This is a genomic window from Blautia sp. MCC269 (assembly GCF_018785655.1).
GTDB lineage: Bacteria > Bacillota > Clostridia > Lachnospirales > Lachnospiraceae > Blautia_A.
In genome coordinates this window covers 1-57,671 of sequence record NZ_WQQE01000050.1, presented here as the reverse complement: position 1 = coordinate 57,671, position 57,671 = coordinate 1, and the positions used below count along the sequence as shown (strand labels likewise).

The following is a 57,671-nucleotide window of genomic DNA, read 5'->3' as shown; positions in this document are numbered from 1 at the left end:
AGAGACATACCTGATGCTGCGTTGTGAATCGCATCATTGGCATCTTCTTTTCCAAGAGTGGTAATACTCTGGAGCAGCTGAAACTCCGGGTTCTTGCCGCTTCCGTCATAGCTGTATACCTTAACCTCATTGCTGAGCTCAAAAAGAAGATATGCAAATCTTCCGTCATCACTGAAACGGATAATACGAGGGCCGCTCTCTCTCGGGCAGCGAAGAATATCCACAAGTTCCAGCTTATCTTTCTTCTTGTTGATCCTGTAAATTTTCACCTGATCAATGCCATTATCTACCGCACAGAGATATTTGTTATCCGGTGTAGGGCGGACACAGTTTACATGTGGACGGAAGTTACGTTCTGCCACACTTCCAAGTCCTTTATGGAAAACACCGTCCATAACGCTTCCCAGACGTCCGTCTTTATGGGTATGTACAACCGTTACCTTGCCATCATGGTAACCTGCTACATAAAGATATCTTCCGTCTACATCTGTTGCAAGATAACAGCCTCGCATTCCGTTAATATCTACGCTGTTAATACGGGAAAGATCTCCATTTTCATCTCTCTCGAATACAGCCACACCTTCATCCTCGATGGAGTACAGATATTTACCGTTTTTGGAAACTGCCAGATGAGATGCATTGCTGACCTCTACCTCACTGCGCTCTGTCAGTGTTCCGTTCTCTACATCTACATCGTATACCTGAATTCCCTTACTGGTTCCATGGGTATATGTTCCCACGTAAGCCACGTACTTCTTTTTTCCCATAAGCTCTGGCCTCCTGCTTTCACATTCATTACGTATTTTTGTGTTTATTTTATCACAAAGTTTTTTGAAGAACAAGTTACCATCCTACTATCTTTGTGTAAATTCCTGTGCAAAATCATTTTTTTGCGGAAATTACAGATCTCCCAGGGCGCCTCTCATTGCTTCCAGAGTTTCATCAATCACTTCATCTGTGTGTGCTGTGGAAAGGAACATTGCCTCAAACTGGGACGGCGCAAGATGGATGCCACGTTTCAGCATTCCCTTGAAATATTTTGCAAAAAGATCCAGGTTGGAGGTTTTTGCGGAAACATAATCTTTTACTTCCTGATCTGTGAAGAAGATACTTGCCAGGGAAGAATCATAATTTACCTGATATGGAAGACCTTTTTCCTCCACGATTGTCTTCAGTCCGCCGTAAAGTTTCTCGCCTTTTACTGCCAGCTCTTTATAGATCTCCTGATGCTCATAGAGATATTTCAGCTGTGTGAATCCTGCTGCCATGGCAACCGGATTTCCACTTAAGGTACCTGCCTGGTATACAGGACCACACGGTGAGATCAGATCCATGATCTCTTTGCGGCCGCCATATGCACCTACCGGCATTCCTGCGCCGATGATTTTTCCATAGGTGACAAGATCCGGGCGAATGCCAAAATACTCTGCGGCTCCGCCAAAGGCAAGACGGAATCCTGTGATTACCTCATCAAAGATCAGCAGACAATTGTGCTCATCGCAAAGCTCACGAAGCCGCTTTAAGAAGCCTGGCTTCGGAGGGACCACACCCATGTTTGCTCCTACTGCTTCCACGATCACTGCTGCCACATTTCCCTCTTCCTGTTTGAGAAGCGCTTCCACGCTGGCCGCATCATTGTAGGTTGCAGTCATGGTATCCTGTGTGCAGCCCTTGGGAACACCGGCGCTGTCCGGAATACCGCTTGCCATGACACCGGAACCGGCACTTACCAGAAGGCAGTCACTGTGTCCGTGGTAGCAGCCTGCAAATTTGATGATCTTGTCTTTTCCGGTGAAACCTCTTGCCGCACGGATGGCACTCATAACAGCCTCTGTTCCGGAGTTTACCATACGAATCATATCTACATGCGGAATATGCTCACAGATAAATTCTGCAATCTCCACTTCAATTTCCGTAGCGCATCCAAAGCTCAGGCCATTTTCACAGGCTTTGATCACGCTTTCACGGATCTCCGGGAAATTATGTCCCAGGATCATCGGGCCCCAGGAATCAATATAATCCACATAGCGGTTTCCATCCACATCATAGATGTAACATTTATCTGCTTTTTCAATAAAACGAGGTGCCTCACCGATAGCTCCATAAGATCTTACCGGGCTGTTTACGCCTCCCGGTATTCTTTTTACCGCACGCTCAAATAACTGTTCTGATTTTGTCATCAGCCGATTCTCCCTTCATCCATAAGTCTTGCCAGAAGTTCTGCATAGTAGGTAAGATAGATCTGTGCGCCGGAACGGAATGCTCCGGTAGCCATCTCGCCTACGATTCTTTCCTCATCAATCCAGCCATTTGCGGCTGCAGCTTTTACCATGGCATATTCACCACTGACACTGTATGCTGCAACTGGTACATTGGTGGCTTCCTTTACCTGCCAGATCATATCCTGATATGCAAGAGCCGGTTTTACCATGATGATGTCTGCGCCTTCCTCAACATCTGTAAGGGCTTCTTTCAGGCCTTCTCTGCTGTTGTGCGGGTCCATCTGGTAACTCTTTCTGTCACCAAAAGACGGAGCAGAATCAGCCGCTTCACGGAACGGGCCATAAAATGCGGAAGCATATTTTACCGCATAGGACATAATCGGAGTTGTATAATGTCCGGCTTTATCCAGGCACTCCCTGATTGCTGCAACACGGCCATCCATCATATCGGAAGGTGCTACCATATCCGCTCCTGCCTCTACGTGGGAAAGTGCTGTTTTTGCAAGAAGATCCAGTGTTTTGTCATTGTCCACATCATGGCCGCAGAGAACGCCACAGTGTCCATGGGAAGTGTACTCACACATGCATACATCTGTTACATAATAAAGTTCCGGGAATTTCTCTTTTGCAATGCGAAGAGCTCTCTGAACAATTCCCTCCGAATCATAGGCACCGCTGCCCACTTCATCCTTATGGTCAGGAATACCAAAAAACATTACACTGCCAACACCGGCTTTGGAAAGCTGCTCCAGTTTATAGGGAAGACGGTCCAGGCTGTAACGGTACTGCCCGGTCATGGACGGAATTTCTTCCTCCTTATTCTCTCCTTCCATTACAAACATAGGATACATAAGAGAAGATTTATCCATTCTTGTCTCTCGTACCATCTTACGAAGGTTTTCGCTGCCTCTTAATCTTCTTGGTCTTTTTGTCAGTTCCATGATCATTCGCTCCTTTTCATATCCTCCACCAGCTTGACAAGACTGTCAATGGTGGCTTTTTCTGACATATATGCTTTCATTCCAAAGCTCTCAGCTGCCGCCTTCGTCTGTCTGCCGATGCAGGCCGCCTTAACCTTTGAATAATCCAGTCCTTTTGTTCCCTCCACAAAACCTTTCACAGTGGAGGCACTTGTAAATACTGCACAGCTGATCTGTCCTGTCTCAAATTCCTTTTTCTCATCAATGAGCTGGCTCTTTTCGTAAAGAGTCTGATAAGTTGGAATATCCTCAACCTCAGCCCCTGCCTGTGCAAGAAATTCCGTAAGCTTTTCGTTACCTTTTTCCGCCCGCGGGATGAGAATTTTTTCTCCGCCGGAAAGGATCTCTGAAAGTTCCTTTCCAAGGGTATCCCCGTCATATACAGACGGCACAAAATCTGCCAGAAGGCCTCTTTCTTTCAGAGCCTTTTTTGTTCCCTCACCGATCACTGCCAGACGGATGCTTCCCATAGCACGGATATCTTTTCCATGACGGACAAGTTCCTCAAAGAATACTCTTACTCCTGTAGGGCTGGTAAATACAAGCCACTGATAGGTTTCAAGCTGATCCATTGCCTGATAAAGGCGGCTCTGGTCTTCCATAGGAACCGTACGGATCGCTGGAAGTTCCAGAACCTCCGCTCCTTTTTCACGAAGCTTGTCCGCAGTTCTGGAAACCAGTTCTTTTGGCCTCGTGACAAGAACTTTCCAGCCTGCAAGAGGCAGTTCTTCATACCAGCCAAATTTTTCTGCCAGTGTACATACCTTACCTACTACTATGATCGCCGGTGTCTCAATTCCCTGGCGCTTTACCTCTTCTTCCAGGGTGGAAACTGTAGCCACGATCCGCTTCTGGCCAGCTGTCGTTCCTTTCTGCAGGATTGCCGCAGGCATATCTTTTTCCATACCTGCATTTATAAGACCGGCACAGATATCCGGAAGTGCGGAAACGCCCATCAGAAATACCAGCGTTCCCTTTGTATCAACAAGTGCACGGAAATCAATGTCATATTCTTCTCCGGCTCTCTTATGTCCTGTGATGATGTGGACTGAGGAACAGAAATCCCTGTGTGTTACCGGAACCCCGTTATATGCCGGTACTGCAATGGAAGAAGTAACTCCCGGAACCACCTCATAAGGGATCCCATTCTCCCGAAGAAGCTCCAGCTCCTCTCCTCCTCTTCCAAAGAGGAATGGATCTCCGCCTTTCAGGCGTACCACACGAAGCCCCTTCTGTGCCTCCTCAAGAAGTATCTGATTGATATTTTCCTGACGCATGATATGGTGACTGGCACGTTTGCCTACATTGATCAGCCTGGCATTTTCCGGGATTCTTGACAGAACTCCCTGACCTACCAGACTGTCATAAACGACCACATCTGCCTGTTCCAGCACTTTGAGGCCTTTTAATGTAAAAAGGCCGATATCGCCAGGACCCGCTCCTACCAGCCATACTTTTCCTGTTTTCATCTGTTTTCTCCTTTTTTTCGAAGAGTTTCTGCCAGTTCCCTGCCTAAGCTTTCCGCATCTGCCTTATTACCACGCAGTGTTCCGGTTACATAGGAACCGTCTTTTTCATTATAATAAAGTCCTCTGAGATAAAGTTCATCCCCGGAAATTTCCCCGTGGGCAGCTACCGGAGAAGAACAGCCTCCATCCAGAAGCTTTACAAAGGCACGCTCCGCACTTCCCACGGCCCAGGCTTCTTCATCACAGTAACCGTTCAGGAAACTGTAGTCCTCGCCTTTTCGTCCCTGTACCGCAAGGATTCCCTGACCTGCTGCCGGAATGATCTCATCTGCTGTAAAATACCGGTTGATCCTGGATTCCAGTCCAAGTCTCTTAAGCCCGGCCGCTGCCAGGATCAGAGCACTGTACTGACCCTCATCCAGTTTCCGGAGTCTTGTCTGAAGATTTCCACGGATACTTTTGACCTCCATATCCGGATACAGTTTCTTAAGCTGAAGTGTACGTCTCAGACTGGAACATCCAAGAGGTTTGCTTTTATCCAGTTTGGAAACTCCCTCCGGAAGTACCAGAACATCTCTTGGATCTTCTCTTCTGGAAAAAGCCAGAAGGGGAAGTTCTTCCGGAACTTCCATAGGCATATCTTTGAGGCTGTGTACGGAAAGAATACTCCTTCCGTCCATCAGTGCTTTATCCAGTTCCTTCACAAAAAGGCCCTTTCCACCAACCTTATCCAGGGTGCGGTCCAGAATGATATCCCCGGTAGTTTTCATGGTAAGAATCTCCACTTCCATTTCCGGATTTTTTTCTTTTATATAATCACGAACCATTTCACTCTGGAGTACCGCAAGTTTACTCTCCCTGCTGCCAATTATAATCTTACTTTTCTTCGTCTTCATCATCCTGCTCCTTCAGTACCTTTTCCAGCGTTTTCTGAATTTCTTCCCTGACACGCTTTGCCTTTTTGTGGTCAAGACCGCTGGCTGTAACTCCTACTACCATTTCATCTCTCATATAGATACCCGGAAAATAAAAATCACAGGATTCACGGTCGGAGGCTACATTTACATAAATGCCCTCCTCCCTACAGACACGGTGGATCTCATCATTTAATTTCCAGTCATTGGTGGCCGCAATCACCATGTAGGCACAGGCAAAATCAGAACGCTTTACAGGGCGGATATGTAAATTTACGGTCCCGGCTTTTCCAAGATCCATAAGTTCCTGTGTAACTTTTGTTGCCACGACTGTGATATTCCTTGTAAATTTCAGAAGTGTTTTTACCCGTCTGGTGGCGATATTACCGCCGCCTGCCACAACAATATTCTTGTCTGACAGATCAATAAACATGGGGAAATACGGTTTATTCTTCATAAAGTTTCTCCAGTCCTTCCACACATTCCAGAAAAACATCCTGGTTCAGGCTGTCACGAAGTCCGAAGATCAGCTTGTTCACAACCTTTCCGGCTGCCGTATCCACTGCTTTTTTCAGATTCTCCCTGTCTGAATCTTCCATGGGAGTTTTCCGGAATATTTTTTCAATTCTTAAGTTCAGATCTTCCACTGCATCGGCTTTGATTTCCTGAATACGTGGAATAATATCACGGCCATCCAGCCACTGGGAAAATTCTTCCATCTGCTCTTTTACAATTTTTCCTGCTGCTTCCAGATTATCAGCAAGTTCCTTCGGCGTTTCACTGGTACGGAAGCTGTCCATATCATAAAGTGTGATATTTTCTTTCTTTCGGATCTCCGGATCAATATCTCTCGGGACTGCCAGATCAATAAGAATCATTGGCCGTTCCACCCGTACATCCTCAAACAGCTCTTCCGTCAGTGTATAGTTGGGACTTGCCGTCGCACTGACAACCAGATCACATTCCGGCAGATAGTCCATTCTTTCCCCATAGTTGATTCTGCTGCATCCAACCGGAATGTTTACCACTCCGCTTCTGTACTGACGGATTGTAACCGTCACATCCGCACCGGCCTCCCTGAGTGTCTGTGCTGCCATTTTTCCCATTTCACCGTTTCCGATTACCATACAGACTTTATTTCTTACATGGTATCCGCCCTCCTCAAGAAAGCGGATTGCCTGATGGATCACAGAAGGATTTCCGTGGGAAAAAGGAACCTCTGTCTTGATCTTCTTTCCTGCAGTTACAGCCATCCGGAACAGCACCTCCAGAACGCTGTCTGTAGTAAACTCTTCCCTTGCAAAACTCAACGCGTCTTTTACCTGGGTAAGGATCTGGTCCTCTCCCAGAATCTGAGATTTCAGTCCGCTTGTGAGATAAAAAAGATGCTCTACAGCCTCCTCATTTTCTCGGCTGATAAAGTATTTTCGGTATTCTTCCCCTTCAATTCCTTTCAGCCTGCAAAGCCACTGATAGAGTTCCGGTTTTTCATCTTCTTCCGTGCTTACCCAGAGTTCCAGCCGGTTGCAGGTTGACAGAATAATACACCCACAGATCCCCGGCTCTTTTTTCAGCTTAAGCAGTGCCTCACCGGTATTCTTCCTGGTGAAGGCAAAAAGAGCTCTGATATCCACAGGTGCCATATTATGGTCAATTCCAAGCATGAATATACTCATGTCTTTCGTTCTCCTTTGTTTCCAGGTGGTTTCATCCACCAACGATATGTCAAGCGAATATTCGCAATTATATAACTGTATTCCCGTACATTTCTCATATGTCCGCAGTCTTCTATAATGATAAACATTTCCGCCCGGAAAGTCAACTACGATTGACAATCCTGTACCCTCCTTTTATAATAACTTCAGGTAGAAAATGCGGAAAATATATTTCAGGATGGAGGAAATCCCTGTATGAATGCAGCTTCAAAAAAAGCAATCCTCATAGTCAGTTTTGGTACAAGCTATGAGAACACCCGTAAACGGACCATCGACGCCATCGAACGTGATATCGCCGATGCGTTTCCTGTCTGTCCGGCCTATCGTGCCTGGACAAGCAAGATGATCATTGCCAAATTAAAAAAACGTGACGGAATCATTATACACACAGTAAAAGAAGCTATGGAACAAATGCTTCTCGATGGAATTACTGATGTGATCGTACAGCCTACTCATGTAATCAACGGAATTGAAAACGACCAGATGAAAGCAGACGCCCTTTCTTTCCGTGACCGTTTTTCAAGTATTGTTTTCGGAAATCCCCTTCTTACCACAGAAGAAGATAACCAGGCCGTTGTCCAGGCTGTTGCCGGTGAGTTTCAGGATATGGACCAGGAAACAGCCCTTGTTCTCATGGGACACGGAACCGAGCATTACGCAAATTCTGTTTATGCTGCCCTGGATTACCGTTTTAAAGATATGGGCCATAAAAATATCTTTCTCGGGACCGTTGAGGCTTATCCTGCCCTGGATTCTCTTCTCCGGGCTGCGGACAGCTTTCAGCCAAAAAAGATTGTTCTTGCTCCTTTTATGATCGTGGCAGGCGATCATGCACAGAACGATCTGGCCGGTGAAGGTTCGGATTCCTGGATGAACCGCCTCTCCTCGGAAGGGTATGAGGTAACTCCCGTACTGAAAGGTCTTGGCGAATATCCGAAAATCCGCCAGATTCTCGTAGATCATGTACAGCAGGCCATGGACGCTTCGATCTGATTCGAACAGAATATCTTTTTCATATCCATCATAAAAAAACTGCACCGGGATCCATCTCAGGATCTTCCGGTGCAGCTTTTTTATTTTTATGAAATTACTGGAAATTTTGAAAATTTCTGTTATTTATGCCATCAGCTCATCCAGTCTTGCTTTGACAGCAAGGATAAATTCTTTACTGTTCAGTACCTGTACATCTTTCAGGGAAGTGATCAGTGCAAGGTCTTTTGTCATCTTTCCATTCTCGATAGTATCCAGTGTTGCTTTTTCCAGTTTTCCCGCAAAGTCAGCAAGTGCTTCATTTCCGTCCAGCTCGCCTCTCTTGCGGAGTGCTCCTGTCCATGCGAAGATTGTTGCCACAGAGTTTGTGGAGGTTTCTTTTCCCTCAAGATGACGGTAATAATGTCTCTGAACCGTTCCGTGAGCAGCCTCATACTCGAAATATCCTTTCGGAGATACCAGTACGGAAGTCATCATTGCAAGAGAACCAAATGCAGAAGAAACCATATCACTCATAACATCTCCATCGTAATTTTTGCATGCCCAGATAAATCCGCCATCTGCTTTCATAACACGGGCTACGATATCATCGATCAGGCTGTAGAAGTAAGTCAGGCCGGCTTCTTCGAATTTATCTTTAAACTCTGCCTCAAAGATCTGCTGGAAAATCTCTTTAAATCTTCCATCATATGTCTTGGAAATCGTATCCTTGCTTCCGAACCATACATCCTGCTTGGTATCCAGTGCATAATTAAAGCAGCTTCTTGCAAAACTCTTTACGGAATCGTCCAAGTTGTGCATGCCACGGAGAACACCTGCTCCGTCAAAATGCTGAATCAGTTCCTTACGTTCTTCTCCGTCCTCGCTCTTAAATACAAGATATGCATCTCCTGGTTTATCAATATAAAATTCTGTATTTTTATAGATGTCACCATATGCGTGACGTGCAAGTGTGATCGGTTTTACCCAGTTCTTTACACATGGCTCAATTCCTTTTACCACAATCGGAGCACGGAATACGGTTCCGTCCAGGATGGCACGGATCGTTCCATTCGGACTCTTGTACATTTTTTTCAGATCATACTCTTCCATTCTGGCTGCATTGGGTGTGATGGTGGCACATTTTACTGCAACTCCGTATTTCTTGGTTGCTTCTGCCGCATCAATTGTCACCTGATCGTCTGTCTCGTTTCTGTGTTCAAGGCCAAGATCATAATACTCTGTATTCAGTTCCAGATATGGTGTGAGAAGTTCGTCTTTGATGATCTGCCACAGGATACGTGTCATCTCGTCTCCATCCATCTCAACTAAAGGTGTCTGCATTTTGATTTTTTCCATATTATTTTCTCCTTTTGAGGTTTATTCTCCTGTCCGGATTCCAGGTGCTCTTTCCTTTAGAATCTTTCTTTGGCACTTTTACTGTACATTGTACTCATATTTTTCATTTCCGTCAACGCTTTTATGCTTTACCACACTATGTTTATAAGAATTGTATAATAATTTAGTTTTTTATTAATTTTTCACAGTTAAATTTACCCCATCCCTGCTGATTTCTGGGAAGTCCCATATCATCCGTGCTTTCTCTTAACAACATCTTCACTTCCACGTTGGAAAGCTGCGGCTCTTTTTCCAGAAGACAGGCAATTCCTCCAGATACCAGCGGAGTTGACATGGAAGTTCCGCTCTTTATCCGGTACGTATAGGGAAGCCCCGGTGCACAGGAAGTCACACGATTTCCCGGAGCTACCAGATCCGGCTTGCATACACACTCAAAGGTAGGTCCTCTTCCGGAAACTGCCTTGTTTCCCTGCAGCATATCACTGGAACCTACGGTAATAATCTTCCGGCTGCTTCCCGGTGCTGTTACTGTGCCGTCCCCAGGCCCCTGGTTTCCGGCGGCTGCCACTACTATGAAACCTTTATCCCACAGTTGTTCCACACCTGCAAGAAGATCCGTCTGTTCATTTGCGCTGCGCGAAGTTGTTCCTACCGAAATATTGACAATGCGGATATTATAAATTTTCCCAAAATCTTCAATCCACTGAAAAGCCCGAAGTACATCTTCCCGGCTGCCATTTCCGAAACGGTCTAGAACTTTAAGCGCAACAATGCCACATCCTGGAGCTGCCCCTTTATATCTGCCCTGGGATGCCGTGCCGTCCCCGCCCAAAATCCCGCTGACATGGGTTCCATGTCCGTTATCATCATAGGGGCCTGATTTTCCTTCTGTAAAATCACAGAATGCCAAAATACGCCTGCCAAAATCTATATGTGGAAAAATCCCGGTATCCAGCACTGCCACACCGATGCCTTTTCCGGTATATTTTCTTCTATACATAAACAAAAATCTCCTGCCGGACAGATGATTTCTCTTTAGTTTATTCCGGTTACAGTCCAATGGCAACTGAAAACCGTTAAAATATCTTTGTGCTTTTTTTCATAGAATGTATAAAATCCAGTATTTTCTCCAATGCTTAACATATCTGAAAAATAAAGGAGGTTTTTCTATGCTTCTCTTTTTTCTTGTATTCTTTGGAATTCAGATATTTATTCTTTTCTGCTGTGCTGCGGCAGGTAACGATGCTGCTTCCCAGGAACTTTCCGACCAGGAACAGCTTCAGTTTATTGCGGAATGGAAAAAACAGCATCAGAAAAAGGACGTCTGCTGAAGAACGTCCTTTTTCACTGCAAAGAGGATATTCGCATTCCGCCTCGCTACATGCTCATGAACAAAATTGCTTCGTAATTTTGTTCATATGATAATACAAACCAGGCCGCCTTTGCTGTCGTTTACGATCTTCTGCATGGTATCCTGGAGTTTTACCTGGCTTTCTTCGCTGATCATGGCCAGTTTGTTCTTGATCCCATCCTCTACCAGCTGCTGGATGGATTTTCCGAAAATATTGGTCTCCCAGATGCTTTCTCCCCGGTCCGGGCTTTCCTTGATATACTTTATCAGATCTTCTGCCTGCTGCTCTGTGCCGACAATGGGGGCGATCTCCGTTTCGATCCCTGCCCGTATCATATGGATGGAAGGGCTTTTTGACCGGATCTTTACTCCGAATTTATTTCCCTGACGGATCACCTCAGGTTCCTCAATAGTGATCTCGGAAAGCTCAGGTACCACAACACCATACCCTGTTCCTTTTACCGCTTCCAGAGCAGCCTGGACTTTTACAAATTGTTCCTTCATTCCGGCCAGTTCTTTCATAGTCTGGATCAGCTCATATTCACTTTCCATGGAGATTCCGCTCATTTCACTGAGCATCTGATAATAATAAATATCTTTTACTGCGATCCGGATACGGACCGTTCCGTCGGAAAGGCTGACCTGCTCAAGAAGTGTGTCTTCCACGTACGGACTTTCCAGATGTACCGATTCTCTGGTTACATCCCGCACATGGGTAAGTCCGGTCATCTTTTCCCGGATCTCCTTTAACAGTGCTGCTTTGACTTCATGTTCCGGAGAAAGCATTTCCACCCACTTCGGAACAAACAGTTCAATCTCACTGACTGGAAACTCATAGAGGATTTTTTCCAGGATTCTGGTCACATCTTCTTTACGGAGCTGTTCACAGTTTACTGCCAGAACGGATACTCCATATTTCTCTTCCAAATTTTTTACGGTTTTTCCGGTTTCCTCGCTGTATGGAGTCTGGGAATTTACCAGAATCAGAAATGGTTTTCCCTGGGCTTTCAGTTCTTTTATGGTCTGTTCCTCTGCCGGGATAAAATTTTCTCTGGGGATCTCCCCGAAGCTTCCGTCTGTTGTGACTACAATTCCGATGGTGGAATGCTGGCTGATCACTTTTTCCGTCCCGATGCGGGCTGCATCATGAAACGGGATCGCTTTTTCCTGCCAGGGAGTTTTAACCATCCGCTCCCTGCCCTCTTCCACATTTCCGGATGCATCTTTTACCAGAAAACCTACACAGTCAATAAGTTTTACCCGGATTTTCTGGTTTTCCCCTATGGATACTTCCACTGCTTCTTTTGGAATAAATTTGGGTTCTACGGTGGTAATCATTTTGCCGGCACCGCTAAGTGGCAGTTCATCCTGAAGCTCCGCTCTTTTTCCCTCGCTGATCGATGGCAGCGCCACCAGCTCCATAAATCTCCGGATAAATGTGGATTTTCCTGTACGGACCGGGCCCACAACCCCTATGTAGATATCTCCGCCCGTCCGCGCCTGGATATCACGGTAAACCTGAAAGTTTTCCATATAAAAAAGCCTCCCTGCATATACTGGCCTGTAAGTTCCGGGAACCGTCTTAAAAAAGACAGTTCCCGCATACCACAGTATATGCCCGGAAGGCTTCTTATATGCTGCTGTTCACCGGGAACAGCAGCTCTTTGTATTCCTCATATCAGTCTTTGATATAGAACTCATTGTGAAGCAGATGATGCTCTTTGCCTTTGAGGAGTCCCTCATAAAGCTCCAGAACCAGTGGGTTCTCATCGGATTTCTTGATGATCATGGTGTTATCTGCATTGTACAGACCTCTTGCTCTGGCAGCCTTGGTTCTGTCACCGGATCTGGTCGGCTGACCTCCACCCATGATACATCCACGGCGGCATGCCATAACCTCGATCAGGTGATAGTTTGCTTCGCCGTTCTTTACACGTTCCATAACGGTTCTTGCATTTGCAAGGCCGCTGGCTACGCATACATTGATATCCATTCCCTTATACGGAACGGTAAATTCCTTGATTCCCTCTTCACCACGGACACCGCACTCTGCGATCTCATGCATGGCTTCCTTGCTGTGATCCGGACTCAGTCTTCGAAGAACTGCCTCGGTAACACCACCGGTAACACCAAAGATAACACCACCGCCGGAACCAAATCCAAATGGCATATCACATGCTTCCGGATCCAGTGTTGCAAAATCAAGACCAAAGTTGTCGATCATGCGGAGAAGCTCTGTGGTTGTGATAACGATATCGGTATCCTGCTCGCCTTCTGTAAAGCTATTTGGCCGGATCGCCTCTGCCTTCTTGGCTGTACATGGCATAATGGAAACCATAACTGTTTTCTTGCCTGCTGCATGCTCCGGATCACGGAAGTATTCCTTGATAACTGCAGACATCATTCCCTGTGGGGAACGGCAGGTGGAGATATTTGGAACGTATTCCTTATACTGATCGGTGATAAATTTCACCCATGCCGGACAGCAGGAAGTCAGGAGTGGAAGGTTCTCGCCTTTTTCCACTCTGTTTAAGAACTCCTTGGTCTCTTCCATAATGGTAAGGTCAGCACTGAAGGTTGTATCATAGACTTCATCAAAGCCCATCTTATGAAGAGCATTTACGATCTTGCCCATTACACTTCTGCCTTTGGCAAGGCCATAATGATCACCAACTGCAACACGGACTGCCGGCGCAATCTGTGCAACCACACGGGTATCCTTATCAGCCAGAGCATCCCATACCTCGTCCATATGTGTACGGATGGAAATAGCTCCTGTCGGGCAGTAAACACGACACTGTCCACAGTTTACACACTGTGTTTCTGTGATCTTCTTGTTAAATGCAGGCATGACCATAGCCTCAGTTCCACGGAACGCAAAACCAAGAGCTCCGATTCCCTGAAGTTCCTCACAGGCACGTACACAGTTACCGCAGAGGATACATTTATTCGGATCACGGATAATGGACGGTGAGCTTTCATCGATCTCATGCTGCTCTCTCGTATTTTCAAAACGGATGTTACGTACACCAAGGCGGTGTGCCAGCTCCTGAAGAATACATTCACCGCTCTTTACACAGGTTGTACAGTCACGGCAATGTGCTGCAAGCAGAAGCTCTACGATCAGTTTACGATATTTCTTGATACGGCCGGAGTTGGTATAGATCACCATTCCATCTCTCGGCTGCTCGGAACAGGATGCAAAAGTCCTGCCTCTGTCATCCTCAACTGTGCAGAGACGACAGGCTCCAAATGTGGAAAGCTCTGAATGGTAGCACAGTGTGGGGATATTGATACCGGCATTCCTGATGACTGTCAGGACATTTTTTTCGTCGGTAAATTCTACTTTTCTTCCGTCAATTGTCATTGTACCCATAAGATATCCTCCCTTCTATGCTTCCACATAAACCGCATCAAAGTTACAGTTATCCTTACAGGAACCGCATTTGATACATACGTCGTTGTTGATTACATGTGGATGCTTGATCTTTCCTGAAATCGCACCTGCCGGACAGTTCTTCGCACACTTGCCACAGCCGATACAGAACTCAGGATTGATATGGAATTGACGGAGCGCCGTGCAGACCTTCGCGCGGCATTTCTTATCTACGATATGCTCTACATATTCGTCACGGAAACGCTTCAGAGTACTGATGACCGGAAGCGGCGCACTCTTACCAAGACCGCACAGAGCCATACTCTGAACCATGTTTGCAAGTTCTTCCAGCTCATCCAGATCGGAAAGCTCACCTTTACCTGCAACGATCTTCTCCAGGATCTCAAGCATACGTTTGGTACCCTCACGGCAAGGAACACATTTACCGCAGCTCTCACGCTGTGTAAAGCTCATGAAGAAACGTGCAACCTCTACCATACAGGTATTCTCATCCATAACAACAAGTCCGCCGGAGCCCATGATGGCATCCAGTTTTTTAACAGAATCAAAATCAAGAGGATGATCGATCTGATCATCGATCAGACATCCGCCGGAAGGACCGCCGATCTGTACACCCTTAAATGCAGCACCACTCTTAAGGCCACCACCGATATCATAAATGATATGACGGAGGCTTGTTCCCATTGGAACCTCGATAAGACCGGTGTTCTCAATGGAACCGGTAAGTGAGAAGGTCTTGGTTCCAGGGCTTCCCTCTGTACCGATGGTGTGGAACCAGTCAGCACCCTGAAGGATGATCTTCGGTACGTTGGCATAAGTCTCTACGTTATTAAGAACCGTAGGTTTGCCCCACAGACCCTGCTCAACAGTTCTCGGAGGTTTTACTCGAGGCATACCTCTGTTACCCTCGATGGATGCAGTCAGGGCAGAACCTTCACCACATACGAACGCTCCGGCACCACGGTTGATATGTAAGTGGAAATTAATACCGGAACCAAGGATATTATCACCAAGAAGGCCATAAGACTCTGCCTGCTCAATGGCCATTCGAAGTCTCTGTACAGAAAGAGGATACTCGGCACGTACATAAATGTAACCGTCTTCTGCGCCTACTGCATAAGCGGCGATCACCATACCCTCGATCATCTTGTAAGGATCACCTTCCATTACGGAACCATCCATGAAAGCTCCCGGGTCACCCTCATCACCATTACATACTACATAGCGTACTTTCTCCGGCTGGCGTGCTACCTGTGACCATTTCTTGCCAGCAGGGAAACCTGCACCACCACGGCCACGGAGACCGGATTTTGTGATCTCATCAATAACGCCCTGCGGGGTCATCTCAAAGAAAGCCTTCGCCATAGCGGAAAATCCACCTACGGAAATATATTCATCAATAGACTCTGCATCGATCTTACCACAGTTCTCAAGAACGATCCTTGTCTGCTGGTTCAGGAACGGAATATCGCTTGGATGTGGACAGGCCTCATCATTATGACGATAGAACAGACGGTCAACCGGCAGTCCGCAGATCACGGTTTTCTCTACGATCTCGCGGCAGTCATCTACCTGAACATGAACATACTGATAATCATATGGCTCAATTCTCATAAGAGGTCCAAGTTCACATAATCCCTGGCATCCGGTCTTAACGATACCTACATGAGGAACATCCTTCTGCATCTCAACCGCAACACCCTCGATACCTTCACAGAGTCTTGACATTTCTTCGTAAATCTTCTGAGCACCGGAAGCGATACATCCGGTACCGGAACAGACGAGAACACGGCAGGTATAGCCATCAAGATTCTTCTTAATCTCAGCCTGTTTGTTTTTCAGATCTTCCATACTGGTTATACTCATACGCTCTCACCTCTCAATTCATTTAAAAGCTCAACAGCCTTCTCAGGAGTCATTTTCGGGTGAACTTCATCATTTACAGTCAGTGTCGGTGCCAGTCCACATGCACCCAGACAGGAAACAGTCTCAACTGTAAAAAGCATATCATCCGTTGTATGTTTCTTATGGGTCAGTCCAAGCTCTTTCAGCATGGCTTCCTTAACAGGCATGGACTTACGTACATGACAGGCAGTACCATCACATACCTTAATAATGTACTTGCCTTTCGGTTCAAAGGAAAAGTTCTCATAGAAAGTGGCTACGCTATACGCCTTCGCTTCTTTTACACCAATCTGTTCCGCAACATAAGTAAGAAGCTCTCCCGGGAGATAACGATACTCAGCCTGGATATCCTGCATGATCGGAATCAGTGATGCAGCTTTCCGACCGTAGTGCTCGATGATCTCATCCGTTTTCTTGTAATACGTCTGGTCTAACATTCGGTTCCCTCCTTGTTTCTCATAGATTTTCCACTTGATCAGCCTGCTCCCATTACAGGTTGATACTCTAACACTTTGTCAGTGCCGCGCGTTTATGCAAACCATTATTTTGCACTATTTTTGTGCTTTTAATTATAACTTATATCGTCATTTTCCACAAGTGCTTTTTTCGGTTTTTTCAGAATATATTGAAAAGTTTACAATGGCTTACTGGTTTTGTGTCTATTTTCTCCAAAAAATGTTCAATTTTTAACAGTTATGATAATAAAGGAACAAATTTACTTTATGTTCCCGGTAAAAAACATTTCCTGTTATTGATTTTATTTCTCATTTACTTTAATATGAAAGAAAAGTGCGTGGAAAACATTTTATTAATCTTATTTTGAAAAGGAGAAACTCTATGCGAAATCTCGACACACCAGTTAAACAGATCCGAAGAAAGATTTTTACAGAAATTGCGAAGATCGGATTTGAATCCACGGACGAATCCCTGATCCACGATATTGAATCCATTCCCTACAACATCGTAGAAGAACGTGCGAAATACCGTGAAAGTATCTACCGCGAAAGAGCTGTTGCAAGCGAACGTGTCCGCCTGGCCATGGGCCTTTCTCTCCGTCCGGAGAACCGCTCTGTCCATCTGACTGACGGCGTAAAAGCCAGCAACATTGATGAGAAATATTACGAGCCACCTCTTATGCAGGTGATCCCATCCGCATGTTCCGCATGCGAATCCAACAAATATGAAGTCAGCAACATGTGCCGTGGCTGTGTTGCCCATCCCTGCATGCTCACCTGCCCCAAAGGAGCCATCTCCATGGTAGACGGCAGATCATTTATCGATCAGGACAAATGCATCCACTGCGGAAGATGCAAAGCAGTCTGTCCTTACGATGCCATCGCCCATAAAGAACGTCCATGTGAACGCGCCTGCGGTGTAAAAGCCATCGAAAGTGATGAACAGGGAAGAGCTTCCATCAACCAGGACAAATGCGTATCCTGTGGTATGTGTATGGTCAGCTGCCCATTCGGAGCCATCTCCGATAAATCCCAGATCTTCCAGCTCTCCCACGCCCTCCGTGAAGGAACTGAGATCATTGCAGAAGTTGCACCTGCTTATATCAATCAGTTCGGCGAAGACGTCACCCCAGGCAAATTCCGCTCCGCCCTTAAACAGCTGGGCTTCTCAAACATTTATGAGGTAGCACTGGGCGCAGACATCGGCTGCATCTCTGAAGCACACCACTACGCAAAAGAAGTAGCCACCGGCAACCTCCCGTTCCTCCTCACCTCCTGCTGTCCATCATGGTCCGTCATGGCAAAGAAATACTTCCCAGCTATGATCGACAACATCTCCCAGGAGCTGACCCCAATGGTAGCAACCGCCCGCATTGTAAAAAAAGAACACCCTAACGCCAAAGTAGTCTTCATCGGACCATGCGCCTCCAAAAAACTGGAAGCTATGCGCCATTCCGTGAGAAGTGACGTAGACTTCGTAATCACCTTCGAAGAACTCTGGGGTCTCTTTGATGCCAAAAACATCACCCCATCCACCTGCGAAGAACTCCCGGAAGAAACCCAGGCCGCAACCGCAGCAGGAAGAGGATACGCCATCGCAGGCGGCGTAGCCGGAGCCATCGAAAACTGCCTGAAAGAATACTACCCCGATGTACCCGTACACATCGAACACGCAGAAAGCCTTGCCGAATGCAAAAAAGTCCTCACACTCGCCAAAGCCGGCAAAATCAAAAACTGCATGATCGAAGGCATGGCCTGCCCAGGAGGCTGCATCGGCGGCGCCGGAACCAACGCCGGCTTCGCCAAAACCTCCAAAGCCCTCAAAAAATACGTAGACACCTCAGAACCCAAGCTTCCCTCACAGGAACTTGAAAACCTGGAACTGAACTAATATATCGAAATATTTTTCCAGATAATTCCCAGAAATATTTTATACGAAACCAAAAACGGAGATGCAACCTTAATTAAACCTCAAGGTTACATCTCCATTTTTATCAACCAGGACAGGGCAAAGCCCGCCTCCGTCCCTCATCCACATCCTACCGTATAGCCAGACAGCCTACCACGGCCAACACACAGGCCCGGAAGGGAGTGAGGTTCTGTCTGCGGACGACTCTGCAGGAGGTGTGCTGGATCTTAGGCGGCGGGACTTCTGCGTTATTTTTCAAAAGTCAGCTGTCTGAGCGGCAAAAGCCGCGAGTTCTGGCTTTTGGAAAATGGTTTTAGCAGAATCCCGGCGCCTTAGAACCAGCCACCGACGAAGCCCGGCCGCGGACAGAACCTCACTCCCTTCCGGGCCGTCCCCTCCGCCACTACTGTCCGCCACTACCTCTCCACCGTCTCCGTACTCTCCGGCCAGACATACTCCTCACCTTTCAGATCCGCCAGAAGGCTTCTCAATTTATACCCATAACTCCTCCCAGCAGCCCATCCACCCCCATAAGGATTCTCCTGAATCCCAAGCCACTCCACATAAGGAGCACTCTCCCGGGCAACATACTGAAAACGATTATCCACACAAGCCTGCACCAATTCCTCCGAAGACGCATAAGCCTTCAAATGCTGCACCTGCGCCCGGATCCCGGTCCTCACATCCGGAAACGAATTCCCGGCAACACCACCCCCGGTAGTCCCAAGCCCGGAAAAATTAAACTGCCCCGCACTGGCATCCCCGCCAAACTGCAGCCATCCAGTCTCAAGCATCGCCTGCTCATAAACAACTTCCCCACGGACACCCTCCGCATCCGCTTCCTCTATCACAATCGTGCAAAACGAATCAATATCCGGTGCACCACCCTCTGTCAGGACATCCGAAGGATATTCCACATTCTGCGCCTCATACTGCGCCACCATATCCTCCACATCCACTGTGGTACACCCCATGATCGTATAATATCCATAAGTATTATCTGTGGAATCATCCACAAAACTATCTACATCACTCTCTCCGGATGACTGCGGCTTCGAGATCTGGCCCTCCATGGAATGATCCACATCCTCTGCCAAAACACCTGCAGGCGTTCCGAACACCAGAACGCCTGCAAGCACCATCATCCGTAAACAAAAACAATTTCGGAATCTGTACATATATAAATAATCAATCCTTTATTACTGCTATTACTGCGCTTTTCTCATTGCAGCTTCAACTACATGACCTACAAGAACAGAAGTTGTAACACTTCCAACTCCGCCAGGAACCGGTGTAATCGCATCAACGATCGGCTCAACTGCCGCATAATCAACATCCCCGCAAAGTTTACCCTCAGCGTTTACATTGATACCAACATCGATGATTGTCTGTCCCTCTCTGACATAGTCAGCCCCAACAACACCAGCACGGCCAGCTGCAACGATAACAATATCAGCCTCTTTTGCAACGGATGGCATATCAACGGTTCTTGTGTGGCAGATGGTAACTGTCGCATTTTTCTTAACAAGCATCATTGCAGCTGGTTTACCAACTACAAGGCTTCTTCCGATCACAACAGCTTTTTTACCTGTGCAGTCGATTCCGTAATGATCCAGGATCTCCATGCATGCCTGTGGTGTACATGGTGGGAATCCGATCTTTTTGCCTGTGAATACACCGGACATGGAAAGATCTGTCATACAGTCAACGTCTTTTTCTGCTGCAAGAGCATTCTCGATCACTGCCTGATCCAGATGTTTCGGAAGCGGACGGAACAGAAGAACGCCGTGGATCTTGTCATCTTTGTTTACTTTATCGATAGTTGCAAGAAGCTCATCCTGGGAAACATCCTCCGGAAGAAGAATCTTCTCACATGCAACCCCAAGAGTCTCGCAACGTTTGGTTGCTCCTCTCTCATAGGAAATATCGCTTGGATTCTCACCAACACGGATAATGCAAAGTGTAGGATTTACACCTTTTGCCTGAAGCTCTGCAACGTTAGCTTTGATCTTCTCGTTAAGAGCTGCTGTTACTTCTTTACCTAATAACTGCTTTGCCATTTGTCTGGTTCCTCCTATTTCAGTCTTCCGAGAACACTGTCAAATGTCTCGTCTGCGATCTTTGTATATTTCTCAAGCATAGCGTCTGCTTTTTTGTTTAATTCCTCTGCATACGCACGATCTGCCATAGACTTTGTATTGATGTATACATTCAGGCTTGCTCCCTTAAGAGCAGCTTTGCAGAATGCAGCACCTACGCCAGCATCACTGATCGCAAGCTTGGAACCTTTTGCGCCGAACTCAACGATAAGTTCAATTGCCTCACAGCATTTCTCCATGATCTCCATCGGAACAGAGCAGGCTTCTTTCAGAGCAGCCTCCATAACGCGGGCTTTCTCTGCTTTTTCTTCCTCTGTCTCTCTTGGCATTCCATAAGCTTTGGAAAGAGGCTCAAATACTTCTGCGTCTCTCTCGATCAGGTGAAGGAAATCTTTCTGAAGCTGATCACATTTCTTTTTCAGCTCCCACATCTCATCCTCAACATCTGCATATTTTTTCTTGCCAACAGTAAGGCTTCCAACCATGTTTCCAAGAGCTGTACCAACCGCACCTACAAGAGCAGAAGCGCCGCCGCCGCCAGGAACCGGTGCCTTGGAGCTTAATACCTCAACAAATTCAGTACATGTACTGGTAGAAAATCCCATAGGACTCTCCTCCTTATATTCTTATTTTAGCACTCTTTAGAGCCCATTGGGGGCTTTATAAAAAGCCCCCTCCGGTTGTTTTTGATCTTATGTTCCGATTAGAAAAGGCCTGTGATCTTACCTGTCTCATCTACATCGATCTTGGTTGCTGCCGGAACTTTCGGGAGACCTGGCATAGTCATGATCTCACCTGTCAGGGCAACGATGAATCCTGCACCTGCAGAAATCTTAAGATTTCTTACAGTGATCTCGAAGTCTTTCGGTGCACCAAGTTTTGTCTGGTCATCTGTTAAACTGTACTGTGTCTTAGCTACACAGATCGGGCAGTTGCCAAATCCAAGAGCTTCCAGCTGTTTTGCCTGTTTCTGGGCATTTGCTGTAAGAACAACTCTCTTACCACCGTAAACTTTCTGTACGATATTATTCAGTTTATCCTCGATGGATCCCTCAAGCTCATAAGCATATGTGAAGTCATTCGGCTCCTCAACAAGACGGATTACTTCCTCAGCAAGTTTCATACCGCCTTCGCCGCCTTTTGCCCATACTTCGGAAAGTGCAACGTTAACGCCAAGCTCTTTACATTTTGCCTCAACCAGGTCAAGCTCTGCCTTGGTATCGGTCGGGAATGCGTTGATGGCAACTACACATGGAAGTTTGTAAACATTCTTGATGTTATCCACATGTTTCAGAAGGTTCGGGATACCTTTCTCAAGAGCCTCAAGGTTCTCGTTGTTAAGATCAGCCTTTGCAACACCACCGTTGTATTTCAGTGCACGAACAGTAGCTACGATAACAACTGCGCTTGGATGCAGGCCTGCCATACGGCACTTGATGTCAAGGAATTTCTCAGCACCAAGGTCAGCACCGAATCCAGCCTCTGTGATGGCATAATCAGCAAGTTTCATAGCCATCTTTGTAGCTGTTACGGAGTTACATCCGTGAGCGATGTTTGCGAATGGTCCGCCGTGAACGATTGCCGGAACATGCTCCAGAGTCTGAACAAGGTTTGGTTTCAGGGCATCTTTCAGAAGTGCTGTCATAGCGCCCTCTGCATGAAGATCACCAGCTGTTACCGGTTTCTGCTCGGAAACTTTACCATAGGTGTATCCGATGATAATTCTGGAAAGTCTTTCCTTCAGATCTTTGATATCACTTGCAAGACAAAGAACTGCCATGATCTCAGATGCAACTGTGATGTCGTATCCATCTTCACGAGGCATACCGTTTGTTCTTCCGCCAAGACCATCTACTACATTACGAAGCTGACGGTCGTTCATGTCCACGCAACGTCTCCATGTGATCTTTCTCGGGTCAATGTTCAGGTCATTACCCTGGAAGATATGGTTGTCGATCATTGCTGCAAGAAGGTTGTTTGCCGCACCGATCGCATGGAAGTCACCGGTAAAGTGAAGGTTGATATCCTCCATCGGAACTACCTGTGCGTAACCGCCGCCTGCTGCACCACCTTTTACACCGAATACCGGTCCAAGGGATGGCTCACGAAGAGCTACCATTACTTTTTTGCCCATTTTCTGCATTGCATCTGCAAGACCAACAGTTGTTGTTGTTTTTCCCTCACCAGCCGGTGTCGGGTTGATCGCTGTTACAAGGATCAGCTTACCATCTTTCTTGTCGCTCTCTTTCAGAAGATTGTAATCGATCTTTGCTTTGTACTTTCCGTACTGCTCCAGATACTTGTCCTCAATACCTGCACTCTCTGCAATCTGGGTAATTGGAAGCATTTCGCACTCCTGTGCAATTTCGATGTCACTTTTAAATCCCATAATGTTACCTCCCTTTAGGTATTTTTACAGTTTTTAATCCCTTAAAACTGCGCTTCTATAAAAACAGGTCCCATCCTGTTCTTAACTAGAGAATGTAAATCTGTAGCAACTGTTCGTTCTGTCAAACAGTTCCATTATCTATGAAAGACATTTCAGAAATGTCTTCAGAGATCCAATAATCACGTCTCCCATAACAGCCATATCCTCGGCCGCAAAGGAAACCGGAAAATTATCGGAAAACAAGATCTGTGAGGATGGCGGAAATTCATCATCACCCTCCCACAGAATCATCTGAATCTGATATCCCGGGAAAATCTCCACCTGATAGGCGATATCGCCATGATCCACCGGAACCGCATGGATATGCTCCATGATCCCTTTAAAATCCTTTAATCTGTTTCCGTACGTAAAAGCCAGACGCTTGATACACCGTCCGTCGAACTGACGGAGATATACCTCGCCCCAGGGCATTTCCCTGTAAGTCTTGTACTTCCCGCTTCCCTGGACAATTGCACCGTTCAGCAGAAAACGGATGGTAAGGATCTTTGCATAGTGCATCTCTTCAAGAGGATAAAATCCCATATCATCTTCTTCGTGAGTTACCTGAAAATCCGGCCAGGAAATATGATAAACCGTTCCCAGAAACTTCAAAGTCAGTTCTTTTTTTTCCTCATCATAAGGAATGGAGAGGCGTCCGGCAATTTCTGCCGGATCCGCCTTCCCAAACTCCTCTGTATAATGTTCCCAGGGCATCCTTTCCTTGCTGTCTTTTTCATAATTCAAGTCATTTATACTAAAAGCCATGTTTTACCTCTGCCATTTTAGTCTGCATTATCTCTTCTGCATTTCTTCCAGAACAGACGGGAACAGAGATGTTTCCGTATGTGGAATAAAGCAGGCACCTACAAACTCATCCATATAAGTCGGAACTGTGGAAAGCTCCAGATATGTCATATTGGACGCCAGCTCGTAAGTCTTTTTCTCTGCCGGCGTGGAATGAAGCATCAGATAAGCACCTGTCAGAGAAGAGTTACCAATGTAATGGAACTTCTCAAGAGGGATATCCGGGAACATTCCGATATGCACTGCATTTGCCATATTGATTCCACTTCCGATTCCACCTGCAACGTATACATCGTCGATCATGGAAACATCGAAATCAAGGGAATTCAACATGGTACGGATTGCTGAGAAAATAGCACCTTTGGCACGGATAAAGTTATCAATATCTACTTCTGTGATCTCTACGTCTTTAACAGAACCTGCTTCATCCTCAAACGCGATCACATAGCTTCCCATACCATAGTGATCGTGACGGACTCTCTTGCCCTCGCGGACAAATTTACCCTTCGGATTGATGATTCCGGTCATAAAGAGTTCACTGATCACATCAATGATACCGGAACCGCAAAGTCCCACCGGTTTGGTTCCAGGGTCACCTACAACCTTGTAAGTCGGCTCCATAGTCTCTTTATCAATGGTACATGCCTCAATGGCACCGTCTGTGGCACGCATACCGCAACTGATGTCTCCACCCTCAAAGGCAGGACCTGCGGAACATGCACAGCTCATCATAAAATCGGAATTACCGAACACCAGCTCTCCGTTTGTACCAAGATCAATAAACAGAGAAAATTCCGGTCTGTTCCAGATCATACTTACCAGTGTACCGGCAGTGATATCTCCACCTACATAGCTTCCGATATTCGGAGCCATGATAATGTGTGCATCCGGGTTGATCTCAATTCCCACATCCGATGCAAACAGAGAATTTGTTTTGAAAAATGCCGGAATATACGGTTCCATACGAAGCGGATCCGCATTAATTCCTGCAAACAGATGATTCATGGTCGTGTTGGAAGCAACACACATCCGGTAGATCTGCTGCTCCGGGAAGTGAATGCTCCTGCACATCTCATGGATCATCGGATTGATAGTCTCTTTGATCACAGCATCCTGCAGTTTTTTCTTTCCACCCGGCTTCTCAGCCTCAATGATACGGTTAATAACATCCGCACCAAAACGGATCTGTCCGTTTCCGGAAGAACTCTTGGCCAGGATCTCTCCTGTTTCCATATTGATCAGAACCGCAGAAACTGTTGTGGTACCAATATCAACAGCAAGTCCGCCGATGATAACATCTTCTTTACCATCAAAAATATCATATACAAACATATCATCCGGTGTTGTGCGGATCACACATTTCACTGAAAACTTGCTGCTTCGAAGTACATCCGGAAGTTTTCTCAGCACTGAATATGGAATTCTGATTCGTTTCAGATTCATATATTTACGCAGTGCACGGGTCAGTCTCTCATTGTCCGGCATGGTATCATCCAGAGATGGTTCCTCCATGTGTACTTCCACAACATCAAGACTGTTTGTAAGTTCTATGCCAGCCGCTTCTACTTCATGCTTGGCATTTTCAAAAATAGCAATTTCTTCTTTTGAGCTTAAGTCAGCCACTTTCATTCGGCTCTTATATGCGGATGCAATATCCGGAACAAGAACCTCCACATCTGCACTGATCTTGCTCATGCAGGCCAGACGCCAGCCGGCACTGTATTCTTCATCTGAAATATGAAGAGTTTTCTTTGAGTCCAGTTCTCCGCCTTTTAACTGTACCCGACATTTTCCACAGGCTCCGTTTCCGGAACATGGTGCATCGATAGCCACATTGGCACCACGAGCAACCTCCAGTAAATTATCCCCCGCATTGGCAAATGCTTCTACCGTACTGCCATTTTCAAAAGCAAACGTTACTTTAAACATTCAGTAACCACCTTTCTCGCCTCGTGAATGTTTTGTCTTCCACCTGTGGCGCTGGGAGTTAGACTAAACTATATCTGTTGAAAAAAGGCCGGAGGCCGAAGCCCCCAGCCTCTTTGGAAAAATCTTCAGTATCCGCTTACGCCGGATTAGATCTCAAGGTAAGAATCTGCGTAAAGTGTGTTACCCTTGAATACGTCACAGGATTTGATTGTCTCCATAAGACGAAGGTCGTTAGGGTTAACGATAGCAGATGTAAGACCATTCATCATAGCCATAGCTACAAGAGCGGAGTCCATGATCGGACGGATATGTTTTGGCATACCATTGCTGTTGTTGGAAAGACCACCTGTGGAGTTCAGGCCCATCTCGGAGAACATCTTGATTGCCTCAAGAACTTCCATCTGTTTGTCCTGCATTCCTTTAACAACCAAGAACAGCGGGTCGAACCAGAGATCCTCTGTATCCATACCAAGGCCAAGACCTCTCTCAAGCATGTTCTGGCAGTGCATCATACGCTCGTCATTGTCTGCTGCAACCATTCCGGAAGAGCAAAGTGCGATACAGATTGCATCATTAGCTGCTGCAAGGTCGATATTGGAAATTCTGTCACCAGCATCTGCAGAGTTTACGATCGGTTTTCCTTTGCTTCTGTTGTATACAGAAATACCAGCCTCGATTGCTTTCTGGTTTGTTGTATCCAGAGCAAGCGGAACGTTGTCAAACTCGGACTGAAGGAGCTGTACTGCCCATTTCATAAGGTCCTCACCATCATTCTCAGCTGGTCCGATGTTTACATCAAGATATGTAGCGCCTGCATCAAGCTGCTGTTTTGCTCTTTTGATGATCGGCTCAGGATCTCTCTCTGTAAACGCTTTGTTTACTGCCGGTGCTGTTGTTGAAAGTCTCTCCCCAATTGTTACAAATTTTGCCATACTCGTGTTCTCCTTTACATGTTTGTAGGATTTGGCTGTGCAGTCGCCGCTGCACAGCCACTTATAACTATCGGCTTTTTCCGCCGTTTAGCTTCTCGTATGCTTATGCATCAAGATCTTTTAAGAATTTCACAAGCTGTACTGCTTCTCTTGGTCCTACGATGATCTCCCATCCAGGAAGCTTAGCCTCAAGGTCTCCCTTAAGAACTGCTACTTTACCAGGAATAACCAGTCTTCTGCATTTAACCTTCGGCTCAACATTCTCTTTGATGTACTCGGAGATGCTGTTTCCGGAGAATTTACCTGCTGCCCAGGATGTCAGAACGGAAAGTCCGCCGGCATCATTGATTACCAGGTTAAGCGGAACACCGGAACGCTCCAGCTCACCAGATACAACGAAATATGTAAGAGCAAAGTCTACTGTTGTTACAACGAGAGAATTCTCGTCTGCTCCGTTCAGAGGATAGATACCCGGCTCTACCTTCATTGGCTTCTGCGGGTCTGTAAATACGTTCTGACGAAGTCCGAACAGCGGAAGTGCCTCAGCATATGTCAGCTGCTCCATAACAACGATGGAACCATATTTCATAGTGAACATGGAAGCAAGTGCTGCCTGTAAATGTTTGTCACCCTTTGCAATCTTAACAAGGTTAACGATGGAAGGATAACCAAATGTTCTGTCCTGATTCTTAAGAGCTGCACGACGAACCTGTACAGTGTTTGCAAAGGTCTCTTTGATGTCAGCTCCTGTTGTATCAAGTACGAGATTCTTGTTACCAAGTTTCTCAAGTGCTGCTGTAGTATCATATAATTCATCAAGATCCTTACCGGATACTCCAAGAACAACGCCTGCGTCAGTAGCAACCTGGCTCATAGCCTCATAGTTGGAAGCATTGGCTCCGTTAAGAACCGGTTTGCCGTCCTTACATACTTCAAGGGCAGCTTTTGCGATTTCAGGATCTGTACAGCCAAGGATCAGAGTTCTTCCAAGGCCTTTTGCCTTCTCTACAAGTGCTGTGAATTTTGCAGCATCTGCATTCTCACCGCAATTTACATATACAAGCTCTACATGCATTCTCTCGCCGATACGATCATAGTCAACGTGCGGGATCTCTGCAAGTTTTGCCTCTACTTCTTCATCGGACATGTCTGTGCAAAGTGCTACAGCATATCTTGTTTTGCTTACGAATGTCTTCTCATGTCTGAAAAGAACAGTCTCTCCACCAAGTGAAAATTCTCCGTCGCCTGTTCCGATTTTAATTGTTTTCATTGGCGGTGCAGTTGCCTCAGAAAGAGAAGCCAGTGCTTCCTCAGACATATGAGGACACTGCTCAATTTTCAGTGCGCCCTGAGCAACTTTCATGGAGAAAGCCATACATGTAGGGCAGCCACATTCCTTACAGTTTTTCTTTGGTGTTAATTTAAAGATCTGAATACCATTCAGTGCCATAACTTTATAATCCTCCTATTTATTACGCGAGTGCTTTGATCAGTTTGGAAATTGTCTTAACAGATTCCGGATGTCTTAAGATAACTGCATCGGAACCAGCTGCAAGGTCTGCTGCTGCTGTCTCAACTTCCATGTCGATTCCACGCTCATCCTGTGGTCCCCACTCAGGCATATCTTTCTCAGAAGCTGTTGCTTCCTTAACGTTCCATGTCTCTGCGGAAACAGGTGTAATAATAGGCATCTGCAGCATGTTATCATTCTGGCCTAAAGCGGCACCTTTGATACGATCCATAGTGGAAACTACGTACTCATATCCATATCCAGCTGCTGCACTACCGATATTCATAACGATCTTCTTTGCATCTACACCAAGCTGTGTAGTAACAACGTTAAGCTGTTTTGCAAGGTTGATATCAACGGCAGACTCAGCACCTACGATCTGATTGTAAGCAAGACCTGCAGCTGCACCGATTGCTTTGTAGTTCTCTTCCTTCTCGGAAAGGATCAGTGCATTTCTGCCCTGAAGAGCCTCTGCAACCTTCGGAAGGAGCTCTGCATCCTTCTCAACGTTCTTACAGCCCTCTACAACAAGTGGACAGTCCACTGCTGCGGCAACTTCTTTTACAACTTCGATCAGCTCATCAATGGATTTGTTGACACCGTTCGGATCGCCACCCTCAAGGATCAGTGCGACAAAGTCAGCACCTTCCATAGCAGCAGCTTTCTGTGCGATCTCACCCATTGTTGTGGCGCCTTCATAGTAAGCTTTGATACCTTCAGATACACCCTCAAGACCCATATCAGAGATCTCTACACCGATTTTCGGGCTGTTCTCTGACTCTGCGTCAAAAGAGTAAAATGGGAATGTACAATCCCCACCAAATGTCACAGTCTTATCTCCGCTTCCGATTGTGACATCATTAATTTTTGCGTTAAACTTTTGTGGTTTCTGATTAAACGGCATTTTGTTAGCCTCCTTAAAAATAATAATTAAAAACTACAGAGCTCTTTATATTATACTACATCATAGGGTCCATTGACAAGGCTGGATGGCCTTTTTCTGTTAAAAATTCCACAAGGGCCTCCGGATCTGTTGCGATTGACTCATCTCCGACCATATCCGTAAAGTTATCAATACCATAAAGCTCTTTTGCAGTCTTGTTGAGACGTTCCGCAACCGTCTCTTTCAGTTCCTTCGGCATCCACACAATACGTTCGATACCGCCTTCTGCTTTCATGAACTTTTTGGAAGAGATGAAATGTTTACCATGTCCCATGAATCCAGGGGTCTGAACACCGCCACCTGTCATGGATGCCATCTCAGGGAAGGTCATTCCAAGAGGTGTCATACCTGCATACTCACGGTTAGCAATAACAACACCATTGGAAAATGGCTCGATACCGCAGATACACTCGAAGCATCCACAGGAAGTCATCGGATCCTGCATGATGGAGTACAGAGTAACATGTTCCAGAGCTCCCTGTGAGAACTTCTGAACTGCCTCATCTACATCCTCATATGATCCAAGATTTTCATCAATTGGACGTTCCTTAGTGATCACCTGGCACGGACCTGCCGGATCCAGCTGATTGGTTGCTTTTGCATCCAGCCATGAAACAGCACCGCAAAGTCCAAGTCTTTCCGGTGTTACCACGCATACATGAGACGGTGAAAATGCCTGGCAGAGAATACAGCTGTAATATACATCGACGGATTCATCTGTCAAACTGTCCAGTCTCTCATCTCGTTTGTCGAATACCGGGATCGCAACCTCATGACGGATTCTTGTACATTCAGCAGGGTCTGTATAGATTGTAACCTGACACTTGTCAACGACAGCATCAAATTCATTCTTAACCTGGCTGTAAAGCACTTCTCCGATGTGTTTGATCCTGAATCCTGCATTAAATGCCTCAATACCGATACGGATACGCTGCATATCACGCTGTCCTGTGTGATATACACCCTCAATGCAGTTAATATAATTATGGAACTTACGCTCAATAACAGGCTCGAAATCAGGCTGCATCTTCTTTCCAGCAACTTCTACAACATAGGCAATGCTGTTTTTGCTGCCAAATTCCATCTCATCCACTTCCGGTCCCACAACTGTGATCTTATGATCTTCCACTTCGCTCATCTCTCTTGTCTGGACAAGCTCTGCACAGTCTACACGGGAACCATCAAATTCAACCTGCATGTCTTTACGACGGATGATCTCACCTTCAAACGCAGATGCAAAAGCAACCGGAATATCGATCTTTGTAATCTTGATCTTGATATTTCTGGCTTCCAGGGAAACTTTGTTGAAATCTGCCACATTGGCGCAGCCGATAAGAGCTCCCGGAACTTCTTCCACATTTTCGTCTTCATTGGTGATAACCGGAAAACCGAGCTTGATCGCTCCGGCACCAGCCGCAAGGATCACATCATCTACAGGTTTAAATGCATTTACAAATGCCGGTACTCGATCCTTGGTGTAAGTAAGAAGACTGGCTGCATCGCCAGGTGTTACATTACCAAAGATCAGTGCTGCACGAAGTGCAACTGATACCACATGGATCACTGATGTAACTTCTTTTCCAAGAGGTACAATCCTTACATTATAGCCCATTTTAAGGCCAAGTTCCTGTGCCTGATCGATAATACCGCCAACCAGAGTTACCAGAATACCCTGCGCCTGATAGCTCTTGATCAGATCCACACCTTCTTTTGCAGTCGGTGCAGAACCGAGAATCACTGCCACGCCGGGAATATCACCTGTTACAAGCGGTACACCCATCTCTCGGATAATGGAGTCTGCCAAATGTCCGTAGCACGGTTCGCTGTAAGGCTCCGCGCCATCCAGATATTTCAAAGCTTCAATAAACTCAGCACACAATGCAGTTGCAACGCCTGACATCAAAGCATCATCCAGCTGTTGTTCTCTCGTCATCAATGTCTTCACAACACCAAGAGCTTCTTTCATCTCTCCCAGTGTTTTCACTTTTACGCCGGTAACTGCATAGTAGCAGGGCAGACAATAGGCTGTATGCGGAAATCCCACTGCCTTATCTGCTCCGTGCTGTGCAATTGCCCCGTCTACTGCCTGTACTGTCAGGCCATAGACAGCATCATTTCCGTTGAAAATTCTGTCAATCAACATATTGCACATCTCCATTTCCTGTTTTTTATTTTATATGATCTGTCATTGACAGTCATATATAAGATTCTTCTCAATATGCTCCGCAATCATATTGATGTTTCGCGCACTACTCACTCGGTAAGGGAAAGAATGCAAGCATTCTTTCCCTGTAGGTATGTCAATCGGATAAAATCATCCGCATTCACCATTTATTTATAGTCAAACAACTGTTTATCTGTTCTTTGATTACATCATTGGATCAAGTCCGAGAGCCGGATGTCCTTTTTCTGTAAGGAATCCTACCAGTGTCTCCGGATCTTCTGCGATTGTCTCATCACCGATCATGTCTGTGAAATTATCGATTCCATAGAGCTCTTTGGCAGTCTTGTTAAGTCTGTCAGCTACGAACTCTTTCAGTTCTTTCGGCATCCATACGATACGCTCGATACCGCCCTCAGCCTTCATGAACTTCTTGGAGGAAATGAAATGTTTACCATGTCCCATGAATCCAGGGGTCTGAACTCCACCACCTGTCATGGATGCCATCTCAGGGAAGGTCATTCCAAGTGGTGTCATGCCTGCGTACTCACGGTTGGCAATAACAACACCGTTGGAGAATGGCTCGATACCGCAGATACACTCGAAGCATCCGCAGGAAGTCATCGGATCCTGCATGATGGAGTACAGTGTAACGTGCTCCAGAGCACCCTGGGAGAATTTCTGAACTGCCTCATCTACATCCTCATAAGAACCAAGGTTCTCATCGATCGGACGCTCTTTTGTGATGATCTGGCATGGTCCGTTCGGATCAAGCTGATGTGTAGCTTTTGCATCCAGCCATGAAACAGCACCGCAAAGTCCAAGTCTCTCTGGTGTTACTACACATACGTGGCTTGGTGCGAATGCCTGGCAGAGGATACAGCTGTAATATACGTCAACAGACTCATCTGTCAGAGTATCAAGACGCTCATCACGTTTGTCAAAGATCGGGATTGCAACCTCATGACGGATTCTTGTACACTCAGCAGGATCTGTATAAATAACAACTTCACATTTATCAACAACTGCATCGAACTCATTCTTAACAGATGCATAAAGAACCTCACCGATATGTTTGATGCGGAATCCTGCATTAAATGCATCAATGCTGATACGGATACGCTGCATATCACGCTGTCCTGTATGGTATACACCCTCGATACAGTTGATGTAGTTATGGAATTTACGCTCGATAACCGGCTCAAAGTCAGCCTGCATATTCTTACCAGCAACTTTAACAACATATGCGATGCTGTTCTTGCTGCCGAATTCCATCTCATCTACTTCCGGTCCAACGACTGTGATCTTGTGGTCTTCGATCTCAGAAGCATCACAGGTATGTACAAGCTCTGCACAGTCTACACGGGAACCATCGAACTCAACCTGCATGTCTTTACGACGGATGATCTCACCCTCGAATGCAGATGCGAAAGCAACCGGAATATCAATATTTGTGATCTTGATCTTAATATCACGTGCCTCAAGAGAAGTAGCGTTGAATTTGCTTACGTCCTCCTGAACGATAAGGCTCTTCGGTACGCGGAAGATATTCTCTGTCTCATTTGTAACAACCGGGAAACCAAGTGCAATAGCACCTGCACCGCATGCTACGATCACATCATCCAGAGGTTTGAATGCGTTAACGAATGCCGGTACACGATCCATTGTGTATTTCATAAGTGTTCCTGCATCTCCAGGTGTTACATTACCGAAGATCAGAGCTGCACGGATCGCAACGGAAACTACATGAACAACAGATGTAACATCTTTTCCAAGAGGAATAACACGTACGTTAGCGCCTGTCTTCATTCCGGCTTCTGCAACCTGATCGATGATTCCGCCAACAAGCGTTACCAGGATACCCTGTGCCTGATAGCTCTTTACAAGTGCAACACCCTCTTCTGTAGTAGGAGCAGAACCAAGGATAACAGCAACGCCTGGGATATCGCCTGTTACAAGCGGTACACCGAGCTCACGGATAACAGCATCACCAAGATGTCCATAGCATGGCTCTTCGTAAGGAGTTGCTCCGTCGATATATTTCAAAACCTCGATGAACTCTGCGCAAAGTGCTGTAGCAACACCGGACATGAATGCATCGTTCAGTCTTTTCTCTCTTGTCATAAGTGTTTTTACAACGCCAAGAGCTTCTTTTAATTCTTTTAATGTTGTAACTTTTGTTCCTGTTACAGCATAGTAGCAAGGAAGGCTGTAAGCGGTATTCGGGAAGCTGACAGCTTTGTCTTCGCCATACTGAGCGATCGCGCCGTCAATAGCACCCTCTGTTAAACCATATACAGCATCGTTTCCGCCGAATACTCTATCAAATAAAGTCACTGTAATACCTCCTATTTTTACAGAATTGAATTCTGATCAATTTTGTCTTTGATTTTTCTGATTTCAGCTGTTACAGTTTCACTGAAATCGTAGGGAGATTTTCCCTGACGATCAGCATCTATAACTTCTGTATTGTAGTGGATCATTCCAAGCAGATCCTCCGCCGGGATCTTATTCCGGATAAATTCCTCGTCCTCCGGATTTCTTACCTTATTGGCCACGACCTTAACCTGAGAAACTCCCAGATCCTTTGCAAGACGTTTAACATTCTTATATGTCTGTACGCTTCTTGCCCCTGGTTCGATCACTACAATAAATTCATCCATGCTCTCCGTGGTGCCCCGGCCCAGATGTTCCAGGCCGGCTTCCATATCCATGATCACCACATCATCTCTGTGGATCACAAGGTTATTGATCACTCTTTTAAGCATCACATGTTCAGGACAGACGCATCCGCCTCCACCTGTTTCCACAGTTCCAAGGACAAGCAGCTTTACGCCATTACAGGTTTTTCCATAAGTATCCGGAATATCGTCTACCTTTGGATTCAGTTTATAAAACTGATTCTGGCTGTTGGCTCCGGTACGTTCTTCTATAAGCTTACGCATTTTTGAGATCGGAACGATAGAATCCAAGGTTTCCTCATCAAATCCAAGGGCAAGCCCCAGGTTCGCATCCGGATCCACATCCGCTGCAAGGACCTTTTTTCCCTCATCTGCGTATAATCTTGCAAGTGTTGCTGCGAAAGTTGTTTTTCCTACTCCGCCTTTACCGGTTACTGCTATTTTCATTTTACGTCTTCCACCTTTTATAACATTTTAAAGATCGCAACGGATTAGATTCCTAATGCTGTTCTCTTCTCTTCAATTCTCTCGATCATAAGATCAACTAATTTCTCGATGTCTGTCTCTACTGTGTAAGCAGCACCTGTCCATTTTCTTGTTCCCTCTGTAAGAAGTTCGCACATTTCTGAAGAACCGGAAACATATGGATCAACACCAAGGAATGTATCAATACCAGTACCAACTACGTAGTTACCGATGGATACAGCTTTTTCAGACATCCACTCAGGAGCACATCCTACTACCGGAAGCTGATTGATCTGAAGTCCTGCATCTTTTGCAAGTTCAGCAGCCAGGATCATCATACGGGAGATATCTACACAGGATCCCATATGAAGTACCGGCGGGATATCAGCCAGCTCACAGACACGTTTCAGACCTGCACCGCAGAGGTCTCTTGCGGATTTGTCCATCAGACCAGCTTTTGCAGCTGCCTGTGCGGAACATCCGGAAGCGATGATAACGATATCATTTGCGATACACTTCTTCATCAGTTCGATATGTGCATAGTCAGGACGGATCTTAGGATTGTTACATCCAACCATAGCAACAGCACCACGGATAACACCGGAAGTGATGCACTCAAGTAATGGTTTGGTTGTTCCTGTTACGTCAACCTGAGAGTTTGTAACACCATCAAGAACTTTGACGATCGCTTCTACTGAGTAACCAACAGTAGCTTTCTGTTTCAGCTGTGGAATATGTACAAGCTCAGGTTTTCTGTTCTTGAAGTTATCGATAGCCATCTTAACGATTGCTTTTGCATTTTCTCCTGCTGTCTCTGCGTTGAATCTGATAAATTCAGAATCCGGCATCTGAGCGATCGGAGAAGTTGTAACAAATTTAGTATGGAAGCATTTGCTCAGAGGTCCTAATGCAGGGAAGATACACTGAACGTCAACTACGATCGCCTCGCAGGCACCTGTCAGTACTACGTTCTCCTGCTGCAGGAAGTTACCAGCCATCGGAACACCGCGACGCATAGCTACCTCATTAGAAGTACAGCATACACCGGAAACTGTGATTCCTTTTGCTCCTACGGATTTTGCATAATCGATCATTTCTTTGCTGTCTGCATACTCACAGATCATCTCAGAAAGACTCGGATCATGTCCGTGTACAACAATGTTTACGTTCTCTTCAACCATTACTCCAAGGTTAGCCTCTGTATCAAGTGGCTTCGGAGTTCCGAATAATACATCAGAGAACTCTGTTCCCATCATGGAACCACCCCATCCATCAGCCAGTCCACAGCGAATAGACTGTTTTACAAGTGCTTCTGGAAGAGAAGAACATCCCATATGACTCATATGCAAGGAACTTGCAACCTCACGGTCGATAGCACGTGGTGCAATTTCGTTCTCGATCAGTTTTTCTTTCTGTCCTGCAGGCATTCTGTCAAGGAATCTCTGATATCCGAACGGTTTACCATATTCCATAAGACCGATCTCAGCCATCTCATGAGCCAGATCATAGATATCCTTTCCTTCTGTCTCCACGCCCCACTCTTTAGCGATGCGAAGCAGTTTCTCAGGATCTTTTACCTGATAATTTCCGCCCTCTTTTGCACAGTACAGTGTATGACAGATCTCACGGCCATGATCGGAGTGAGTAGCTGCACCACCAGCTGTAAATTTGAGGAAGTTTCTTCCTACGATACCATGAGCATCACATCCACAGATTCCTCTTGGAGCCTTCGGTGTAATACGGCACGGTCCCATTGCACAGATACGGCAGCAGATACCCTGCTCACCGAATTTACAGTGCGGAGTCTGGTTCTTTGCACGGATCTGCCATGCATCTGCTCCTACCTTTGCACCTGTCTCAAGAAGACGGGCTGTAGCGGCTTCAAATTCCTCCACTGTAGTTAATTTGAATTCACTCATTATAGACCTCCTTTAATAGCACATCTATTTTTTATTTTTCTTTTTTATAATAAGCCCATGGACAGGAACCCATCCCCACCCATGGGTTATTTTCAGTTTTAAAAAAAGGTTTTTATAAACCTAATTTGTCAAAAATTTCAAAAGCTGCTTTTCTCATCGGATTGTCCTCTGGAAGAGTAACGGTTGGTTTTCCGTCACAGTCATATTCATAAACTGCCTCATCCTGTGGTACTACACCGATCAGATCGAGTCCCTGTTTCTGGATCTCCTCAAGGATTCCGGGATTCAGTTCTGCTTTTGGTGCGCGATTGATGATAAGACCTACTCTGGAAGGCTTCATTTCACATTCCCGGATCAGTTCCGCGATTCTGCCAACTGCCTGTACGCCTCTTCTGGAACAGTCACTTACGAGGATCGCTGTTTCCATGCTTGGAAGAATTCCTCTGCTGATGTGTTCCATTCCTGCTTCATTATCTACAACAATATACGGATAATTTCTCTGGTATTTGGCAAGCTGAGCCTGAAGCAGTCCATTTACAAAGCAATAGCATCCTTTTCCCTGCGTTCTTCCCATCACAAGAAGATCATAATCATCTTCCTCTGTAAGGGCATCCTCGAAACGTACCTCTGCATAATCTGCCTTGGACATTCCTGTCGGGATCGGACTTTTTTCTGCCAGTTCCGCATGAGCGATCTCCTCACGGACATCTCCCAGTGTGGTATCTACTTCTACGCCAAGAACCTCATTCAGGTTTGAATTGGCATCTGCATCTACAGCCAGTACAGGTCCTTTTTTCTTTTCGCAGAGATACTGGATCAGCATTCCGCATAATGTAGTTTTTCCAACGCCGCCTTTTCCTGCGACTGCAATTACATGTGCCATAAAACGGGCACCTCCTGATTTCATAAATAAAAATCTGATACGCCCGGCGTATAAAGGAGGTGCCCGTAAGGTAAAACAATACAGTTATATTGTTTTTTATTCTGGCACCTCCGCACTGTGCCGGAATTCATATTCAGTTTATTGATAATTAGATAAGTGTACGAAGTCCGGATCTGTCAATGATCTCGGATACATCCTTCCATTTGTTTAATGCATAAAGATGGATACCGTCAACACCAAGAGCGCGATACTCATCGATCTGTCTGATGGTGTATTCGATTCCTTCTTCTTTGAATCGTTTAACCTTGTCCTCATAGAACATGTCAAATGGTTTACCATCAGCATCTTTAGCGTTAAACGGATTCGGGAACAGCCAGTTTCTGGAGATCAGCCTGCAAAGCTCACTGTCCATTACACAGCCGTTACGTGAAAGAGCCATATTAATGGTAGCTGCCTGATCCAGGATCGGCATTACACCAACATCTACAGGCATTGTCACTCCAGCCTCGCGGATAGCGTCCAACCAGTATTTAAACTGTTCCATATCCCAGCAGAGCTGGGTCATGATATAATCAGCACCATTGTCCTGTTTCTGTCTCAAAACAGCAATATCAGCATCCAAGCTTCTGCATGCGATATGGCCTTCCGGTGAACCGGCTACTGCGATCTCGAACTTATCGCCAAATTCATCACGGACAAATTTAACAAGGTCTGTCGCATAATTGAAGTCTCCGCAGGTTGTTGTCTCACCAAGTGGAATATCTCCGCGAAGTGCCAGCATATGGTCTACGCCTTCAGCCAGATACTGTTCCAGTTGCTCTTTGATGCCTTCTTTTGTATTCTTGATCACTGTGAAGTGTGTTACAGGAGTGGTTCCTGCATTCCTGATCATCTGGCATACTTCCCTGTTGGCACCGACATTTCCGCCGCCGGCACCGTATGTACAGGAAATATACTCCGGTCTATACTTCATGAGATGTTCAATGGTTCCCGGCAGGTTTGCCATACCTTTTTCTGTCTTTGGTGGAAAAAGTTCAAAGGAAAGCAGCATTTTTTCTCTCATTGCTTCAGATAATTTCATTGATCGTCCCTCCACGTTTTAATGTTATTATATTTTTATAGGAATGATCTCTGTTATTCCCTCAGTTCACATTTCCATAAAACTGCTGTAATATTAGTCACACTGCAGTTTCACGATACTGTTCGCCAGATCTACCATGAGGATACTGCCCTCTACCACGCGCTCATCTCCCATGATATCACGAAGGATCAATTTATTTCCATCCACATCAATGCGGCTTACATTTTTAAAAATTACTGAATTATCTTCTTCTTTATATACAGTTGCAAGACACATAATCAATTCCTCCAAATAAGCGTTTTTCTGTTCTTCCGCTCTGCTGTCAAAATCATTCTGTCAGTTTATTTCAGTTCTTCCTTAACAAAGGTAAGGGCAAGTCCCAGTCTCATATTACCCTTCTGGAAATCGGATACTGCTTCCTTGATTGTCTTGGCAGCTGCATCCATATTAAGTTTCTTAAGGTTGTCAGCCATCTGGTCAAGTTCTGCAGCATGATGCTCATTATGCTGCAACATGTAGGTAAGAAGTGCTACAGTCTCATTCTTGCAGTCACCGGACTCACAGGAACCGCAGTGGCCATCGCCGTGTGTATGGCAGTGACTGTCTCCTTCTGCATGACTGTGTGTATGGCTGTGAGTCACTCCATCCTCGTGAGTGTGCTCATGTGTATGTTCGTGGCTGTCCGCATGTCCATGCTGAACAAGGTTGCCATTCTCATCTTTGATTAAATGCATAAATACCCCTTTCCTGTATCCGCAGGGCGGACACGCTCATGACAAGAATTTATCAATTAAATTCATTATACATCTTTTCGCCTCTATTATCAAGAAAATTATTATAAAAAATATCCAAAATTATGCGCCATTTTTCCTGATTTTTCAAAAACTTTGACAGTTAATTAACCCGATTGTTTCGATTTTAACGAAGTTAGTTTTTCCAAACCATCTAATATTGCTCATAGCAGCTTTGAAATCCGGATCAAGCTTTATCACTTTTGTAATATATTTGATGTGATTCTTTCATATTTTTGTGCTATAATAGCAAAAACATGGGAAACAGAACAAACAAGGAGGAATTATTTTGAGAGAGACTGTTTTTCTGAATAACGACAGAGAAATGCCCCTCCTGGGGCTTGGTGTATATAAGTTGCCCGACGACGTACAGGCTGAGGCTGCTGTCATTTCTGCAATCTCCGCAGGCTACCGCATGATTGATACTGCATCCGTTTACAAAAACGAAGAAAGTGTGGGACGTGCCATTGCCAGATGTGGAGTTCCCCGAAAAGATCTTTTTATCACCAGCAAGATCTGGAACACCGCTCAGCGCCTGGGTGATGTTCAGGGTGCTTTTTCCCGCAGTCTTGACCGCCTGAAACTCAGTTATGTTGATCTCTGCCTGATCCACTGGCCAGTTCCCGGCTGCTACCTCAGCACCTGGAAAGAACTGGAAAAAATCCTGGAATCCGGACGTGCTTTAAGTATTGGTGTCAGCAATTTTGACATCCGGCATCTGGAAGAGCTCCGTAAAATTTCCGGAATTATTCCGGCTGTAAATCAGATTGAATGTCATCCCCTGTGTTATCCATCCGAGCTGATCGAATACTGTAAGGCTTTTGGCATTCAGGTACAGGCTTATGCCCCTCTGGCAAGAGGTGCCTATTTTGACAATGATGTCATGTGTGTTCTGGGAACCAAATACGCAAGGACTCCTGCACAGATAGGTCTTCGCTGGGCCATCCAGAAAGGAATTTCCGTTATTCCAAAATCCAGCAATCCGGAACGTATCCGAAGCAATGGAAATATTTTTGATTTCAATATCGAAGATGAAGACATGGCGATCATTGATACGCTTAATGAAGATCTTCATACTTCTCATGTTCCGGAAGATCTCCGTGACATTCAGTTTTAGTTTTTTCATAATAACATAAAAAAGATATCTGCCTGATCCTAAAAAAATCTTCTGGCAGATATCTTTTTTATTTTTTTAACTGAATTTCATATGTTTGAAGCGGGCGAATGTTTCTGGCTCATACATTTTCCCAGGGGAGCATCGGTGTTTCCACTTTTTTGTCACGCAACATCAGATCCATTACCGCTTCTGCTGCAGATTTTCCCTCAAAAAGTACACGGTTCACTTCCGTTATGATAGGCATCTCCACTTCATATTTCTCCGCAAGTTCTCTTGCGGCTCTTGCGGAATAAACACCTTCTACAACCATCTGTACCTTATCCATAGCCTGTTCCATTGTACATCCCTGACCGATCAGATATCCGGCTTTTCGATTACGGCTGTGTACGCTCGCACAGGTTACGATCAGATCACCAATTCCGGAAAGTCCGTAAAACGTTTCCATCTGTGCTCCCATTTTCTTTCCAAGCCTTGCAATCTCCGTGATTCCCCTGGTGATCAGAGCTGCTTTTGTATTGTCTCCATATCCCAATCCGTCAGCGGTACCTGCTGCCAGTGCAATCACATTCTTAAGTGCTCCCCCAAGTTCTACTCCCAGAATATCCGGCGTTGTATACACGCGGAATACAGGACTCATAAAAATACTCTGAAGATATTCTGCAGTCACCCTTGTACGTGCGCTGACCACGCAGGTCGTAGGAATTCCTTTTCCAACTTCTTCCGCATGACTTGGACCTGAAAGAACTGCCACATCTCCCTCAGGAATTTCTTCCTCAATTACGTCACTGAGTGTTTTCAGTGTTTTTTCTTCGATACCTTTTGCAACATTGACAATCTTCTGACCCTTCCTGATAAATGGTGCCATTTTATGAGCCGTACTTCGAATGTACGGAGAAGCCACTGCCAGCACTGTTACATCAGCACTTTTAATCGCCCGTTCCAGATCCGTCAGAATTTCAATGTCTTCCGGAATCTGTACACCTGGAAGCCGGTCAGGATTTTCTCTTTTTTCCCGGAGTTTCCGGGCATCCTCCGGTCTTGCTGACCAGAGAAGGACTTCATGGCCGTTATTATGCAACAGGAGTGCCAAGGCCATGCCCCAGCTCCCCGAACCCAGTACGCTGATTTTCGCCATAAATTTTACCTCTTATTTTTTATTCTTGCTGCTTAGGAATACTTTATTCTCAGTTCCATGAAGAAGCCTTCCAATATTGGCTCTGTGCCTGTAAAAAGCCATAGCTGTAAGAACCGCCATCACAATATAGAGTTCCACAGTATGTGGCTGATCCATCCCGTATTTTCCCATATGTCCAAAAACAAGGACCAGGATAAACGCTGCCGCATAGGCACTGAGGGAACAGAGAGATACATAATGTGTTGTAAAAAACAGTGCAAAAAAGACAACTGCACATACAATAAAAATCCGCCAGTCAAAAGCAATGATCATGCCCACAGAGGCTGCAATTCCTTTTCCACCGCGAAATTCCATGGAAATTGGGAAATTATGTCCCAGAATACAGCCCAGAGCAGCATAAAGCGTCAGAAGCGGGAGAATACCGCTCATGGAGTTCCCATAAATCATTCTCACGATCACAATGGCAAGCACACACTTCAGGCAGTCTCCCAGAAGTGTAAGTGCTCCCGCCTTTTTTCCGAAAGTGCGGAATGCGTTGGTCGTTCCCGCATTTCCGCTTCCATGCTCTCTGATATCTGTCTTGTGAAGCTTTCCTATAATATAACCTGTCTGGAAAAGTCCGCATACATAACCAATAACAAGACAAATAATACGTTCCATATTTTTATTCCTTTTCCCCGCGCTCGCGGATGATGAATTTCAGGGAAGTTCCGGAGAATCCAAAGGCATCCCTGATCTTGTTCTCCAGATATCTTACATAGGAGAAATGCATCAGTTCTTTATCGTTGACAAAAATTACAAATGTGGGCGGTTTTACCGCAACCTGTGTCATGTAGAAGATCTTCAGCCTTCTACCACGGTCGGACGGAGGCTGCTGGAGAGCAACTGCCTCAGAAAGGATCTCATTGAGAACACCGGTCTGGATACGGAGTGTCTGATTCTCGATAACTGTATCGATATTCTCAAAGAGCTTCGGAAGTCTCTGGCCTGTTTTTGCAGAAATAAAAATAATCTGTGCATACGGCATAAAGGAAAGGATCTGACGGATCTTCTCAGTATGCTTGTAGATGGTCTTGTCATTTTTCTCAATGGCATCCCATTTGTTTACAGCTACAATGATACCTTTTCCTCTGTCATGGGCGATTCCCGCGATCTTGGCATCCTGCTCGGTAACTCCCTCGGAAGCATCAATCACAACTACGACCACATCTGCACGCTCTACAGCTGTTACTGTACGGATAACGCTGTAGCGCTCGATCTCTTCTTTTACTTTTCCTTTACGGCGAAGTCCTGCAGTATCAATAAATACATAGTCCTTATTGTTCCAGGTAACCTTGGTATCAATGGCATCACGTGTAGTTCCCGCAATGTTAGATACGATCACACGCTCCTCACCAAGAAGTTTGTTGATCAGAGAAGATTTTCCAACGTTCGGCTTTCCTACAATGGCGATCTTCGGGATATCGTCCTGATCTTCCTCCTCGCTCTTATCTGGGAACTCTTTGATTACCTCATCCAGCATATCTCCAAGACCCTGTCTGTTGGCTGCGGAAATTGGGATCGGTTCTCCGATTCCAAGATTATAAAATTCATATACATCCATCATGTACTTCTGATGGCTATCCACTTTGTTGACTACAAGGCGTACCGGCTTGCCGCTGCGGCGGAGCATATCTGCCACCTTGGCGTCAGAATCCACAAGGCCCTGGCGGACATCTGTGATAAAAATAATCACATCTGCCGTGTCAATGGCAATCTGCGCCTGCTCTCTCATTCTGGAAAGAATGATGTCGCTACTGTCCGGCTCAATTCCGCCTGTATCGATCAGGGTAAATGTCCGGTCAAGCCATGTGACATCTGCATAAATTCTGTCACGGGTTACTCCTGGTGTATCCTTTACTATGGAAATATTATCACCTGCCAGAGCGTTAAACAGAGTGGATTTGCCTACATTAGGCCTTCCCACTATCGCTACTACTGGTTTGCTCATAAATTTGTCTCCTTCTTGTTGGTTTATGTTTCGGAGGATTGATCACAGCCTCTACCAGATCACGTCCTCCTGTGTCTACAATTACAATTTCTGTTTTCAGTGCCTCAGAAAGTTCTTTAAGTGTCATATCATCCAAAAAGATCTCCTCATCACCTTTCAGCATACTGCACGGGATCAGAAGTTTTTCTCCCAGATCAAGGCCGGAAAGCTGTTCTTTCAGATCCTGACCAGTAATCAGACCGGACACCGTGATCTTTTCGCCGAAAAAGCGATTCTCGATGGTTGTGACCGGAATCTGCACATTGGGAAATTTTTTCTTGATTTCTTCTATATAGCGGGCAATAAAAGGCGCCGCCAGTTTTCCTGTGGCGATCCTGCCTGTCACCTTACGGTCATCACCGGTAAGTTCCTTAAGTGTTTCTTTTACTTCGGTTTCCAGAAGTCTTAACATTCCCACGCCATTTTCAAGCTGCAGATATCCGTCGTATTCCTCCTCACAGGGAAGCTCCCTGCCTGCCAGAATATACCACTCATCCGAAGCATGGATAAAATGAATCCCGTACTTCTCCACCATGATCTTCTGCCAGCGTTCGATCTGACTCAGAACTTTTTCTGCATCTTCTTTATTAAAAGGTTCCAGAGGATAGAGACCTTTTCTGTATTTGGTAAGTCCCACCGGCACAACAGAAACACTCTGAAGAACCGGAGCATAGGCCGAAAGCTTCTCAAGGCTGTATTCCAGCTCATCCCCGTCATTAACACCTTTACACAGTACGATCTGTCCGTTCATGGTGATCCCTGCGTTATACAGCATATCCACCTTCTCCAGGGCCTTTCCTGCAAAGCGGTTATGCAGCATTTTGCACCGGAGTTCCGGATTCATTGCCTGGAATGAAATATTGATCGGTTCCAGATGATAGCGGATCACTCGCTCAATATCCTTCTCGCTCATATTGGTAAGCGTCACATAATTTCCCTGAAGAAAGGAAAGCCTGGAATCGTCATCCTTAAAATACAGCGTCTCACGCATATCCGGCGGCATCTGATCAATAAAACAGAACATGCACTTATTTGAACAGGAACGATAGTCATCCATCAGTCCCCCGTTCTCAAATTCTATTCCAAGGTCTTCCTCATATTCCTTCTCTACCTCCAGCTCCCACTCTTCGCCATCGGGCTTCTCTACCAGAAGCACCACAAGCTCTTCATTCATGAGATACCGGTAATCGAAGACATCCTCCACAGGCTGACCGTTTACAGACACAAGTCTGTCCCCCGGTTCCAGCCCCAGCTCCTCGGCAATACTGTCGGGCAGCACCCTGGAAATCATATGCTTTCTTAATTTCATCATTATCTCCCTTTTCTATCCCGTATATAATAACAACTTTGCTCTTAAAAATCAACACTTTGAGAAAACACCTTGACTGACACGTGGGTCTGATGTTATAAATAGACTGAGAATTTTTAATGACATACACTTAGGAGGAATATTATGCCAAACATAGAATTGCTGGAAAAGTCTATGCCTGTTGCCCCGATCCGAATCGCCGCACTTGCCGGATGCCGCGAACTGGCCGAGGAGGTTGACAAAAAGCTGGTTAAATTCCGTAAAGAACTTGTAGCAGCCAAGAAATCCACCATTATCCCACAGGGCTATGCAGAGAAATCTTTCCTTGTAGACTGCGAATGCCCGCGTTTCGGAACCGGTGAAGGTAAAGGTTACATCAAAGAATCCGTCCGCGGAACAGACCTTTATATCATGGTAGATGTGACCAATTACAGCCTTACTTACAGCGTATGCGGTCATGAGAACCACATGTCTCCGGATGACCATTACCAGGATCTGAAGAGAATTATCTCCGCAGCCACCGGTAAAGCACACCGTATCAACGTTATCATGCCATTCCTTTACGAGGGACGTCAGCACAGACGTACCAAGAGAGAATCTCTCGACTGTGCACTTGCACTTCGCGAGTTAAGCGCAATGGGCGTTTCCAACATCATTACTTTTGATGCTCATGATCCACGTGTGCAGAACTCTATTCCACTGAAAGGTTTTGATAACTTTTTCCCGACATACCAGTTCCTGAAAGCACTGGTCAAAAATGTCCCGGATTTCAAACTCGATAATGATCACCTCATGATCATCAGCCCGGATGAAGGCGCTATGTCACGTGCTGTATATTTCTCCAATATCCTTGGAGTTGATATGGGTATGTTCTACAAACGCCGTGATTACTCCACCGTTGTCAATGGCAAGAACCCGATCGTTGCCCATGAGTTCCTTGGAGATTCCGTAGAGGGTAAAGATGTTGTCATCATCGACGATATGATCTCCTCCGGAGAAAGTATGCTGGATGTTGCCCGTCAGCTGAAAGAGCGTAAAGCCGGACGTGTATTCGTCTGCACAACCTACGGTCTGTTTACAGACGGCGTAGCTAAATTTGACGAATATTACGAAAAAGGCTGGCTTGACAGAGTTATCACAACCAACCTTAACTATCGTATTCCTGAGCTTCTCGACCGTCCATACTATATCGAGGCAAATATGAGCAAATATCTTGCAAGTATCATCGATATCATCAACCATGATGTATCTGTCGAGAAAGTTCGTTCCAGCAACGAAAAGATCATGGATCTCATGAAAAAAGTCAACGAACAGTAAGAAATGCTCCCAGGTTTCCACGTTTTCCGTGAGAAGCCCTGTGTGAATAAAGAAAGAGCGGATTACAGCAGGTGCAGATGCCCGGCATGGAAATCCGCTCTTCTTTTATGCCTGCATCCAGAAAGATTCTTCGGTTTGCCTCCCAGAGATTCAGCTGATATTTTCCATCTGGTTTCTCATAAAAAAGTACATCCCAGTATTTTTCTTCAAATGCTTCTTTAAACTGATCGATCACATCTTCACTGACTTCATAACAGTCCTGACAGATAGACGGACCGATGGCTGCGTAAAGTTCTGAAGGGTCTGTCTGAAATTCCTCAGCCATTTTTTCCACCGTCACTTTACCGATCTTTCCTACCGTACCTCTCCACCCGGAATGGGAGAGTCCTATCGCTTTATGTACCGGATCTACAAAGAAAAGTGGTACACAGTCCGCATAAAAGGTCGCCAAAACCAGTCCAGGTACATTGGTAATCATTCCATCCACATCTGTATAAGGCCTCGGTTTCGTGATTCCATTTCCACTATCTTCTTCCGTGACCACACGTACATTGGTGGTATGTGTCTGATCTGAAGTTACGATATCTTCCATGGAAAATCCCATAGCATCCGAAAGTCTGCGGTAATTTTCCCGCACTGCATCCTCGTTATCTCCTCTTGTAAAGCTTAAGTTCATGGATTCATAAATCCCCTGACTCACTCCGCCCAGACGGGTACTGAAACCATGTACGATCCCGGGAATTTTCTCAAAAGCAGGATACGTCAGCCACGTAACTCCGCTTTTCTGATTTACATTCATTAACTGCTTATCTTTATACCATTTTATTTTCATCTTATGTAACCAGCCCTTTCATCTGCAAAAATCAAAAGCATTTTTTATCCAGTGAATCTCTTTTCCATCAATACCCACTACGTCAAAACGGCAGGGAGGCAACTCCCGGTATCCATGTGCAATCAGGTAAAACATTGCCACTCTGCTGATGATCCGCTGTTTTTCTCTCCCTACCGCTGAAAAAGAACTTCCACTTTTTCCGTTCTTTCTGTATTTCACTTCAATAAATACCAGATATCTTCCATCCCGTCCAATGAGATCGATCTCACCACTTCGGCAGCGAAAATTTCTTTCCCTGATCTTCAGTCCTTTTTCTTCCAGGAATGATGCAGCAATTCCCTCATAATAGCTGCCCTTCTGTCTTCTATTTTCTTTCAGAAAAACAAAACCTTTCTGTTTTTGATGTCGGTATCTTTCGTATCTTATTTTTTATACAAAATGTGTGATAAACGTTTTTCTGTGTATCGGACTTGGCCCGTATTTCTTCAATGCTTCAATATGTGCTGCAGACCCATAGCCTTTGTTGGAGGCAAATCCATACTCCGGAAGAACCTTGTCATATTCTTCCATCATCCGGTCTCTGGTCACCTTCGCCACAATGCTTGCCGCTGCAATGGATACACTTTTTGCGTCACCTTTGATAATGGGTACCTGCGGGATCTGGATCCCCGGTATGGTAACCGCATCATTTAAAAGCAGCTGCGGCTGCACAGAAAGTTTACTTACCGCCTGGCGCATTGCCTCATAAGTTGCCTGCAGGATATTGATCTCATCAATTCTCTCCGGACTTGCCATTCCGATCCCAACGGAAACTGCCCCTTCCATGATCACATCATAGAGCTCTTCTCTCTTTTTGGCTGTAAGTTTCTTGGAATCATTGAGCCATAAAATATCGCAGTCTTTCGGAAGGATCACCGCACAGGCTACTACCGGGCCGGCAAGGGGGCCTCTTCCCACTTCATCGATCCCACAGAGATATCCCAGGTGTTCATACTTATGTTCATATTCCTTCATGATCTCTGTGCGCGCACGTTCATTTTCCAGCGCCTGAAGTTTTTTGCGGTACTGCTGGATCAATTTCTGTACACCGCTTCTCTCATCGTTTTCATAATGCTGAAAAAGGGCGTTGTATTCGCCCTCCTTCGCTGACGCAAACTGCGCCTTGATATCTTTCATTGTTTCCATTATGCTTCCTCTGTTTCTTTCGGGAATTCCAATGTTACCTTTCCAAGTTTTCCGGAACGGAATTCTTCCAATAAAAGACGGGATGCCTTCTCATAATCAAGCTCTTCTCCCTTTTTCAGGCAGCCTCTTGCCTTTGCAACTGCAGTGAGGATATCCAGCGGCTTCTGTCCTTCTTCCACATTGTATCTCTCTTTCAGTGCTGCCGGGTAAAACTCCTGCAGATATCCGATGAGCCCAAGAGCAAGTTCTTCGATATTCAGAATGTCATCTTTGATAGAGCCGATATAGGCAAGACGCATTCCCACTTCCTGATCTTCAAACTTTGGCCAGAGAATTCCTGGTGTATCCAGAAGCTCTACGCTTTTATTCAGGCGGATCCACTGTTTACCTTTTGTAACTCCCGGTTTATTGCCGGTCTTGGCGCAGGCTTTTCCTGCAAAGGTATTGATAAATGTTGATTTTCCAACATTCGGGATTCCTGCCACCATGGCGCGTACCGGACGGTTCTTGATTCCTCGTCTGCGGTCACGCTCTGTCTTTTCCTTACAGGCTTCCGTGATTGCCGCAGAAACAGCCTTCATGGAGCCTTTATTGCGGGAATCAATACTTACCGCATAGATTCCTTTTTCTTTAAAATATTCCATCCAGGCACGGTTCTGTCTCTCATCGGCAAGGTCTGCCTTGTTGAGAAGGATCATACGTGCCTTGTTTTTTCCAAGTTCATCAATATCCGGATTACGGCTGGAAAGCGGAACTCTTGCGTCTACAAGCTCAATGATCAGATCGATCAGCTTGATATCTTCCTGCATCTGGCGTTTCGCCTTCGTCATATGGCCTGGATACCACTGTACGTTCATAATTCACCTCATTTATCTGTACTTTGCTCTATTTTATAAATCCTATTTTATTTTTTGGAGAAACTGTAAACCATATTTTTCCAACGATGTATTTCTTGTTAATATTTCCGATATCGCTGAAGCGGCTGTCCTCACTGTTGTTACGGTTATCACCCAGGACAAAATATTCTCCACTTTCCAGTGTTACGGCACTGTCTGCAAGTCCTCCATCTGTCATATCCTGATAAGCTCCGTTTTCTTCATAAACTTTACCATTGATATAAACCTGTCCGTCTTTAACCTGAACAGTTTCTCCCGGAAGTCCGATTACACGTCGGATATGCAGGGCTGCCGAGTCACTGGCACTTGTTTTAAAAACGATCACATCTCCACGTTTTGGAGAACTGAACTTGTATAAAGCTCTGTTTACAAAAAATTTTTCACCTACAGAATATGTGGGTTCCATGGCGCTTTCCTGCAGCGTCACGGTCTGAAATGCGGAAATCGCAACTAGCACAGCAAAAACCAGAGTTACAATAATCTCAAATACCCACTTCACGATTCCTCTTGTCCTGTTATCCCGAAGCTTCTCCCTGGCTTCGGAAACAGCTCTGTTATCCTTCAGATCATCAATCTTTATCTTCTTATTTAATCCCATATTCTATCCCCTGTATGTGTTTTTACACGCATACGCACTGATGTAAAAAGAGGGACAATAGCAAATGTTATTGTCCCTGCCTCTTTACTTATGAAATTATTTTACAAGCTCTTTAACCTTAGCTGCTTTACCTACGCGGTCTCTCAGGTAGTTCAGTTTCGCACGACGTACTTTACCATGACGGATAACCTCAACCTTAACTACATGTGGGGAATGAAGTGGCCATGTCTTCTCAACGCCAACACCGTTGGAGCTCTTTCTTACTGTGAAAGTCTCTCTTGTGCTTCCGCCCTGTCTCTTAAGTACTGTACCCTCGAAGATCTGAACACGCTCACGTGTTCCCTCTTTGATCAGTGCGTGTACTCTTACTGTGTCTCCTACGCGGAACTGCGGTACTTCAGCTTTCAGCTGAGCGGACTCAATGTTCTTAATAATTTCGTTCATGTCTTTCTCTCCTTAATTATACTGGATGTTCTTAATACACATGTGGTAACAGAGGACCATCTTTTTTCACAACATAAGTGATTATACACTAGATAACTTCCTATTGCAAGAACTTTTTTCCCGGATTTTCGAGTGTTTTTACCTATGAGTAATTACCAGCAAAGTACTTCGTGTCCTGTTTCTGTGACAAGTACCATGATCTCCCACTGTGCAGACGGCAGGCCATCTTCTGTCCGCACTGTCCAGTCATCAATCTCATCTGTATAAATTTCGTCAGATCCCATATTAACCATTGGCTCAATGGTAAAGATCATTCCCGGAACCATGAGTACGCCTGTATCTTCTTTGGAAGTGTAACTTACCCATGGATCTTCGTGGAACTCAAGGCCTACACCATGTCCGCCAATTTCTCTGACAACGGTGTAACCGTTTTCCACTGCATGTTTGTGCACAGCACTTCCCATATTTCCGATCGGTGTCCATGGTTTTACCTGCTCGAGGCCAAGCTCTACGCATTCCTTTGTCACACGGACGAGTTTCTCCTTCTCCGGACTTACCTTTCCGATACAGAACATACGGGAGGAATCGGAAAAATATCCCTGATAGATGGTAGATACATCTACATTGACGATATCTCCCTCTTTTAAAACAATCTCTTCATCTGGAATTCCATGGCATACTACCTCATTGATCGATGTGCATACGCTTTTTGGAAAACCTTCATAATTAAGTGGTGCCGGAATTCCTCCATGGCGTACGGTTTCCTCATGTACCCAGTCATCGATCTGCTGTGTGGTCACGCCTGGTCCAATATGCTCTGCAACATAGTCAAGAACTGCGATATTGATCTTGCAGCTCTCTTTGATCTTCTCGATCTGTGCAGGTGTCTTGATCAGATCATGGTCAAGAACTGCATATCCTTTCTTTTTCATGAGTTCCATTTTTTCATCAAATGCTTCATGGCATTTTTTATATTTTTTTCCGCTTCCGCACCAGCAGGGATCATTTCGCTCGATTTTTTTAGACATCTTTCCTTCTCCTTTTCGCAGCTGTATGGCTGCTTTTTCTTTTGTATTTTATATATTCAGATATGTGGTATCTGTCTGTAATATTTTTCATGGAGAATTACTCCGCCTGATTATCATAGCACAACTTTCTTTAGGTGAAAAGTATTCTTTGTGTTTTTGGTTTGTTTTGCAACGGTGTACAAAGGGAACATAATAAAAAACTTAATAATGGACTGCCAATCTTACACAAAGTACCGCCCAAACGAGACTACGGGCGGTATTTTTGTATCATGGCGGAGAAAGGAGGAACTTCCCACGGGGGCTTGACTGAAAAGTTGAGCCTCTTTTTTCATGCCAAAAAACAGGAGGTAAATGCTTATGGCAGATGATAAAACCACAAAAACGCCGGAACAGCCGGTAACGGATAGCGGGCCGGGCAAGGAAACGCCTCCCGCTCCCCCAAAAGAGCCGGAGAAGGTTTCCGTTTCTCCGGAGCCGGAAAAAAAGACGGAACCAGAGGTAAAGAACCCGCAGGTTTCCGTCTATAACTTCGCTGAAATTATGAAGGAAAAGAAGGTCGAGGAACGGTCGGCAGCTCCCAGCGGGGAAAAGCCTGCCCCGGCAAAAACGGAAAAGCAGCCGGAGGCTCCGAAGAAAGCGGAGGAAAAACCCAAAGAGCCGGAACAGCCGAAGCGCCGGGGCCGTCCCCCGAAAGCAGATAAGGACAAGGCCGCAACCCCGAAGCCCAAAGCTCCCGCACAGAAACCGGAAAATGCGGTCAAAAAGGAACCGGAGAAAAAAACGGCTCCAACGGTACAGGCTGCTCCCGCTCCGAAGGAACCCGAAAAACCGAAGGATGCACCACGCCGGGGCAAGGAACAGATCGTCTATATCAAGCTGAACGAGCTTCACGCCTTCAAGAACCATCCCTTTGAGGTTCGGGATGATGAAGAAATGCGGGCTATGGTGTCCAGCGTCAAAGACAAGGGCGTGACCCAGCCCGCTATCGTCCGTCCCCGTGAGGATGGCGGCTATGAGATCGTGTCCGGCCACCGCCGCCAGAAAGCCAGCGAGCTTGCCGGATATGCGGATATGCCCTGTATCGTCCGAAACCTGACGGATGATGAAGCCATCACCCAGATGGTCGAGGACAATCTGAACCAGCGTGAAGAAATCCTCCCCAGTGAGCGGGCCAAAGCCTTGAAAATGCAGCTTGAAGCTATCAAGCACCAGGGCTCCCGCACTTCGGGCCAGATTGACCCGAAGGACGCTGGCAAACGCTCCAACGAGATCGTGGCCGAGCGCAATAAGATGGCGGTCAAGCAGGTGCAGCGGTATATCCGGCTCAATGAGCTGGTTCCCGACCTGATGAAGCTGATGGATGAAAAAAAGCTGGGCTTTACTACGGCGGTGGAGCTTTCCTATATCGGCAAGAAGAACCAGAACTATATCGCCGTCGCCATTGACAGCCAGCAGTCCTCGCCTTCACAGGCGCAGGCAAAGCGTATGCGTGAGCTGGACGAAAAGAAGCTGCTCAACGGGGATGTGATCGACGGCATTATGATGGAGGACAAAAAGGAGGTAGACAAAGTGATTTTGACAGGTGCGGAACTGAGCAAGTATTTCGGCAAGGAAACTACGCCGAGGGAAATGAAGGACCAGATCATCAAGCTGCTGGACGACTGGAAGGGTCAGCAGAAGGAACATGAAAAGCCGGAGAAGAAAACCGAACAGGAAAAGTAAGCCCAAACTTCGGGTCAGCATGGCCCGAGGATTGCGGGGCTCTGCCCCGCGCCCCGAAGCTCTGGAGATATAAATTATTCCCCGTCGCCAGTTATTCCGTAGCATAGCCGGGAAAATCAGTCAAGGGCAGCGCCGCCGCAGGCGGTGCCAGAGGCACCCTTGACGGATTTCTCCCGGTTATGCTTTTTCCCGGTCAAGCGACGGGGATATAAATTCTCCAGAGCCGTTCCCCTTCCCGGGGGAAGGGGCGGAGGGGTTGGGCGAACTCTTGCTTTTCCCTAAACCAAAACAGAAATGGAGGCTCAACCAATGAAACGACCTTTAGCATACCTGACCGCCGCATGGAGCGGCGAGCCGGATGTTGATATGGAGCTGGCGGCCCACTACTGCCGTCTTGCTTATGAGGCGGGCTTTTCCCCGATCTGCCCGCTCTTGTATCTGCCGCTGTTTTTGAATGACAGCGTTCCCGAGGAACACAAGGCTGGGATTGATATGCGCCGGGATATGCTGCGGCGCTCCCACATCCTGATTGTCTGCGGCAGCGCTGTGGACGAGGATGTAAAAAATGATATTGCGGTTGCCGGGCGGCTGGGCATTGCGGCGACCACACTGGAAGGGGTGCTTGCCGTGAAGGGACACGGCACCCCGGGCCATGCCGGACATTAAGCTGGGAAGCCTTTTCGACGGAATTGGCGTGTTCCCTCTGGCTGCTTCCCGGTGCGGTATCCGTCCGGTATGGGCCAGTGAGATTGAAAAAGCGCCCATCTCCATAACCAAAAGGCACTTTCCCGACATGGTGCATTTGGGGGATATTACGAAGGTGGACGGCGGGAAAATCCCGCCGGTTCATGTAATTACCTTCGGTTCCCCCTGTCAGAACCTTTCTCTGATCGGCAACCGCTCCGGCCTTGCCGGGGCAAAATCAAGCCTGTTCTATCAGGCGTTTCGTATCATACAGGAAATGAGGGATGCTACTGATAACCTATATCCAGCTATCGCTGTTTGGGAAAACGTCATGGGAGCGTTTTCTACAAATGACCGGATGGACTTTAGAGCCGTCTTATCCGCCTTCTCGGACACCGAAGTTCCAATGCCTCCTTCGGGAAGATGGGGAAACGCCGGAATGGTGCGAGGGGGAACGCCTGATGTGTGCTGGCGACTCATGGACGCCCAGTATTGGGCAGGCTCCCGAAGGCTGGCACGAAGGCAGCGGATTTTCGTCGTGGCGGATTTTGGAGGCAGACGTGCCGCAGACATACTATTTAAGCCCCGTCCAATGCTCCCACTTCCTCCGCCTTGCGGAGAGGGCGGGCGGGCCGCCGCCGAAAGAGATCGAACAGCTTCTTTTAAAACAGGGCGGCAGATACCAGTCATCCACCCCTTTCAGTGCTTCCGTATGCGGGGAGCGGCAAAAAGGCAGGAAGAAACGGCCTTCCGAAACAGCTTCGGATTACCAACTGACCCTTTTCCCACTCTTTTAGCCAGTGATGTAACGCCCTTTGCCTTCTGGTATGAGGGCGACCCGGAGGGCGGCTGTATCCGTTTTCTGACGGAAACAGAAAGTGAACGGCTGATGGGGCTGCCAGAGGGCTGGACAAAGTACGGGGCGGACGACATGGAGATCCGGCCTCTGCAACGCTACAAGGCGCTGGGAAATGCGATTGCCCTCCCTTGTGCCGATTACATTATGGCCGGGATCTATGAGGTGCTGGCTGACCGGGCCGGAAAGGAGGAATAAGCCTATGTTTGAAGCCTATATAACCAATACAGCCCTGTACCCCTTAATGGGGATCGAGGTAGGGACAACGGTACATTTCCCCATGACGACACAGGAGTTGCAGGCCGCCCTTGCCAAAATCGGGATAGACGGGAAACGGTACAGCGAAGTGTTCTTTACCAGCTTTGACAGTGATGTGCTGGGGCTCTACGATCATCTCTACGAATGTGAGAACATCGACGAGCTGAACGAGCTGGGCCACGCCCTGCTGGAAGTACGGGATAAGGGCGGACTGGAAACCTTTGAAGCCGCTCTTGTCTTAGGAAACCACACAAGGAGCGTGAAGGATTTGATAAACCTGACGCAGAACCTTGACCTTTACCGCTTTTACCCGGATATTTCCGATGATGAAGGGCTGGGCCGTCTTTACGCCGACGAGCTTGGGACTATCGACATACCGGAGCACATTCAGAACTACTTCGATTATGAAGCATACGGGCGGGATGTGCGTATCAACGAGGGCGGCGTATTCGCTCCCGGTGGGTATGTGTCGGCAGTCCCGGAGGGCTTCAAGGAGTATTACCACGGGCCGCAGGACATTCCGCCGGAACACCGGATATTTGCCTATCCTGAAAAGGCCGAACCTGTCCACTCCATTCTCGCTGCACTCAAACGGTTTCAAGAAGCCCCGCCCACTCCGAAGAAGGACAAGGCGGGGCCTTCCCATGAAGAACGGTAAGACTTCGGGCCAGCATGGCCCGAAGCATGAAGGAGGTGCATACCATCAACTATTACCCTATCAATGAAGGAGCCGCCCGCCGGGCAAAGGAAATGAACAGCTTTTCCGACTACAATGAAGGGAGCGCAACGGCGGAATACCGGGCAATGGTGGACAAGGCCGCCGCCATAGCGGAAAAGCAGAAATCCCGGGTGGACCCCATGTACCATGAGAAGATTGACCATCTGTTAGACACCTACGCCCGCAAGCTGGCCGAAAACATGAACCAGGGCTTTGCCATTGACGCGAGGGTTCCCTCTGTGATGATCGCCGGACCTGCCAATTTCCCGGTGGGAAAGAAGGAAAAACAGAACCGGGCCCGGGACAGCAACATGGAGGAATGGCGGTATATTCAAGGGCTGCTGGATAAGATACGCAGTACCGGCATGGGCGGGATCAGCGCCGATGACCCGGCAGCGATTGAAAAGCTCCAGAAGAAGCTGGACGGGCTGGAACGCTCCCAGCTCATTATGAAGGAGGTCAACGCCTATTACCGCAAGCATGGCAAGCTGGACGGCTGTGCGCTGCTGTCGCCGGATCAGATCGAAAAGCTGAAAGCAAGCATGGCGTCAAGCTGGCGGAGCGATCCGAGGCCCTTTGAAAGCTACCAGCTTACCAACAACAATGCGGAAATCCGCCGGGTAAAGGCCCGTATCGAACAGCTTTCCAAACAGGCACAGCAGGAATTTTCCGGCTGGGAGTTCGATGGGGGCCGTGTGGAAATGAACCGGGAGGACAACCGCTTGCAGGTGTTCTTTGACGGAAAGCCTGACGCGGACACCCGGGCCGAGCTGAAAAGCAACGGTTTCCGCTGGGCTCCCAGCGTGGGCGCATGGCAGAGGCAGCTCACGGACAACGCCATCCGGGCGGCTGACCGCTTGGAATGTATCAAGCCGCTGTCCAGCGAAAAGCCCTCCCAGCTTCAAAAGAAGCCCTCTATCTTGCAAACCATGCGGGAACAGGGCGAAAAAGTCCAGACGGAGCCGGAAAAGAAAGCTCCGTCCGGCAGGGATGCCGAGCGGTAAGCCTCGGGCCACATTGGCCCGAGGTTTTCTGTTCCCCGAGACTGTACGGGGGCCTCCCGGATAGCGGGAACCCCGACGGAAAGGAGGTTTTATGCAGGAAGAAGTAAACCAAAAAACGGTTGCCCTTTCGATCAGGACAACGAAGCTCACAGGAAAAGTGCTGGCTGCCGCTCTTGGCAAGGTGGTTCGGGCGCTGCAAAAGCACCACCGGAAGGCGCTGACCCCGCAGGGACGCCAGAGCGTGAAAAAGCTGATGAACCACTATGGCGGCAAAAGTGCCATGCCCTATGTGGGAGCTCCAAAGGATTTTGACCGGATCGCGAAGGAGTTCCATGTGGACTACGCTTTCCATAAAGTGAGCCCCGGTCATTACCTGCTGTTTTTCAAAGCCAATCAGGCGGACGCTATCACGGCGGCCTTCCAGAAGTACAGCTCAAAGGTGCTGAATAAAGAGCAGGACAAGGCTTCCATCCTCGGCCAGCTTCGGAAATTCACGGAGCAGATCAGGACACAGGCAAAGGAAAAGCAGCGAACCAGAGAGGCGGTGAAGGACGGACGTTGAGTGACAAAATCAGAAAATATGTACTCCCAAACCTGCCGTACCTCTTTGTGTTCTGGTTCTTCTCCAAAATCGGGACGGCCTACCGGATCGCCCCCGGCACAGACTTCGGGACAAAGCTCATGGGGATGCTCGATACCTTCCCCAAAGCCTTTGAAACCTACTGGCCGGGGCTGGGAGGTATTGACCTGCTGGTGGGCCTTGCCGGTGCGGCTGGGGTGTATCTGCTGATACAGTCAAAGATCAGGCAGGCGAAAAAATTCCGGCGAGATGCGGAATACGGCACCGCCCGCTTTGGAACAAAGGAGGATATAAAGCCGTTTGTTGACCCAAAATTTCAGAACAATGTCATTCTGACCGGGACGGAGTTCCTTACCATGAACACCCGTCCGAAGATACCCGCCAATGCCCGGAACCTAAACGCCTGTGTCATCGGCTCGTCCGGCTCGGGAAAGACAAGGTTCTGGCTGACCCCGCAGCTCCTTCAAGCCCATTCCTCGTATGTGGTGGTAGACCCGAAGGGCGGCACCCTCGACCAGTGCGGGCGGTTTCTGCAACGGGAGAAATACAGGGTGCGGGTGTTCAACAGTATCGACTTTTCAAAATCCATGCACTACAATCCGCTGGCCTATGCGCGACACGAGGTCGCGTAATTAAACTGTTCGGCGCTGACCGAACCTGTTATTCCATTAGCAGTAGCCTATCGTCA

At 46.6% G+C, this 57,671-nt stretch carries 52 protein-coding genes and 1 pseudogene (1 of these 53 running past the window's edge); 12 read left to right on the top strand and 41 right to left on the bottom strand.

From position 1 onward, the window contains the following. From GPK88_RS15505 to hemA, 7 genes are all read right to left on the bottom strand, one after another. Nucleotides 1-767, bottom strand: the 5' portion of a protein-coding gene (locus GPK88_RS15505; RefSeq protein WP_021977696.1) for a lactonase family protein. It extends 319 nt beyond the left edge of the window; the window shows 767 of its 1,086 coding nt (coding positions 1-767); the start codon lies at nucleotides 765-767; its stop codon lies off the left edge, out of view. 132 nt (nucleotides 768-899) lie between these two features. Beyond that, entirely contained in the window at nucleotides 900-2,180 is a 1,281-nt protein-coding gene (gene hemL, locus GPK88_RS15500) for a glutamate-1-semialdehyde 2,1-aminomutase (RefSeq protein ID WP_173762607.1), read from the bottom strand. Then, nucleotides 2,180-3,163, bottom strand: coding sequence for a porphobilinogen synthase (gene hemB, locus GPK88_RS15495; protein WP_148447192.1), 984 nt, complete (start codon nucleotides 3,161-3,163; stop codon nucleotides 2,180-2,182). Before hemB ends, hemL begins: the two co-directional genes overlap by 1 nt. Nucleotides 3,164-3,165: 2 nt before the next feature. Continuing rightward, on the bottom strand, nucleotides 3,166-4,671 hold the full coding sequence (cobA, locus tag GPK88_RS15490; RefSeq protein ID WP_173762606.1) for a uroporphyrinogen-III C-methyltransferase: 1,506 nt from the start codon (nucleotides 4,669-4,671) through the stop codon (nucleotides 3,166-3,168). After that, complete coding sequence (gene hemC, locus GPK88_RS15485) at nucleotides 4,668-5,570, bottom strand: hydroxymethylbilane synthase (protein ID WP_148447196.1); 903 nt, start codon at nucleotides 5,568-5,570, stop codon at nucleotides 4,668-4,670. The genes cobA and hemC overlap by 4 nt, the downstream gene beginning before the upstream one ends. Beyond that, the gene (locus tag GPK88_RS15480) at nucleotides 5,548-6,042 is read right to left on the bottom strand and encodes a precorrin-2 dehydrogenase/sirohydrochlorin ferrochelatase family protein (protein WP_215708012.1); all 495 of its coding nucleotides are present in this window, start codon (nucleotides 6,040-6,042) and stop codon (nucleotides 5,548-5,550) included. Before GPK88_RS15480 ends, hemC begins: the two co-directional genes overlap by 23 nt. Beyond that, nucleotides 6,032-7,261: a glutamyl-tRNA reductase gene (gene hemA, locus GPK88_RS15475; protein ID WP_177289711.1), complete on the bottom strand. Its 1,230-nt coding sequence runs from the start codon at nucleotides 7,259-7,261 to the stop codon at nucleotides 6,032-6,034. The genes GPK88_RS15480 and hemA overlap by 11 nt, the downstream gene beginning before the upstream one ends. A gap of 234 nt (nucleotides 7,262-7,495) precedes the next feature. Between hemA and GPK88_RS15470 the strand changes: the two genes are divergently transcribed. Further along, complete coding sequence (locus tag GPK88_RS15470) at nucleotides 7,496-8,293, top strand: sirohydrochlorin cobaltochelatase (protein ID WP_195567392.1); 798 nt, start codon at nucleotides 7,496-7,498, stop codon at nucleotides 8,291-8,293. 123 nt (nucleotides 8,294-8,416) lie between these two features. Here the strand turns inward: GPK88_RS15470 and GPK88_RS15465 are convergent, their stop codons facing one another. Both GPK88_RS15465 and GPK88_RS15460 read right to left on the bottom strand, forming a co-directional pair. Beyond that, nucleotides 8,417-9,628: an NADP-dependent isocitrate dehydrogenase gene (locus GPK88_RS15465; RefSeq protein ID WP_215708011.1), complete on the bottom strand. Its 1,212-nt coding sequence runs from the start codon at nucleotides 9,626-9,628 to the stop codon at nucleotides 8,417-8,419. Nucleotides 9,629-9,791: 163 nt separating this feature from the next. Beyond that, complete coding sequence (locus GPK88_RS15460) at nucleotides 9,792-10,628, bottom strand: S8 family peptidase (protein ID WP_215708010.1); 837 nt, start codon at nucleotides 10,626-10,628, stop codon at nucleotides 9,792-9,794. A gap of 169 nt (nucleotides 10,629-10,797) precedes the next feature. Here GPK88_RS15460 and GPK88_RS15455 point away from each other — a divergent pair, with 169 nt between their 5' ends. Continuing rightward, the gene (locus tag GPK88_RS15455; RefSeq protein ID WP_173762604.1) at nucleotides 10,798-10,959 is read left to right on the top strand and encodes a hypothetical protein; all 162 of its coding nucleotides are present in this window, start codon (nucleotides 10,798-10,800) and stop codon (nucleotides 10,957-10,959) included. Between the two features lie 83 nt (nucleotides 10,960-11,042). Here the strand turns inward: GPK88_RS15455 and spoIVA are convergent, their stop codons facing one another. From spoIVA to GPK88_RS15435, 4 genes are all read right to left on the bottom strand, one after another. Next, the gene (spoIVA, locus tag GPK88_RS15450) at nucleotides 11,043-12,512 is read right to left on the bottom strand and encodes a stage IV sporulation protein A (protein ID WP_148447207.1); all 1,470 of its coding nucleotides are present in this window, start codon (nucleotides 12,510-12,512) and stop codon (nucleotides 11,043-11,045) included. Nucleotides 12,513-12,657: 145 nt separating this feature from the next. Further along, nucleotides 12,658-14,355, bottom strand: coding sequence for a [FeFe] hydrogenase, group A (locus tag GPK88_RS15445; protein ID WP_118062491.1), 1,698 nt, complete (start codon nucleotides 14,353-14,355; stop codon nucleotides 12,658-12,660). Nucleotides 14,356-14,370: 15 nt separating this feature from the next. After that, complete coding sequence (locus tag GPK88_RS15440) at nucleotides 14,371-16,242, bottom strand: NADH-quinone oxidoreductase subunit NuoF (protein WP_215708009.1); 1,872 nt, start codon at nucleotides 16,240-16,242, stop codon at nucleotides 14,371-14,373. Further along, on the bottom strand, nucleotides 16,239-16,718 hold the full coding sequence (locus GPK88_RS15435; RefSeq protein ID WP_021977710.1) for a complex I 24 kDa subunit family protein: 480 nt from the start codon (nucleotides 16,716-16,718) through the stop codon (nucleotides 16,239-16,241). Before GPK88_RS15435 ends, GPK88_RS15440 begins: the two co-directional genes overlap by 4 nt. 400 nt (nucleotides 16,719-17,118) lie before the next feature. Here GPK88_RS15435 and GPK88_RS15430 point away from each other — a divergent pair, with 400 nt between their 5' ends. Beyond that, nucleotides 17,119-18,627, top strand: a complete 1,509-nt coding sequence (locus GPK88_RS15430; RefSeq protein ID WP_215708008.1) for a 4Fe-4S dicluster domain-containing protein — start codon at nucleotides 17,119-17,121, stop codon at nucleotides 18,625-18,627. A 434-nt stretch (nucleotides 18,628-19,061) separates the two neighbouring features. On the opposite strand, the gene GPK88_RS15425 is transcribed toward GPK88_RS15430, so the two are convergent. From GPK88_RS15425 to GPK88_RS15345, 17 genes are all read right to left on the bottom strand, one after another. Then, on the bottom strand, nucleotides 19,062-19,790 hold the full coding sequence (locus GPK88_RS15425) for a glucosaminidase domain-containing protein (RefSeq protein ID WP_215708007.1): 729 nt from the start codon (nucleotides 19,788-19,790) through the stop codon (nucleotides 19,062-19,064). 63 nt (nucleotides 19,791-19,853) lie between these two features. Beyond that, nucleotides 19,854-20,705 carry a bifunctional 5,10-methylenetetrahydrofolate dehydrogenase/5,10-methenyltetrahydrofolate cyclohydrolase gene (locus tag GPK88_RS15420; RefSeq protein ID WP_118062494.1) on the bottom strand — a complete coding sequence of 284 codons (852 nt, stop codon included), beginning with the start codon at nucleotides 20,703-20,705 and terminating at the stop codon, nucleotides 19,854-19,856. A gap of 14 nt (nucleotides 20,706-20,719) precedes the next feature. Next, entirely contained in the window at nucleotides 20,720-21,349 is a 630-nt protein-coding gene (locus GPK88_RS15415; protein ID WP_021977714.1) for a cyclodeaminase/cyclohydrolase family protein, read from the bottom strand. 98 nt (nucleotides 21,350-21,447) lie between these two features. Further along, complete coding sequence (locus GPK88_RS15410) at nucleotides 21,448-23,133, bottom strand: formate--tetrahydrofolate ligase (RefSeq protein WP_215708006.1); 1,686 nt, start codon at nucleotides 23,131-23,133, stop codon at nucleotides 21,448-21,450. A gap of 138 nt (nucleotides 23,134-23,271) precedes the next feature. Continuing rightward, nucleotides 23,272-23,937 carry a DUF3786 domain-containing protein gene (locus GPK88_RS15405; RefSeq protein ID WP_148447212.1) on the bottom strand — a complete coding sequence of 222 codons (666 nt, stop codon included), beginning with the start codon at nucleotides 23,935-23,937 and terminating at the stop codon, nucleotides 23,272-23,274. 27 nt (nucleotides 23,938-23,964) lie between these two features. Then, a complete protein-coding gene (gene acsV / locus GPK88_RS15400) occupies nucleotides 23,965-25,905 on the bottom strand; it encodes a corrinoid activation/regeneration protein AcsV (protein WP_215708005.1) in 1,941 nt (646 codons plus the stop codon). A gap of 146 nt (nucleotides 25,906-26,051) precedes the next feature. Then, a complete protein-coding gene (acsE, locus tag GPK88_RS15395; RefSeq protein WP_173762599.1) occupies nucleotides 26,052-26,837 on the bottom strand; it encodes a carbon monoxide dehydrogenase/acetyl-CoA synthase methytransferase subunit in 786 nt (261 codons plus the stop codon). 103 nt (nucleotides 26,838-26,940) lie between these two features. Next, nucleotides 26,941-28,287: an acetyl-CoA decarbonylase/synthase complex subunit gamma gene (gene acsC / locus GPK88_RS15390; RefSeq protein ID WP_173762598.1), complete on the bottom strand. Its 1,347-nt coding sequence runs from the start codon at nucleotides 28,285-28,287 to the stop codon at nucleotides 26,941-26,943. Nucleotides 28,288-28,309: 22 nt separating this feature from the next. Continuing rightward, nucleotides 28,310-29,251 (bottom strand): acetyl-CoA decarbonylase/synthase complex subunit delta, encoded by a 942-nt coding sequence (gene acsD / locus GPK88_RS15385; protein ID WP_173762597.1) that lies wholly within the window; start codon nucleotides 29,249-29,251, stop codon nucleotides 28,310-28,312. Nucleotides 29,252-29,306: 55 nt separating this feature from the next. Further along, the gene (gene acsB / locus GPK88_RS15380) at nucleotides 29,307-31,433 is read right to left on the bottom strand and encodes an acetyl-CoA decarbonylase/synthase complex subunit alpha/beta (protein WP_243279066.1); all 2,127 of its coding nucleotides are present in this window, start codon (nucleotides 31,431-31,433) and stop codon (nucleotides 29,307-29,309) included. Nucleotides 31,434-31,658: 225 nt separating this feature from the next. Further along, nucleotides 31,659-33,788 (bottom strand): acetyl-CoA decarbonylase/synthase complex subunit alpha/beta, encoded by a 2,130-nt coding sequence (acsB, locus tag GPK88_RS15375; RefSeq protein ID WP_174096185.1) that lies wholly within the window; start codon nucleotides 33,786-33,788, stop codon nucleotides 31,659-31,661. Nucleotides 33,789-33,805: 17 nt separating this feature from the next. Beyond that, nucleotides 33,806-34,579, bottom strand: coding sequence for an ATP-binding protein (locus GPK88_RS15370; RefSeq protein ID WP_118514473.1), 774 nt, complete (start codon nucleotides 34,577-34,579; stop codon nucleotides 33,806-33,808). Between the two features lie 44 nt (nucleotides 34,580-34,623). Next, nucleotides 34,624-36,516: an anaerobic carbon-monoxide dehydrogenase catalytic subunit gene (gene cooS, locus GPK88_RS15365; RefSeq protein ID WP_173763139.1), complete on the bottom strand. Its 1,893-nt coding sequence runs from the start codon at nucleotides 36,514-36,516 to the stop codon at nucleotides 34,624-34,626. A 112-nt stretch (nucleotides 36,517-36,628) separates the two neighbouring features. Continuing rightward, nucleotides 36,629-37,399, bottom strand: coding sequence for an ATP-binding protein (locus GPK88_RS15360; RefSeq protein WP_173763138.1), 771 nt, complete (start codon nucleotides 37,397-37,399; stop codon nucleotides 36,629-36,631). A gap of 148 nt (nucleotides 37,400-37,547) precedes the next feature. Beyond that, nucleotides 37,548-38,480 (bottom strand): methylenetetrahydrofolate reductase, encoded by a 933-nt coding sequence (locus tag GPK88_RS15355; protein ID WP_173772553.1) that lies wholly within the window; start codon nucleotides 38,478-38,480, stop codon nucleotides 37,548-37,550. Nucleotides 38,481-38,573: 93 nt separating this feature from the next. Further along, complete coding sequence (locus GPK88_RS15350; RefSeq protein WP_021975843.1) at nucleotides 38,574-38,756, bottom strand: CooT family nickel-binding protein; 183 nt, start codon at nucleotides 38,754-38,756, stop codon at nucleotides 38,574-38,576. 65 nt (nucleotides 38,757-38,821) lie between these two features. Further along, nucleotides 38,822-39,214 carry a DUF8180 domain-containing protein gene (locus tag GPK88_RS15345; protein ID WP_173772555.1) on the bottom strand — a complete coding sequence of 131 codons (393 nt, stop codon included), beginning with the start codon at nucleotides 39,212-39,214 and terminating at the stop codon, nucleotides 38,822-38,824. 346 nt (nucleotides 39,215-39,560) lie between these two features. Here GPK88_RS15345 and GPK88_RS15340 point away from each other — a divergent pair, with 346 nt between their 5' ends. Beyond that, complete coding sequence (locus GPK88_RS15340; protein ID WP_173772557.1) at nucleotides 39,561-40,388, top strand: aldo/keto reductase; 828 nt, start codon at nucleotides 39,561-39,563, stop codon at nucleotides 40,386-40,388. A 118-nt stretch (nucleotides 40,389-40,506) separates the two neighbouring features. On the opposite strand, the gene GPK88_RS15335 is transcribed toward GPK88_RS15340, so the two are convergent. The 4 genes from GPK88_RS15335 to GPK88_RS15320 are packed head-to-tail and all read right to left on the bottom strand — an operon-like array spanning nucleotide 40,507 to nucleotide 44,861. After that, nucleotides 40,507-41,523: an NAD(P)H-dependent glycerol-3-phosphate dehydrogenase gene (locus GPK88_RS15335; RefSeq protein WP_173763136.1), complete on the bottom strand. Its 1,017-nt coding sequence runs from the start codon at nucleotides 41,521-41,523 to the stop codon at nucleotides 40,507-40,509. A gap of 12 nt (nucleotides 41,524-41,535) precedes the next feature. Further along, complete coding sequence (gene plsY / locus GPK88_RS15330; RefSeq protein ID WP_173763135.1) at nucleotides 41,536-42,183, bottom strand: glycerol-3-phosphate 1-O-acyltransferase PlsY; 648 nt, start codon at nucleotides 42,181-42,183, stop codon at nucleotides 41,536-41,538. Nucleotides 42,184-42,187: 4 nt separating this feature from the next. Further along, nucleotides 42,188-43,513: a ribosome biogenesis GTPase Der gene (gene der / locus GPK88_RS15325; protein ID WP_021975838.1), complete on the bottom strand. Its 1,326-nt coding sequence runs from the start codon at nucleotides 43,511-43,513 to the stop codon at nucleotides 42,188-42,190. After that, nucleotides 43,476-44,861, bottom strand: coding sequence for a DUF512 domain-containing protein (locus tag GPK88_RS15320; protein WP_173763134.1), 1,386 nt, complete (start codon nucleotides 44,859-44,861; stop codon nucleotides 43,476-43,478). Before GPK88_RS15320 ends, der begins: the two co-directional genes overlap by 38 nt. A gap of 144 nt (nucleotides 44,862-45,005) precedes the next feature. Between GPK88_RS15320 and prs the strand changes: the two genes are divergently transcribed. Continuing rightward, nucleotides 45,006-46,178, top strand: coding sequence for a ribose-phosphate pyrophosphokinase (prs, locus tag GPK88_RS15315; protein WP_015525311.1), 1,173 nt, complete (start codon nucleotides 45,006-45,008; stop codon nucleotides 46,176-46,178). On the opposite strand, the gene pgeF is transcribed toward prs, so the two are convergent. The 7 genes from pgeF to GPK88_RS15280 all read right to left on the bottom strand — a co-directional run bounded on the left by pgeF (nucleotide 46,165) and on the right by GPK88_RS15280 (nucleotide 51,161). Further along, a complete protein-coding gene (gene pgeF, locus GPK88_RS15310; RefSeq protein ID WP_173772559.1) occupies nucleotides 46,165-47,010 on the bottom strand; it encodes a peptidoglycan editing factor PgeF in 846 nt (281 codons plus the stop codon). The genes prs and pgeF overlap by 14 nt on opposite strands. Nucleotides 47,011-47,028: 18 nt before the next feature. After that, nucleotides 47,029-47,388 (bottom strand): YraN family protein, encoded by a 360-nt coding sequence (locus tag GPK88_RS15305; RefSeq protein ID WP_148447259.1) that lies wholly within the window; start codon nucleotides 47,386-47,388, stop codon nucleotides 47,029-47,031. Nucleotides 47,389-47,439: 51 nt separating this feature from the next. After that, a complete protein-coding gene (gene rnhB, locus GPK88_RS15300) occupies nucleotides 47,440-48,195 on the bottom strand; it encodes a ribonuclease HII (RefSeq protein WP_148447227.1) in 756 nt (251 codons plus the stop codon). Continuing rightward, entirely contained in the window at nucleotides 48,195-49,052 is an 858-nt protein-coding gene (ylqF, locus tag GPK88_RS15295) for a ribosome biogenesis GTPase YlqF (protein ID WP_148447229.1), read from the bottom strand. Before ylqF ends, rnhB begins: the two co-directional genes overlap by 1 nt. 28 nt (nucleotides 49,053-49,080) lie before the next feature. Continuing rightward, nucleotides 49,081-49,689: a signal peptidase I gene (gene lepB, locus GPK88_RS15290; protein WP_173772561.1), complete on the bottom strand. Its 609-nt coding sequence runs from the start codon at nucleotides 49,687-49,689 to the stop codon at nucleotides 49,081-49,083. A 96-nt stretch (nucleotides 49,690-49,785) separates the two neighbouring features. Beyond that, complete coding sequence (rplS, locus tag GPK88_RS15285) at nucleotides 49,786-50,133, bottom strand: 50S ribosomal protein L19 (protein ID WP_015525316.1); 348 nt, start codon at nucleotides 50,131-50,133, stop codon at nucleotides 49,786-49,788. Nucleotides 50,134-50,285: 152 nt separating this feature from the next. Beyond that, on the bottom strand, nucleotides 50,286-51,161 hold the full coding sequence (locus tag GPK88_RS15280) for a methionyl aminopeptidase (protein WP_173763129.1): 876 nt from the start codon (nucleotides 51,159-51,161) through the stop codon (nucleotides 50,286-50,288). Nucleotides 51,162-51,518: 357 nt separating this feature from the next. Here GPK88_RS15280 and GPK88_RS15275 point away from each other — a divergent pair, with 357 nt between their 5' ends. From GPK88_RS15275 to GPK88_RS15245, 7 genes and pseudogenes are all read left to right on the top strand, one after another. Next, nucleotides 51,519-52,883 carry a ParB/RepB/Spo0J family partition protein gene (locus GPK88_RS15275; protein ID WP_330626708.1) on the top strand — a complete coding sequence of 455 codons (1,365 nt, stop codon included), beginning with the start codon at nucleotides 51,519-51,521 and terminating at the stop codon, nucleotides 52,881-52,883. A 309-nt stretch (nucleotides 52,884-53,192) separates the two neighbouring features. Then, nucleotides 53,193-53,549 carry a DUF7768 domain-containing protein gene (locus GPK88_RS15270; protein WP_215696618.1) on the top strand — a complete coding sequence of 119 codons (357 nt, stop codon included), beginning with the start codon at nucleotides 53,193-53,195 and terminating at the stop codon, nucleotides 53,547-53,549. After that, a complete protein-coding gene (locus tag GPK88_RS15265; protein ID WP_215696616.1) occupies nucleotides 53,536-54,621 on the top strand; it encodes a DNA cytosine methyltransferase in 1,086 nt (361 codons plus the stop codon). The genes GPK88_RS15270 and GPK88_RS15265 overlap by 14 nt, the downstream gene beginning before the upstream one ends. Nucleotides 54,622-54,625: 4 nt before the next feature. Then, nucleotides 54,626-55,339 carry an antirestriction protein ArdA gene (locus GPK88_RS15260; protein ID WP_215696614.1) on the top strand — a complete coding sequence of 238 codons (714 nt, stop codon included), beginning with the start codon at nucleotides 54,626-54,628 and terminating at the stop codon, nucleotides 55,337-55,339. A gap of 14 nt (nucleotides 55,340-55,353) precedes the next feature. Next, entirely contained in the window at nucleotides 55,354-56,403 is a 1,050-nt protein-coding gene (locus tag GPK88_RS15255; protein ID WP_215696612.1) for a DUF8626 domain-containing protein, read from the top strand. A 91-nt stretch (nucleotides 56,404-56,494) separates the two neighbouring features. Continuing rightward, the gene (locus tag GPK88_RS15250; protein WP_215696610.1) at nucleotides 56,495-56,965 is read left to right on the top strand and encodes a PcfB family protein; all 471 of its coding nucleotides are present in this window, start codon (nucleotides 56,495-56,497) and stop codon (nucleotides 56,963-56,965) included. Continuing rightward, nucleotides 56,962-57,606: pseudogene (locus GPK88_RS15245) on the top strand (type IV secretory system conjugative DNA transfer family protein); the annotation flags it as partial. The gene GPK88_RS15250 and the pseudogene GPK88_RS15245, both read left to right, overlap by 4 nt. Between the last annotated feature and the right edge of the window lie 65 nt (nucleotides 57,607-57,671).

What these genes read in the sequence shown, in the direction of transcription:
- hemL (WP_173762607.1), bottom strand. Translation starts at nt 2,180, where the DNA reads ATGACAAAATCAGAACAGTTATTTGAGCGTGCGGTAAAAAGAATACCG.
- hemB (WP_148447192.1), bottom strand. Translation starts at nt 3,163, where the DNA reads ATGGAACTGACAAAAAGACCAAGAAGATTAAGAGGCAGCGAAAACCTT.
- cobA (WP_173762606.1), bottom strand. Translation starts at nt 4,671, where the DNA reads ATGAAAACAGGAAAAGTATGGCTGGTAGGAGCGGGTCCTGGCGATATC.
- hemC (WP_148447196.1), bottom strand. Translation starts at nt 5,570, where the DNA reads ATGATGAAGACGAAGAAAAGTAAGATTATAATTGGCAGCAGGGAGAGT.
- GPK88_RS15480 (WP_215708012.1), bottom strand. Translation starts at nt 6,042, where the DNA reads ATGAAGAATAAACCGTATTTCCCCATGTTTATTGATCTGTCAGACAAG.
- hemA (WP_177289711.1), bottom strand. Translation starts at nt 7,261, where the DNA reads ATGAGTATATTCATGCTTGGAATTGACCATAATATGGCACCTGTGGAT.
- GPK88_RS15470 (WP_195567392.1), top strand. Translation starts at nt 7,496, where the DNA reads ATGAATGCAGCTTCAAAAAAAGCAATCCTCATAGTCAGTTTTGGTACA.
- GPK88_RS15465 (WP_215708011.1), bottom strand. Translation starts at nt 9,628, where the DNA reads ATGGAAAAAATCAAAATGCAGACACCTTTAGTTGAGATGGATGGAGAC.
- GPK88_RS15460 (WP_215708010.1), bottom strand. Translation starts at nt 10,628, where the DNA reads ATGTATAGAAGAAAATATACCGGAAAAGGCATCGGTGTGGCAGTGCTG.
- GPK88_RS15455 (WP_173762604.1), top strand. Translation starts at nt 10,798, where the DNA reads ATGCTTCTCTTTTTTCTTGTATTCTTTGGAATTCAGATATTTATTCTT.
- spoIVA (WP_148447207.1), bottom strand. Translation starts at nt 12,512, where the DNA reads ATGGAAAACTTTCAGGTTTACCGTGATATCCAGGCGCGGACGGGCGGA.
- GPK88_RS15445 (WP_118062491.1), bottom strand. Translation starts at nt 14,355, where the DNA reads ATGGGTACAATGACAATTGACGGAAGAAAAGTAGAATTTACCGACGAA.
- GPK88_RS15440 (WP_215708009.1), bottom strand. Translation starts at nt 16,242, where the DNA reads ATGAGTATAACCAGTATGGAAGATCTGAAAAACAAACAGGCTGAGATT.
- GPK88_RS15435 (WP_021977710.1), bottom strand. Translation starts at nt 16,718, where the DNA reads ATGTTAGACCAGACGTATTACAAGAAAACGGATGAGATCATCGAGCAC.
- GPK88_RS15430 (WP_215708008.1), top strand. Translation starts at nt 17,119, where the DNA reads ATGCGAAATCTCGACACACCAGTTAAACAGATCCGAAGAAAGATTTTT.
- GPK88_RS15425 (WP_215708007.1), bottom strand. Translation starts at nt 19,790, where the DNA reads ATGATGGTGCTTGCAGGCGTTCTGGTGTTCGGAACGCCTGCAGGTGTT.
- GPK88_RS15420 (WP_118062494.1), bottom strand. Translation starts at nt 20,705, where the DNA reads ATGGCAAAGCAGTTATTAGGTAAAGAAGTAACAGCAGCTCTTAACGAG.
- GPK88_RS15415 (WP_021977714.1), bottom strand. Translation starts at nt 21,349, where the DNA reads ATGGGATTTTCTACCAGTACATGTACTGAATTTGTTGAGGTATTAAGC.
- GPK88_RS15410 (WP_215708006.1), bottom strand. Translation starts at nt 23,133, where the DNA reads ATGGGATTTAAAAGTGACATCGAAATTGCACAGGAGTGCGAAATGCTT.
- GPK88_RS15405 (WP_148447212.1), bottom strand. Translation starts at nt 23,937, where the DNA reads ATGGCTTTTAGTATAAATGACTTGAATTATGAAAAAGACAGCAAGGAA.
- acsV (WP_215708005.1), bottom strand. Translation starts at nt 25,905, where the DNA reads ATGTTTAAAGTAACGTTTGCTTTTGAAAATGGCAGTACGGTAGAAGCA.
- acsE (WP_173762599.1), bottom strand. Translation starts at nt 26,837, where the DNA reads ATGGCAAAATTTGTAACAATTGGGGAGAGACTTTCAACAACAGCACCG.
- acsC (WP_173762598.1), bottom strand. Translation starts at nt 28,287, where the DNA reads ATGGCACTGAATGGTATTCAGATCTTTAAATTAACACCAAAGAAAAAC.
- acsD (WP_173762597.1), bottom strand. Translation starts at nt 29,251, where the DNA reads ATGCCGTTTAATCAGAAACCACAAAAGTTTAACGCAAAAATTAATGAT.
- acsB (WP_243279066.1), bottom strand. Translation starts at nt 31,433, where the DNA reads ATGTTGATTGACAGAATTTTCAACGGAAATGATGCTGTCTATGGCCTG.
- GPK88_RS15370 (WP_118514473.1), bottom strand. Translation starts at nt 34,579, where the DNA reads ATGAAAATAGCAGTAACCGGTAAAGGCGGAGTAGGAAAAACAACTTTC.
- cooS (WP_173763139.1), bottom strand. Translation starts at nt 36,516, where the DNA reads ATGAGTGAATTCAAATTAACTACAGTGGAGGAATTTGAAGCCGCTACA.
- GPK88_RS15360 (WP_173763138.1), bottom strand. Translation starts at nt 37,399, where the DNA reads ATGGCACATGTAATTGCAGTCGCAGGAAAAGGCGGCGTTGGAAAAACT.
- GPK88_RS15355 (WP_173772553.1), bottom strand. Translation starts at nt 38,480, where the DNA reads ATGAAATTATCTGAAGCAATGAGAGAAAAAATGCTGCTTTCCTTTGAA.
- GPK88_RS15350 (WP_021975843.1), bottom strand. Translation starts at nt 38,756, where the DNA reads ATGTGTCTTGCAACTGTATATAAAGAAGAAGATAATTCAGTAATTTTT.
- GPK88_RS15345 (WP_173772555.1), bottom strand. Translation starts at nt 39,214, where the DNA reads ATGCATTTAATCAAAGATGAGAATGGCAACCTTGTTCAGCATGGACAT.
- GPK88_RS15335 (WP_173763136.1), bottom strand. Translation starts at nt 41,523, where the DNA reads ATGGCGAAAATCAGCGTACTGGGTTCGGGGAGCTGGGGCATGGCCTTG.
- plsY (WP_173763135.1), bottom strand. Translation starts at nt 42,183, where the DNA reads ATGGAACGTATTATTTGTCTTGTTATTGGTTATGTATGCGGACTTTTC.
- der (WP_021975838.1), bottom strand. Translation starts at nt 43,513, where the DNA reads ATGAGCAAACCAGTAGTAGCGATAGTGGGAAGGCCTAATGTAGGCAAA.
- GPK88_RS15320 (WP_173763134.1), bottom strand. Translation starts at nt 44,861, where the DNA reads ATGAAATTAAGAAAGCATATGATTTCCAGGGTGCTGCCCGACAGTATT.
- prs (WP_015525311.1), top strand. Translation starts at nt 45,006, where the DNA reads ATGCCAAACATAGAATTGCTGGAAAAGTCTATGCCTGTTGCCCCGATC.
- pgeF (WP_173772559.1), bottom strand. Translation starts at nt 47,010, where the DNA reads ATGAAAATAAAATGGTATAAAGATAAGCAGTTAATGAATGTAAATCAG.
- rnhB (WP_148447227.1), bottom strand. Translation starts at nt 48,195, where the DNA reads ATGGAAACAATGAAAGATATCAAGGCGCAGTTTGCGTCAGCGAAGGAG.
- ylqF (WP_148447229.1), bottom strand. Translation starts at nt 49,052, where the DNA reads ATGAACGTACAGTGGTATCCAGGCCATATGACGAAGGCGAAACGCCAG.
- lepB (WP_173772561.1), bottom strand. Translation starts at nt 49,689, where the DNA reads ATGGGATTAAATAAGAAGATAAAGATTGATGATCTGAAGGATAACAGA.
- rplS (WP_015525316.1), bottom strand. Translation starts at nt 50,133, where the DNA reads ATGAACGAAATTATTAAGAACATTGAGTCCGCTCAGCTGAAAGCTGAA.
- GPK88_RS15280 (WP_173763129.1), bottom strand. Translation starts at nt 51,161, where the DNA reads ATGTCTAAAAAAATCGAGCGAAATGATCCCTGCTGGTGCGGAAGCGGA.
- GPK88_RS15275 (WP_330626708.1), top strand. Translation starts at nt 51,519, where the DNA reads ATGGCAGATGATAAAACCACAAAAACGCCGGAACAGCCGGTAACGGAT.
- GPK88_RS15270 (WP_215696618.1), top strand. Translation starts at nt 53,193, where the DNA reads ATGAAACGACCTTTAGCATACCTGACCGCCGCATGGAGCGGCGAGCCG.
- GPK88_RS15265 (WP_215696616.1), top strand. Translation starts at nt 53,536, where the DNA reads ATGCCGGACATTAAGCTGGGAAGCCTTTTCGACGGAATTGGCGTGTTC.
- GPK88_RS15260 (WP_215696614.1), top strand. Translation starts at nt 54,626, where the DNA reads ATGTTTGAAGCCTATATAACCAATACAGCCCTGTACCCCTTAATGGGG.
- GPK88_RS15255 (WP_215696612.1), top strand. Translation starts at nt 55,354, where the DNA reads ATGGCCCGAAGCATGAAGGAGGTGCATACCATCAACTATTACCCTATC.
- GPK88_RS15250 (WP_215696610.1), top strand. Translation starts at nt 56,495, where the DNA reads ATGCAGGAAGAAGTAAACCAAAAAACGGTTGCCCTTTCGATCAGGACA.